Below are 53,470 nucleotides of genomic sequence, written 5' to 3' on the forward strand. Positions count from 1 at the left end.
GGTGCGCGATGGCCTCGGCGATCATCGCGTCGGCGCGCCACTTCTCCGATTCGGACAGCAAGCCGTAGGGGCGGCCGCCGTCGGCGGTGATGGACATGTCCGCCTCGATTCCGATGCGTGCCCATTCCGACAGGTTGGCCATTGCTGCGAGGCGCTCATTGATCGGGTCCAGCGCCTCGGCCAGCAGTTCTGCCGGGATCCCCGCCGGGCCGAGGGCCTCGGCCAGGGCATCCCATGCCACCACGTCGGCGTGGTGCTGCGCGGCCTGCGTGGTCTGCTCAGCTGCCTGCGCGGCGGCGCGCTGGCCTGCGCGCACGTCTTCCAGTTCCTTGCCGGTCGCCGCAATGGCTGCCTGCAGGTTGGCCAGCTGAGCTTCGACGGTCTTCCGCAGCTCCGCATCGTCGTCGCCGGCATCGGCAGCGGCGTCCTTGCGCAGCAGGTCGAGCTGCATGGCGGCGGCCTTCACGGCATCGCGCTCGGCCGTGCGGCTCTTCAGTGCGTTTTCCAGCACGGTCAGGCTGCGCTCGTACTCGGGCAGGCGGCCGGCCGCTTCCGGATCGGCTTGCGTAGGCTCGCGCAGGGCCAGCTGGCCGGCCAGGTACTGCAGCAGCACGCCGCATTCGGGGCACGCGCACGGCATTCCCGCCGACTTGCCGCCGGCGGCCGCACGCATGGCTTCGACCTTGGGCAGGAAGGCATCGCGCTCGGCTTGGGCGCGGTCGGTGGATTCCTGGGCCTTGGCCAGGCCGGCAGCCTTGTCGGCCAGCTCGCGGATCTTCGTGTCGCGGGTGGCGCGCTGGCGCGCGGCGGCGTCCATCTCGCCCAGCTGGCGCTGCATGTCGCCGGCCTCGGTCGACGCCTCGGCTATGTCTGCCTGCAGCTCGGAGATCGTTGCATTCACGTCTTCGGGGGCGGGCGCACCGGCCGGCACCGCGGCCTTCCAGTCGCTGGCCTTCACTGACCCATAGGTCTCGCCGGTGACGGCGCGCCATGCGCCCTTGGCTGCCGTGGCCTTGGTCTGGGCTTCCTTCGCCGCGGCGTCGAATCCGGCGCGCACCAGTGGCAGCACCGCCTCGATCTTCTTGGGGTGGCAGCCGCGCGCCACCAGGCGCTCGCGCACGAGGTCGGTACCGAGCTTCAGGCCCATCAGGTCGAACAGGAACGCGCGGCGGTCTTTGACTTCGAGGCGGGCGAAGCGCTGGGCATCCAGCACGTACGGCAGGCGAGGGTCAGCCTGCAGCCCGGCAGTCAGCTTGCCCGAGGGCAGGGCGATGCTGTTCGCTTGCGGGCCGGCGGATACGACCACCGTACCCGTTTCTGCGCCGTCGTGCAGCAGCTGGCCGTATTCCTTCTTCAGGCCCACGCGCACGCTCTCGCCGGTCAGGGCCATGCGCACGGCTTCCTGCAGGCTGGACTTGCCCGCGCCGTTCGGGCCGCAGATCAGCGACACCGGCGTGGCGGGGATGATGTCGGCCGCCCGAAGGCCGAGGAAGTTCCGGGCGTGGATGGCGGTGATCTTCATGGCTGCTTACCCTTCCTGGTCTTCGGTGGTCTTCAGGACCTTGCGCTGGCTGTCCGCGTCAGCCGCGCTGATGACGCCCTTGGCTTCCAGGCGCTCGACCAGACGCGCGGCGCGGTTGTAGCCGATCGTGAAGTGGCGCTGGATCTGGGTGATGGATACACGCTGCTTCGCAATGACGAAGGCCTCGACATCGGCGTAGATCGGATCCTCTTCCGGATGCTCGTCGTGCCAATCCTTCCATCCCTTCACCCACTCGATGCAGAGGGCGCCGGCCATCACCGGGCAGTCGCTCTCGGGCTTGCCTTCTGCAGCTGCATCGCGGCCTGCCTGATAGGCGGCATCCAGCTCTTCCTGCAGTGGTTGATGCTCGATAGCGACGGTCTTGGCGTCGACGTCGACTACGCCGTCATCCGCTGGCGCGTCGGCGCCCGGCATGCCATCACCATCGCCGTCGGTGTACTCGCGGCCCATCTCGAACGCGCGTTGGTCGGACTCGCCGCGCACCTCGTCCATGCCGCCGGTGTACTGGCCTTCGCCGCCGCTCAACACGAGCAGCACGGCCTGGCCCTGGGCCTCGGCCAGTTCGTGCAGCGCGGCAACCGACTTCCCGATCTTGATCAGCGCCTGAGCGCCGTCCTTGATGGTGATCTTGTCCAGATCGCCCTGGACCACGGTGCGGCCGTTCGCGGCGATCAGGTGCACGGCCATCTTCACGGACGCGTCCACGCGGCTGCGCAGGCGGTCGATGATGTCGTTCTGCTTCTTCTCGGACAGCTTCACCCACGTGTCGGGCATCATCTTCATTTCCAGCACCAGGGCGGACAGCAGGTCCTTGCCGAGAGTGTTGGCGGTCATGTTCATCGTGGCTTTGAATTCGGGCGATTGGCTCATTTCGGTGTCCTGGTGTGCGTGTCTGCATTCGGGCCGCGCCTCAGCATTCGGCGGCGCGGCGCTGTTCTTCCTCCCGCGCTACAGCCGTCCGCGCGGGCAGTCCTCTCTCACGGGTGTATTAGTCGGCGTTGATGGGGGCGCGCTGGCGGCGGGCGGTCTGCTGGGCCGGCGCGGTGTCCTCTGCCGGCGCCGTCAGTTCGCGCATGTGGCGCGAGGCGACCTGGTGCAGCGTGGCCTGTTCCGCTTCGCCTACCACTTGCTTAATCTGGCTGCGGGCGAAGTCGAGGTCTTCGACGGTTTGCGCCTGCAGCAGCTCGCGATTCACGTCTTTGAACGTGAGCGGGGCACGGTCGCCTTGTTGCTGGCGGTCTTCATCGTCAGGAATCAGGTCGGCTTGCTGGCCGCTGTCGTCGCCATCGTCTTCCGGCTCGGCCGTGCCCGACGGCTGCTGCTCGGCGGCTTCCTCCGTACGCTCGACGACCTCGGCAGGCTGGGCGGCAGCAGTGCGAGCCGCGCCGCGCAGTTCGTTGACCGAGGCGCTGGCCACCGAGTACGAGCCGTCCGGGTTCAGGTCGATGATGTCCTGTGCTTCCTCGACGGTCTGCAGGCCCATCAGCAGCTCAGGCGCGTACAGCTTCCCGAAGAAGCTGGCCGTGCGGTACCGCAACATGACCTCGTCCATGGTCTGCCACTTGCTGCCGTTCTTCGTGTACCAGCCTTCCTTCACGGCCATCTCGATCGACACGGCCGGCGACTCCAGGCGCTCGCCGGTTTCCTTCTCGATGGCCCAGGCGATGCAGACCTTGTCGAGGATGTCGACCTTCTTCGTGACGCTGGTGCGATTGCCGCCTTCCCAGACCGTTTCAGTGCGCTCGACATTCTTCTTGCCCAGCACCTTGATATCGAAGCGCAGCGGTGAGAATCGACCGCTGCCATTGATAGCGGCGATGATCCACTGCGACGACCAGGACGGACGGCCTTCGACGATGTACAGGTTCTGCATCACCATCAGGGGATCGGCGCCCATGCGCTGCGCCATGTTCAGCGCGACGACAGCGTTGGCCAGCGCGTTCGGGTTCTCGCGCGATTCCTTCACGTTGCCGTACTTGTCCAACTTCTCGATCACCTTGCGGTACGCCGCAGGCACGAGGGTGGACGATGCGAGCAGGTTGGCGGCGCGCTGCATCAGTTCGAAGGACTGCAGGCTGCCGAAGCCCATCGTGACGACGGGTGCAGGGGCGGCTTCGCGCACGGCGGGCGCGCGCATTTGTTCAAGGGTGGCGGTTGCGGACATAGTGGTCATCTCTCGAAGTTTCGAAATTTCGAAATTTGTGGTCAGGACTTGTAGGGGCAGGTGGCGTGGCGCGGGCAGTACTTCGGCGAGCACAGCACCGACTTGCCGTTGCCGTAGAAGGCGCCGGAATGGATGAGGCGGGAAGCGTGCTGCAGCAGGCCCGGCTGTTCTTCGGTGCCCAGCAGCGCCGCGCGCGGGGAGGCGATCTCGCCCACGCCAACGCGCTGCGCGGCAGCCGTCTTGCCGGTGTTCAGGCCCACGATCTGCGCCGGCGCGCTGATGGGGATGCCCAAGGCGTGTTCGGCCAGCAGCTCATAAACGCCCAACTGCGGGCCGTGCCCGGCGGTGACGGCGACGCCATCGGCGCCCACAGCGCGCCCGCCGGTCTTCAAGTCGCTGATGCCTGCGCCATCAGTCGTGGTGCGCACGCGGTCCGTGGTGCCAGTCAGCGCAAGGCCCAGATCGGGGATCTCCAGACGATCGCAGGCAATCTCGACGCCGATGTAGTGCTGGCGCGGGGCGATGTCGACGCAGTAGCGAGCGTGCAGCGCCAGGCCGATGCGTTCGGCATCCGCCGGATTGGTCTCGTCCCAGTCGACCTCGGCGTTCTTGTCGCGGATCGTGTCGACGAGCGCGCCGGCGGCGTCGTCGGCGGTGATGGGCGCGCCGTCGAGCGTGGCCTGGTCGAACAGCCCGGTGCTGGCGTGGACGGCGGTGCCCAGATGCGCGGCCGCACCCGAGGGCATGCGCATGCCCAGGATGTGCTTCGCTTCCCAGCGCGCCGGGCAGTCGAAGAGTTCGGCCAGCGAACTGGCACGGATGGTGACGATGTTCATGGGGGTGGCCTCAGTGGATGCGCATCAATTCGGGTTCACCGCTGGCGAGCCAACGGCCGGTGGGGCGGAAGCCAGCGGCGCGCTGCGCGCGCAACCAGGCCTCCCAGGTGATTTCGGGATTCACGTGGCGCTCCGGGACGTGGTGGATGCAGGCTGGCTCGGCTCGGCGTTGGCCAGGTGGTAGACGGCAAACAAGGCCGCCATGGCAAGCGTGGTGCCGACCCAGAGGGCCAGCAGCTCGACGATGGCGCGGCGGGTGGTCGGACGGCGCGTCATTGCCACCCCCGGCTGAAAAGGGTGGCGGCCAGCACCACCAGCGGCGGGGCCGTGCAGATCAGCAGTGCGGTCAGGAAGAAGTCGCGGTTCACGATTGCTCTCCCATGGCCTTGGCCATCGCAGCCTCGGCCTTCTCGACCAGCGGTGGCGGCAAGTAGCTGTCGCGCGAAGACGGAACTTCCGTCAGTTCCCAGACGATCGCAAAGAGGGCCGCATACATCTCAGGTGCGGCAGCCATGGCCGTCGCCTTCACGGAGGTTTCGCCGGTGTTCACCGGCACCTCTGCGATCAGGAAGCCACCGCTGCCGTCGGCCTCGCGCTTTGTGCGGATCAGGTTGCCGCAGGCCTCCCACGGACCGAGGCCCATGGCGGTCTTCGTGCGAGCCAGCTTAATCGCCGCGGCGTCTGTATCGGGCACCGGTTGGACGGTCACGTCATCGCCATAGTCCGCGCGGGCCAGCCGCGTGGCCACGGCATGGTCAACGGTGTATTCGGCCTTGAGCCAGCAGCCATCGGAATGGGTGACGAGGTAGATGCGTGTCTGCATGGCGCGCCCTCAGTCCAGGCCGAAGCAACGGACCATCACCACGTACTCGTCGCCTTCCCAGTAGCGGTAGGCGATGGCCGGCGAGCGGTGGATGTCGAGGGAGTTCTTGCGGTCGAGCGCGGCCTCGTAGACCGAATCCTCGGCAGTGCCGCGGAACTCGAAGTGGTCGCGGCCGTGGATCCGGGTCACCGACTCGCGCACCAGGGTGCGGACGGAAACCACCTGGCCGCCGGCGGCGCGCTGCTGCGCGTCGTGCGCATGCTGGTACGCGGCAGCAAGGGGAATGGCATTTGGCATCGTCTGTCTCCAGCGAACCGCTGTGAACGTCAGCGGCGTGGAGAAAGTATAGATAGACTAGACTTACGAAGTCAAGTGAATCTATACATAGTCGATGTCTTCTATACCTGTCGACCAGATGCGTACGCTAAACTCGCCCGCACCTAGTAGCGGAGAAACGACAAATGGGACCGGATGACGTAATCCGAGCGTTCGAGCAGATGGCGCTCGACGACGATGTGGAGTTGGAGATTGACGACGTGATCGCCGGGCTGGCGATGCTGCTGTGCGATCCGGCAATCCAAGGAAAGGAGAGGGCGCTGCTCACGCAGGTCGGCGCTACGCTCTATCGCGTGGGCCTGGACCAGAGGGTGGTCGCGGCGACGAAGCGCGGGAAATAGGCAACAAAAAGCCCGCCGGGTCGGCGGGCAATTGGTACTGGCTACATGGTCGGCGCATTTCGTCTGATTGGGTCACATGCACTTCGAAAGAGCGCACCTAGCTCTCTGTCGTGCCCTTCCGGAAAGGGTTGGGGGGCAGGACTCAAATTTCTGGGCCGTTTCGTTCCCATCCAAAACTGCCGGTCAAACTCGAAGCTACTCTGAATGCTGTATTGCTGGCGCGCACAGTCCAGCTTTACTTCCTGTATTTCGGATAGGAAATCTCCATATGCGCTCTGAGGTTGACCTGCTGGTGCATTGGCATCACAAGTTCGAAAGAACACTAGTACGGGTCTGCCATCGGCGGCTTTGGTTGTAGGCAGGCCTGGTCGTGTGAATACCACGCATGCGTTCGATATATGGGAGTACGTAAGTCGCGGAACACCCATCTCCGCGGAAGCATCGATGGACAGAATGCTCGCGAACAAGGCGCCACACACCATCGTCATCGACTTGGCTGTGGCGAAGCGTTGAGTCATCCGGAACACTCTTTGGCCCCTTTGTGGGTTCAATCAGGTCGCCAAGCCGATCGTTTTACGATGCCGCCGACAAAATGCATTCGCTCGATCTGGTCCTGCGGAATCCTGAGCATGCCGTGGCGTTCGTTCACCGACGAAAGGTGGACGATGCCATCGCGGACATAAGCCAGTTCCTTAACCATCACACGGCCGTCCTGCGATTTCACAAGAACCTCGTCGCCGTTCTGGATCTGCGTATTGGGCTCGACCACCACAAATTCATTGTGCTTCACGCGTGGCCGCATGGACTCGCCGTTGCACCGGAGAGCGTATGCGTCCGGATCCTTGGTTGGAAAGAAAACGTAGCCGTCGCCATGCCCTACGGGGTACTCGACGTCGACGAAGTGACCGTTGTCGCCTAACTGCGCCATGCCTCTAACCGGGATTTTCCTGAAAGCGTTATCAGGGATTTGGATCGTGTCGAACGGCAGCGAGGGCTCGTCCAGCTCAGGCTCGATGGCGCTGTTGAGCTTTGGGTTGCCGGACTTATTGATAAGCCACGCCGGGCTGTATCCGTAGGCGTCCTGGAGCTTCACCGCGTGGTGTAGTTGGAGCTTCGGTGCATCTGGTTCGAGCCATGAACGCACGACGGCCGATTCGACAGATAGCAGCTTCGCCAGGGAATTGACATCCAGATGCTGCTCCGCCATCACCAGCTGAAGGCGATCTGCGGGCGTGTTGCCGTCTTCAGCGCCAGGCTGAAGACGGACGATTTCATTGGACTCGGTGGCTGGCCGCCGGCGCTCTGCATCCAGGCGCGGGCTGATGGAGTCCAATTCGACTCCGAGCCCGCGTGCGAAGCCCACGGCCGCCTCCATTGTCAGCGGGGTCTGACCAGCCAAGTACTGCGCGATCTTTGGCCCGATCTCAAATCGGCGGCTGAACTCGTCCACGCTCAGGCGCCCGCGGTGCTGGGCGAAGAGGGCGCTCAGCCGTGCAGCGTCCTCCTTTTGCCAGTCCATCATGCTGCCGGCATTCGCCAAGGCTGGCGACGCATCGTGGCCGATTGGCAGGCCGCTGAGCTGAGCAATCGCTGCGAGTTGGGCGAAGCTCGCTTCGTGTCGGCCGTTCTCCCAAGCCGAGATGTTGCCTTTCGTGAGGCCGAGTTTTTCCGCCAGCTGCTCCTGCGTGAGGCCAGCCTTCTTGCGAGCGAGACGGATCCAAGACTTCATTTCCATCGCGCGATAGTACAGAGAATCTAAACACGAGAGGTCTATGATTTCTTTACCCAAATGTCTAGATACTCTATACTTAATCGCAATTTCGGACTGATTTTCCATCATGAGCGATCACCCAGTTAAGCGTGCGGCTGATTTGGTAGGGGGCTACGCGGCCTTGGCCAAGCTTCTCGGCGTCACCAAAGGCGCCGTCCATCAATGGACTGATGAAGGGCGGCAGGTGCCGGCCGAACATTGCCCGGCGATTGAGCGCATCACTGAAGGCGCGGTGACCTGCGAACAACTGAACGACAAAGTCGACTGGGCTTTTGTGCGGAGTTCTGGTGGATCTTGAAGTCGGCGCGGCGTGTCCGCGCATTGTTGAACGGGCCCATCGCGGCCCGACCGGGGGTATGACCATGCTGCGTCGCGCGCAGTCGCTTTCTGTTGTTCCGCGCCCGGGCCTGCGCCCGCGCCGATCTCGCCGCCATGCCGCCCGGCATCAGGAAGTAGCACCCGTTTCCCATTTCATTCTGGCCGGCCGCCGTGGCGCCCGGCTGTGTTGTTTCGTTGGGGTCAATCCTATGGAATCGATCGAGCACATTGGAGCATCGCATGCCTAGCTTGGAATCGATGGTCTTGAACCGCGTTGCTCCGCTCACGCAGAAGAGGGTGGCCGAACGCATCGGCGTCGAAGCGACGAACTTCTCGCGCTTCCTGAACAACAGCGGGCACCGCCTGAGCTTCGCCGAGTTCTGCACGCTGTTCGAAGTGCTCGAGCTGGACGTTGTCGCCCCCGGCGACGACAGCATGGTTTGCCTGCCGCGCGACGAATACCAGGCGCTGCGCACGCTCGCCCGGAAGGGGCTGGAGGTGGCGTGATGGACGAGGTGATCACGCTCAGCGTTGCCGTGTGGATGTTCCTGTTGGTGGTGGGCTCAGTGTTGTGGGGGTTGCTTAGATGAGTAAGAAGAACGACACCTGGATGCCGCTCTACATCGGCGACTACCTGGCCGACACGTCGCGGCTCACTACCGAGCAGCACGGCGCCTATCTGCTGATCCTGATGGACTACTGGCGCAACGGGCCGCCGCTGGACGACGATGAAGAGCTGGCCACGATTGCCAAGCTTTCCGTGTCGCAGTGGCGCAAGCACGCGCCGAAGATCCGGGCGCTGTTCACACCTGTCGAGGGCCGCCTGGTGCAGAAGCGTGCCGAGCAGGAACGCGAGCGGGCCGGCCTGATCAGTAACAAACGGCGCGAGGCCGGGAAGCAAGGCGCTGCCAAGCGGTGGGGCAAAGAAGGTGACAAACCGGATGGCAAAGAGGTGGCAAATGCTATGGCAAATGGCATAGCAAATGGGATGGCAGACCCATCGTCCGAGCCATGGCAAAACGATAGACAGTCACAGTCACAGTCACATAACACCATACCTACTTCAAGCGGCGTAGGTGCTTCACACGGTGTAGGCCCTGTGGATAACTCCGCGCCGCCGCCGCCGCCGCCGCTTTCCGCTGACGCGATGGGCGACCTGCTGGTCCAGCTCGAGGCCGAGAAGGGCAGGGCGTTGCGGCTGTCCTCGCGCGCGCACGAGGCGTTGCTCCGGATTGCAGATCGTTGCATCGGCGTGCCGGCGTTGCTCCGGGCTCATGCCCTCGCGTGCGCGCGAAGGGATGCCGACAGGGACACGTCGCCGGTGAACCCGGGGTTCCTGGAAATGTTCCTCGACGAGGCCATGGGTGACACGCCGCCCGCGGCCGACTGGGATGCCACGGCGGAAGGCGTTCAGGCCAAGGCGGAAGAGCTGGGCGTCCAGCGCGACCCGGACGAGCACGCGATCTGGTTCCGGCTGCGCGTCATCGCCGTGTCGGGAGACCAGCGGCTCATGGAACGCGAGGTCAGCAAAGCCGAGCGGATGAACCCGGGCGAGTTCGAGCGTGTGTACCGGCTCATGTACGGCGTGGCGCCGGGGCAGGTGGTGGCATGACGACGAGCTCGCTCTTCGGCGACTCGCGGCCACTGCGCCGCGTGGTGTTCGCCATCCCGGGCCAGCCGGTGGCCAAGGGCCGGCCCAAGTTCGCGCGGCAGGGAAGCTTCGTCCGGACCTACACGCCCGAGAAGACCGCGACGTACGAGAACCTTGTGAAGCTCTTCGCCACGCAGGCCATGTCGGGCCGGCCGCCCATCGAGGGCCCGGTCGAGCTGTGGCTGGACATCAACCTGCAGATCCCGACCAGCTGGTCCAAGAAGCGCCAGCGCGACGCCGCAGCGGGTCTCGTGGCAGCCACCAAGAAGCCGGACGCCGACAACGTGCTCAAGGCCGTGAAGGACGGCATGAACGGCATCGTCTGGCTGGACGACGCCCAGGCAGTGGAATACCGCATCAGCAAGCGCTACAGCACGTCCCCATGCGTGCAGGTCAGCGTAGAACAGTTGCCGCTACAGGCGGCGTGAAGGAATGAATGTGACCGGGGAAAACACGATGGAAGAACGCCTTTTCGACAGCTCGCACGCGGCGCTGGTGTTCGCGTTCAACTACTCGGGCCAGCAGTACCAGGCATCGGCGATGAACAAGGCCATGACGCCTGCCATCGGCTCGGGGAAGGGGTTGGTTGGCGTCGACGGTGCAGCGCAGGCCGGCATGGTCCGTCTCGAACTCAGCATGCTGCCCGAGCTGCACCAGGCGGTGCTGACCGCTCGCTGTGCGCCGCGCAACGTCGTCTGCGACTGCGGGCGCCCGTGCTGCGCCGCCCGGCGCGCGAACCCGGAATGGGAAGCGGCCATCGCCTGGCTGACCGAGCGCGCGATGCAGCAGCTGGCTGGCTCGTTCTCGCACTACCGGGTGCGGCGGTCCATCCTGGAGAAGATCTTCGGCGTCCGTGTCGACCTGCAGCAGATCGCCGAGGACTGCGGCGCGCACCGCAACACGGTCAGCGCCCAGAACGCGAAGCTGAAGCTGTGGATCGAAGGCGAACGGAAGAAGGGCCTGATGGCGGCGCCCGGCGTCGAGTCGGTGGCTTGGCTGGCGATCGACGGCCGGCTTATGGCGGCGGGGATGGTCGCCCTCGAAGAGCGGGCCGAGGCTTAGCCCGTTTTCGAGTTTTTCTTGACATTGTGCATTTCGTGCACAAAAATGCCCCTCATTCGATACACCTACGAACTACGTCCAGAGCCCGCGCAAGCGGGCTTTTTTGTTTCCTCACGGATGGCGACGCGGCGTAGTGCCGGGATTTGGGTGCCCGGTCCCGAGTGAATGCTCGGTGGCTGCCGATCCGAGAGGCGGCAGACTGGTTCGATTCCAGACCCGCGTCGCCATCCGTGAGGGAATGCCCCTCGACGTTGTCTCCTCCACCCTCCCAGGTGGCTTTGCCCGGCTACCCGTTCCGGGCATTTTTCATTCCCCGCCCGTGCATTTTTACCGCGTATGAAAAAGGCCGATCAGCTCACAATCCGCTACCGCGCGGCCGACGAGCTGGTCCGCTATGAGCGCAATGCACGGACGCACAGCGCCGCCCAGGTCGACCAGATCAAGGCGTCGCTGCGCAGATTCGGCTGGACCAATCCGGCGCTGACCGCCGGCGACGAGTTGCTGGCAGGCCATGGCCGGCTGGAAGCGGCCACGCAGATGTGGGCGGCCGGCGAGACTATCGCCAACTGCCCGGTGCCGGGCCAAGCGCCCACGGTCGACCTGTCGCACCTGGCAGCGGACGAGCGCCGCGCGTACATCCTCGCGGACAACAAGCTTGCCGAGAACGCCGGCTGGGATGTCGACCTGCTGGCCGCCGAGCTGTTGGACCTGCGAGAAGCTGATTTCGATCTGACCGCGATCGGCTTCACGCCGGACGAGCTGGGCGACCTGCTGGACCCACCGGGCCCGGCGCCCGGCACGCAGCACCGGTCGCTGGCCGAGCAGTTCATGGTGCCGCCGTTCAGCACGCTCAACGCGCGCGACGCGGCGTGGCAGGAACGCAAGGCCGCATGGCTGGGTCTGGGAATCCAGTCCGAGCTGGGCCGCGACGCACCGGCCTATGCGTCGGCGTCGGATCACCAGAAAGCAGAGCAGGGCGCGGCGCCGCAGCATCGCACCAGCATCTTCGACCCGGTGCTGTGCGAGCTGGCCTATCGGTGGTTCTGCCCGGCCGGCGGCCTGGTACTTGACCCTTTCGCCGGTGGCAGCGTGCGCGGCGTTGTCGCGGCGCGCCTCGGGCGTCCATATGTGGGCATGGAGCTGCGCGCTGAACAGGTCGAGGCCAACCGTGGCCAACTGCACCTGGTGCAGACAGAAGACCCCGCGCCAGGCTGGCACGTGGGCGACAGCCGGCAGATCGCACGGCGGCTGCCCGATGTCGAGGCCGACTTCCTGTTCTCGTGCCCGCCATATGCGGACCTGGAACGGTATTCGGACGATCCGGCGGACCTGTCCACGATGGACTATCCGGCCTTCATGGAGGCCTACCGCGAGGTGATCGTCGGCGCCGTCAGCCTGCTGAAGCGCGACCGATTCGCCTGCTTCGTGGTCGGCGACGTGCGCGAGAAACGCGGCACCGGCCCGTATCGCAACTTCGTGTCGGACACGATCGACGCGTTCATCGATGCCGGCATGCGGCTGTACAACGAAGCGATCCTGCTGACCGCGTTGGGCAGCGCCCCCATCCGCGCGGGCAAGCAGTTCGCGGCCAGCCGGAAGCTGGGCAAGGTGCACCAGAACGTCCTGGTGTTCGTGAAGGGCGATTGGAAGCGCGCCGTGGCGGCGTGCGGTGACGTGGTGCTGGCGGACGATCTGTTCCCCGATCCTGACGAGTGATACCCATGGCGGGACGCAAACCATTCGAGCCGACCGAGGAAGACCGCAGGCTGGTCAGCTCGCTGGCCGGGTTCGGCGCGCCCCACGAGTACATCGCAAGCTGCATCGTGAACCCACAAACGGGCAAGGCGATGACGCCCAAGACGCTGCGGGTCCATTTCCGCGCCGAGCTGGATACGGCGAAAGACAAGACAAACGCCCTGGTGGCGCAGGCCTTGTTCAAGCAAGCCACCGGCACGGGCAAGGGCGCAGTCACTGCGGCCATCTTCTGGATGAAGACTCAGGCCGGGTGGAAGGAAACGCCGAAGCGCATCGAGCTGACAGGGGAAGACGGCGGGCCGGTCGAACAACGAACCACCGTCGTCGATGAAAAACAGGTCGCAGCCGCTGTCGCGAAACTCGAAGACGAGTATTGACCCGTCCGTCGAGCGCGCCGTCCTGAAGGCGAAGTGCGAGCGAGATCACCTGTTTTTCAGCCGGTATTTCTTCAAGCACCGGCAGGGCATCAAGTTCCGCGTCAACTGGCACCACGTGCTGATCGCGGACACGGTGCAGCGCGTCATCGATGGCGAGCTGAAGAACGTCGTCATCAACGTCCCGCCGGGCTCGTCGAAAACCGAGCTGGTGGCGATCAACCTGATCGCCCGGGGGCTGGCGGTGAACCCGCGCGCGCGGTTCCTGCACATCTCGTATTCGGATGATCTGGCGCTGCTGAACAGCGAGACGGCGCGCGAGATTGTCCAGTCGGACGAGTTCCAGGCGCTGTGGCCGCTGTCGATCGCGCCAGACGCGAAGTCGAAGAAGCGCTGGAACGTCATCGCCGACGGCAAGAAGGCCGGTGGTGTGTACGCGGTGTCGCTGGGCGGCCAGATCACCGGCTTCCGCGCCGGGCACATGACCGATGGGTGGCAGGGCGCCATCATCATCGACGACCCGCTGAAGGTCGAGGACGCGTACAGCAAGCCGAATCGCGACAAGGCGAACCGCAAGCTGCTGTCCACGGTGAAGAGCCGGAAGGCCAACCCGGACACGCCGATCATCGTGATCATGCAGCGGCTGGCCGAGGAAGACCCGACAGGCTTCATCAAGGCCGGCAAGGTGCCGGGCGACTGGGAATTCATCGAGATCCCGGCGCTGATCACCGACGAGTACGTCGAACAGCTGCCCGAGCGTGTGCGCGCGCTGGTCGAGCTGGGTGAGAAGGACGAGGACGGCCGGTTCAGCTACTGGCCCTACAAGGAACCGCTCGACGACATGCTGGCCAGCGAGAAGGCTGACCGGTATGTGTTCAGTGGGCAGTACATGCAGCGCCCCAGCCCGTTGGGCGGCGGCATCATCCGCAGCGCCAACTTCGGGCGGTACACGGTGGCGCCCGAGCTGCACAAGCGCGTCATCTATGCCGACACGGCACAGAAGACCGCCGAGCGGAACGATTACAGCGTCCTGCAGTGCTGGGGGCACGGGAAGAACGGCCGCATCTACCTGCTGGACCAGATCCGGGGCAAGTGGCCGGCGCCCGAGCTGCGGCAGAAGGCCATCGACTTCTGGAACAAGCACCTGCCGTACGACTTCCACTTCGGCGCGGCGCTTGTGAAGATGCGCGTCGAGGACAAGGCCAGCGGCACCGGGCTGATCCAGGACATCCAGGCGTCGGGGACCATCCCCGTCGAGGGCATCGAGCGGCACCGCGACAAGCTGGTGCGCGTCATGGACGTGGTCAGCTACATCGACGCCGGCCTGGTGATGATTCCCGAGGCGGCCGCGTGGGTGAGCGATTTCACGCAGGAATGCGACGCCTTCACGCCTGACGACACGCACGCACACGATGACCAGATCGATCCGATGGTGGATGCGATCAATGACATGCTGGCCGGCGGCCGGTCGCTGGACATCTGGACCAAACTCGGACAGCAATGAACCGTAACCAACGCAAAGCGCAGATCCGTGCGCACCGAGCCGAGGTGGCTGCGTCCGCCAGTGCCAAGCGCTGGATGACCGGCGACAGCTTCCAGAACTTCGAGGCCCGCCTGGGCCTAGGCACCAACAATCAGGCGTCGCAGTTCAGCTACGGCTTCGACTTCATCTCGCGCAACCGCGTGCAGCTGGAGGCCATGTACCGGTCGAGCTGGATCGTTGGCCAGGCCGTCGACGTGGTTGCTGACGACATGACGCGCGCGGGCACCGAGATCGATGCGGAGCTTGACCCGTCCGACCAGAACAAGCTGAATGCCGCCTTCGAGCGGATGGGCCTCTGGGATCGCCTGAACGACACGATCAAGTGGGCGCGGCTCTACGGCGGCGCGCTGGCGGTGATGTTGATCGACGGGCAGAACCCGGCCACACCACTGCGGCTGGAAAGCATCGGCAGGGATCAGTTCAAGGGGCTGTACGTGCTGGACCGCTGGCTGGTGCAGCCGTCGCTCGAGGACCTGGTCACCGAGATGGGTCCGGACATGGGCCAGCCGCGCTACTACGATGTGGTGGCGGACAGCATGGCGCTGAAGCGCCAGCGGATCCACTACAGCCGGGTATTGCGCATCGACGGCGTTGACCTGCCGTACTGGCAAAAAATCGCCGAGAACCTTTGGGGGCAGTCGGTCATCGAGCGGTTGATTGACCGGCTTGTGGCGTTCGATAGCACCACCATTGGCGCCGCCCAGCTGGTCTACAAAGCCCATCTCCGCACGTACAAGGTCGACAAGCTGCGCGAGATCATCGCCATGGGCGGCCCGGCGATGGAAGCGCTGGTGAAGAACGTCGACTTCATCCGCCGGTACCAGTCGAATGAGGGGCTGACGCTGATCGACGCGGCAGACGAGCTGCAGACGGATACCTACCAGTTCTCCGGGTTGGACAGCGTCCTGATGCAGTTCGGCCAGCAGTTGTCCGGCGCCCTGGGCATCCCGCTGGTGCGCCTGTTCGGCCAGTCGCCGGCCGGCCTGAACAGCACCGGCGAATCGGACCTGCGGACGTACTACGACAACACGAAGCAGCAGCAGGAACGGAAGCTGCGCGCGCCCGTCACGCGGCTGTATGACGTGGTGGTCCGGTCGGAGCTTGGGAAGCCGCCGCCGGAAGGCTTCGCTTACGGCTTCACGTCGCTGTGGCAGCTGTCCGACACCGAGAAGGCGCAGAACGCCAAGACGGTGACCGAGGCCGTGACGCAGGCCTACGACGCGGACCTGGTCGACAAGCCGACGGCCATGAAGGAACTGCGCCAGTCGAGCCACAGTACCGGGGTGTTCACCAGCATCACGGACGATGCGATCGAGGACGCGGAGAACGAGCCGCCCCCGGTGCCGGAAATGGAACTGCCTGATGTTGATGACCCGAACAACGGACCGGAAGCGCCGCCGCAATCCGGTAAGGACAAGCGGACCGGAAAGGGTGTATCGGACGCAGCTCCGACAGGTCGCGCAGCAGGTGGGCGTGTTGGTCAATGGCTTTCCGCCTGGCGATCCCGGCGTCCTGCCGACGATTGAGCAGTTGCTGCAGCGGTACGCCGAGGCGCTGACGCCGTGGGCTGAGCGCGCCGCGGCCGAGATGCTGACCGAAGTGAACCGGCGGGACGAAAAGGCCTGGATGCAGTACTCGGCCGAGCTGTCCCGCGCGCTGCGGCAGGAGATCCGCACGGCGCCGACCGGCGCCACTATGCAGGCCCTGATGGGCGAGCAGGTGACGCTGATCAAATCCATCCCGCTGGATGCGGCCAAGCGCGTGCACAAGCTGACGATCGAGGGCATCGAGGACAGCACCAGGGCGTCGGAGATCTCGAAAGCGATCCAGGCATCGGGCGACGTGGCCAAGAGCCGTGCCGACCTGATCGCCCGGACCGAGGTCGCGCGCACCGCATCGACGCTGACAGAGGCGCGGGCGCTGCATGTCGGCTCGCCGGGGTACGTCTGGCGGACGTCCGGCGACGGTGACGTGCGCGACTCGCATCGCGAAATGGAAGGCAAGTTCGTCGCCTGGGATGACCCGCCCACGCTGGACGGGATGAAAGGCCACGCCGGCCAGTTCCCGAACTGCCGCTGCTACCCGGAACCTGTGATTCCCTAGGATTGATATGCGCTTCTACACCGTACAGAAGCTGGGCCCGAAGCGCTCGCTGACGCCCGAGGGCTTCCTGCTGTGCGAGGAAGTGCCCGTCGCGCGCACCGGCGAGATGCTGTACGGCCCGGGCGAGGTGCCGGTGGAGCCAGGCCCCGATGGCCTGATCCGTATCAGCCGGACGCCCGAAGAGGTGTTTCGCGATGCGACGTTGGCCAGCTGCGTTGGCAAGCCGGTGACGCTCGATCATCCCGACGACTTCGTCACGCCTGCCAACTTCTCGGCGCTGGGCAAGGGGGCGATGCTGAACCTGCGCCGCGGCACCGGCATTGCAGATGACCTGCTGATCGCCGACCTGCTGGTGACTGACCAAGCCGCAATCGATGCGATCCAGAAAGACAGAATTGAAGAGGTCAGCCTCGGCTATGAGGCGGACTACGAACAGGTATCACCCGGCCGCGGGGTACAGCGGAACATCGTTGTCAACCACGTAGCCCTCGTCGAGCGCGGCCGGTGTGGCCCGCGCTGCGCGATCGGCGATAAGGAACCCGAAGACATGAAGACTTTTGACAGCAAGCCCAAGGGCAAGCGCACCGTATGGGATCGCATCATGACGGCCTTCAAGGCCGGCGACGAAGCGGCCATGGCGGAGGCCCTGGAAGAGGCGAAGGCCAACGACGAGGAGTCCGAGGAAGAGCGCGAGGCGCGAGAGGCCAAGGAGAAGGAAGGCAAGACGGGCGACGCCACGTCCCAGCTGCTGACCAAGATCCTGAAGCGAATGGACGCTCAGGACTCCGCCATCGCCGCCTTGGGCACGCGCAAGGCCAGGGACTCGGACAAGGAAAAGACCGACGACGAGGACGAGGACGACCCGGACAAGAAGAGGACCGGAGACGACGGCGACCTGACCGATCCGAACACCGCTGGCACGCTCAGCCAGGCCGACGTCGTCCTGTACACCGGCGACTCGGCGGCCAGCATCCCCTCGCGCGCCGAGATATTGGCCCCCGGTATCAAGCTGCCGACCTTCGACGCCAAGATCACCACCAAGGACCGCGCCGCGTCGCTCTGCAAGTGCCAGCGCAAGGCGCTCGACGTCGCGTACCAGACGGATGTCGGCAAGGCCGCTATCGCGCCGTTCCTGGGCGGCCTGACCGCTGACTTCGAGAAGCTGCCCGCCGCGCTGATCAATGCCGCATTCATGGGCGCCAGCGAGCTGATCAAGGCGCAGAACAACGGGCGCACGCACGACGGCGTCGCGAAGACCAAGGATTTCGGCAAGCCCCGCACGGCCGCCGACATCAACGCAGCCAACCGCAAGTACTGGGCCGACCGGTCCGCCAACTAAGGGAGTGCCACATGGGCAACGCAATCCTGTATCGCATGGCCTCGGGCATCCCCGGGGATATCTCGCGCCAGTCGCAGGCGACCGTTGAGTCGCAGATCCTGAACTCGGCGCTGCCGTTCCCCGGCTACGGTCTGTTCGGCAAGATCGCCGCGGGCAAGTTCGTGCCGATCGCTGGCGGTGACGCCGCCACGGCCGTGTATGGCCTACTGGTCCGTCCGTACCCGACCACCGGCGGCGCCGGGTCGGAGCCGCTCGGCACGGCCACGCCTCCGACCACCGGCGTCGCGGACGTCATGCGCCGGGGCTACATGACCATCAAGAACAACGCCGGCACGCCGGCCATTGGTGGCCAGGTGTATGTGCGGGTTGCCGCAGCTGCCGCTGGCAAGCCGATCGGCGGCATCGAGGCGGCTGCGGACAGCACCAACACCATCGCGGTTGTTGGCGCCACGTTTATGAACGCCGGCGATGCCAACGGCAACGTCGAGATCGCCTACAACATCTAAGGGGTTTCCTAGAATGAGCAAAATCATCCTCCCGCGCATGGCCGCGGCGGCTGCCATCGCCATGGTCAACGCCCCGGCGATCATCCGCGCCCGCACGCGCGACAGCATGCTGACCTTCGACAGCCGCACGATCGACAGCACTGGCGCCTTCCTGATTGGCGAACTGGAACGCCTGGACCAGACGCTGCACGGCCCGCTGGCCTCCGTGACCTGGTCGCGCGATATCGACCTGCGCGAGGACGTGTCCATCGCCGACGAGACGTCGTCGTTCACGAACTCCAGCTTCGCCGCTGCGGGCGGCGCTTCCCCGAACGGCAAGTCGTGGATCGGCAAGGACGCTTCGGCCATCGCAGGCATCGCGCTGGACATCGGCAAGACGGCCAGCCCGCTGACGCTGTGGGGCATGCAGATCGGCTGGACCATCCCTGAGTTGGAATCCGCCCAGAAGCTGGGGCGCCCGGTGGACCAGCAAAAGTTCACCGGCATGCAGCTCAAGCACAACATGGACGTCGACGAGCAGGTGTACATCGGCGATACCGTGCTGGGAGTCACCGGCCTGGTGAATGCGGCGACGGTTACCAACGTGTCGAATGCCGCCACCGGCACCTGGGCGACGGCCACGCCAGATCAGATCGTCGCGGACGTCAATGAGCTTCTGACGAGCGTGTGGGCGGCGTCCGCCTATGCGGTATGCCCGTCCGAGCTGCGCCTGCCACCGGCCAAGTTCGGGCTGCTGGTCAGCCGCAAGGTCAGCGATGCGGGCAACATCAGCATCCTCGAGTACGTGAAGCAGAACACGATCTCGAACTCGATCAACGGCCGGCCGCTGAACATCCAGCCGCTGAAGTGGCTGTTCCAGCGCGGGGTCGCGAACGCGGACCGCATGATGGCGTACACCAAGGAGCAGGACAAGGTTCGGTTCCCGCTGGTGCCGCTTCAGCGCACGCCGCTGGAATATCGCGACATCCGTCAGCTCACCACCTACTTCGGCCGGCTGGGCGTGGTCGAGGTGGTGTACCCCGAGCTGATCGGCTACCGCGACGGCATCTAAGGAGCGCGCCATGCCGAAGATCTACGTTCGCAAGGCCTTCGTGCTCCAGCACGAGGGCGGGAAGCACGAGTTCCCCGTGGGCAACCACACCGTGCCACCGGCGGTGGCCGAGCACTGGTTCGTGAAGGCCCATATCGGCGAGGAGCCGGCGGCGGGTGGGGAGGCCGGTGACCTGGCCGAGCAGCGGGCAGCCCTAGATTCCGCAGGGCAGTTCCTGGAAGGGAAGGCCAAGGAATTGAAGGAACGGCAGGACGCTCTGGACATGCGCGCCGGCACGGTCGCCGACCGCGAGAAGGCTGCCGACCAGCGCGAAGCCGACTTGAACGCCCGCGCCGAAGCGCTGGACACCCGCGAGGTGGCTATCGCCGAGCGCGAGAAGGCGGCGGACGCCGCGGCCAAGCAGACCGGCAAGAAGTAAGGGGGTATGATGCCTCGCGAGGGGCATCAGCCAACCACCTATGACACCAGAACAGTTCAGAGCCGACTTTCCGGAGTTTGCCGACGCGACGAAGTACTCGGACGCGTCCATCGACTTTCAGCTGATCATCGCGACGTCACTGGTGAACCCCTGCCGATGGGGCGTGCTGACCGATCAGGGCATTGAGCTTTGCGCGGCGCACTTCCTCGTACTCGCTCGACGGGACGAGGCGACAGCTGAAGTCGGTGGCATCCCGGGCCAGGTCACCGGCCCGCAATCTTCCAAGGCAGTCGACAAGGTCAGCGCGAGCTACGACACCGGCGCAGCGACCATTGACGACGCCGGTATGTGGAACCTGACGACCTACGGTGTCCGGTTTCTCACTCTCGCCAGAATGATGGGCGCAGGCGGCATGCAGTTGTAGCCGCGCCAGCCCATCGGGGATATCCCATGGGCTTCATGAAGGTGGACAGGCTGAAGCAGGTGCTTCAGTCCATCAACGGCTTGGTCGACCAGCAAGTCCTTGTCGGCGTGCCTGACAGCACCGCCGGGCGCAAGGACGATGGCGCACCGCTCAGCAATGCCGAAATCGGATACATCCAGGAGAACGGCGCGCCGGAGATCAATCTTCCGGCGCGTCCACACCTGGTGCCGGGCGTCGCCGCTGCGCAGCCGAAGACGTTGCCTCAGCTGCAGAAGGGCGTTGAAGCGGCGCTGGATGGCGACATTGACGGCGCAAAGCGGCGGTTGAGCATGGCCGGCCTGGCTGCGCAGTCCTCGGTTCGAGCGCTGATCAGCAGCGGCATCGGCCCGGCGCTGAGCGAGGCAACGCTGCGCAACCGCGCGCGGCGAGGCCGGAAGGGGGCGAAGGAAGAACTGGCGTCCCGCGCCGCCGGTCAGCAGCCCAGCACTGAGCTGGCCAAGCCGCTGATCGACACCGCCCAGTACCGCAACTCGATCACCTACGTGCTACGCAAAAGGAAGTGACCCATGGCACTACTCGACGTCGTCGACGTGCTGCTCGATCCGGATTTCATGGACACAGGGCTGGTGTGCAACCGGATGGTGCAGACGGTCGATGGGCACGGCCGCGCGCAGAACACGGCCACGGCGTCGCCGTTTGCCGCGGTGGTCACCAGCGACAAGGGCGACATCCTGCAGCGCGGCTCGGACGGCAGCCTGATCACCGGATCCATCACGCTGCATACCCCGTTCCGGCTGAAGGACGGCAGCCCGGGGCAGGGCGCCGACGAGGTGGTCTGGCAGGGCCGAACCTATACCGTGGTCAGCGTCAACGACTATAGCCATTTCGGGCGCGGCTTCGTGGCCGCCACCTGCGATCTGAAACCGCTCTCGGGGTAATTCATGCCAAATACCAGCGCTACCGGCGGCTACCTTGCGCCGACGGCGCCGGTTCCGCCAGACGACGTGGACCTCGACAACCTGTTGCAGGAACTGGTCGCAGGGGTGACCGGCTTGCCCGGGGAGATGGTGCGGCCGCGCTGGCAGCCGACCGTCCCGAAGCAGCCAGAGCCGACCGAGAACTGGTGCGCCATGGGCGTCAGCGTGCAGACGAACGACTCAGGCCCGGCCATCCGGCATGACCCGGCCGGCGACGGTAGCGACACCTACACCCGGCATCAGCAGATCGACCTGATGTGCTCGTTCTACGGGCCGAGCGCCAAGGGGTACGCCCAGCGCCTGGCCGACAGCATTTCCATTCCGCAGAACGGCGAGCAGCTGGCGCTGAACGGGATGAAGTTCGTCAGCGCGAGCGATATCCAGCCCGCGCCTGCACTCATCAACCAGCAGTGGAACCGGCGCTATGACCTGACGCTGGTGCTGCGCCGCAAGATCACCCGGACCTATCCGGTCCTCAACCTGTTGTCCGCCGAAGTGCAGAGCACCACCGACTCGGTGCCGCCGGTGGTCGCGACGACCAACATTCACCAGTAGAGGATGACCATGTCCAACGGACTGCCGGTATCGCGGCTGATCAACGTCTCCATCAACATGTCGCCGCTGGCGGCCCAGGGCGCCAACCTGAACACGGCGCTGATCCTGGGCGCGTCCGCGGTGATCGACACCAACGAGCGCATGCGGTCGTACGGCACCATCGACGCCGTGGGCAGCGACTTCGGCAACACCGCGCCGGAATACCTGGCCGCGCTGCTGTACTTCCAGCAGACGCCCCAGCCTGCGCAGCTCAATATCGGTCGCTGGGCGAAGACGGCCACCGCTGGTTCACTGCGTGGCGCCGCGCTCTCCACGGCCCAGAAGGACATCACGGTGTGGAAGGCGGTCACGGCCGGCTCGTTCAAGGTGACGATCGACGCCACCGTGAAGACCCTGTCGGCACTGGATTTCTCGGGTGTCACCAACCTGAACGGCGTGGCCACGATCATCCAGACGGCGCTGGCCGGTGCCACGTGCGTCTGGAACGGCACGCAGTTCGTGATCACCTCGCCGACCAGCGGCACCAGCTCGAAGGTCAGCTACGCCACACCGACGGGGTCGGGCACCGACATCTCGACCATGCTCGGCATGACCAGCGCGCTGGCCTCGGCGCCGGTCGACGGCATCGTGGCCGAAGCCCCCGACGCCTGTCTGAACATCTTCCTGGATCGCTTCGCGAACAAGTTCCTGGGCATCCAGTTCGCCGACACGTCGCTCACCAACGACCAGCACGTGGCCGTGGCCGACTTGGTCGAGGCGGATCAGCGCCACATCTACGGCGCCACGACGCAGGAACCGCAGGCGCTGGACGGCACGGCCACCACCGATCTGCTGTCGCGTTTCAAGGCGAAGAGCTACAAGTACTCGTTCGCGCAGTGGTCCAGCACTAGCCCGTACGCCGCCGCTTCGTTGTTCGGCCGCCTGCTGACCACCAATTTCAACGGCAACAACACGACGATCACCCTGATGTACAAGCAGGAGCCGGGGATCGTGCCCGAGAACCTGTCGACGAGCCAGGCCAACGTGCTGCAGAGCAAGCGCGGCAACGTGTTCGTCCAATACGACAACGACACTGCCATCGTGCAGTACGGCGTCACGCCGAGCGGGATCTTCATCGACTCGATCTACAACTCGATCTGGTTCCAGAACCGCATCCAGACCGACGTGTACAACCTGCTGTACCAGAGCCAGACGAAGATTCCCCAGACCGACGCGGGCAACGCGCTGATTGGCACCACGATCGAGGCTGCCTGCGCTGCCGCGGTGAACAACGGATACCTGGCCCCCGGCGTCTGGAATTCCGACGGCTTCGGCGCGCTGAAGCAGGGTGACACCCTGGCCAAGGGCTACTACGTCTACGTGCCGCCGATTGCGCTGCAGTCGCAGGCCGACCGTGAAGCGCGCAAGTCGGTCGCATTCCAGGTCGCGGCGAAGGAAGCCGGCGCCATCCATACCGTTGACATCCTCGTCAACGTGAACCGCTGATAGGGGAAAGAGACCATGCAAGGCGGCACCTATTCGTTTATCGACGTCCAGGCTTCCATCGCCGGGCCGGGCGGGTCGTTCTCGCTCGGCTACGGTGAGGCGACGGCTGAAGAAGGCATCACCGTGGCCATGGCCAACGACAAGAACGCCATGACGGTGGGTTCGGACGGCAGCGTCCAGCACAGCCTGCGCGCGGACAACTCGGGCCAGATCACGCTGCGGTACCTGAAGACCGCGCCGATCAACCGAACGCTGATGGCGCTGTACAACGCCCAGAAGCTCGACAGCCGGCTGTGGGGCAAGAACGTCATCACCGTGACCCAGTCCGTTGCGAGCGACGCAATCGCGGGCATCTTCTGTGCGTTCAAGAATGTTCCTGATCTGACCTACGCCACTGAGGGCGGCACCGTCGAGTGGGTATTCGACGCTGGCCGAATCGAAGGCATGCTGGGGACCTACTGACCATGCGCCGTGAAATCCAACTCGGCGGCAACGCCTACTCGATCGGGCGCCTGACCGCGAAGCAGCAGTTCCACGTGTCGCGTCGCATCGCGCCGATCATCCCGGCGCTGATCCCGGTGTTCATGAAGCTGGCGAAGACGAGCGGCGGCGCGGCCGGCGCGATGGGCGCGCTCACCAACGACCTTGATGGATTCAGCCAGGCCCTGCAGCCGTTCGCCGACGCGCTGGCCGCCATGAACGACGCCGATGCCGACTACGTCATGGACAACTGCCTGACCGCCGTGCAGCGCCGGCAGGAGACTGGGTGGTCGTTCGTGGTTTCCCCCGGCCAGAAGGACCTGATGTTCCAGGACATGGACATGGGCGTGATCCTGCCGCTGGTGGTACAGGTCATCGTGGCCAACCTCGGCCCTTTTATTCAAGGGCTGCTTACAAGCCAAGCGAGCAGCCCGGAACCGGCGGCACAGGCTGGCTGAGACACCTTCCGAACGGCGAGGACTTTCTGCTCGCGCCCGTGAAGGCCCAGATGTGCAAGTACGAGTCGCTGCTCGACGGCACCCTGGGCCTTGAAGACATCGCGCTGATGAACGACTTCCTCATGATGGAAGCCGACAACCGGGCGGAAGCGCGCCGCATCGCGGAACGAAACAATGGCCCAAAGCACCGTAATCCGTGAATTCTTGGTGGCTCTCGGTTTCAAGGTCGACGAGAAGGGCCTGAAGAAGTTCAACGACGGCGTCGAGCAGGCCACCAAGGGCGTCAAGCAGCTGGTGACGACCATCTCGGCATCGGCCCTGGCAGTCAGCGTCGGCGTGTCCGCGCTGGCGTCGAAGCTGGAGAACCTGTACTTCGTCTCGAAGCGCACGGGCGCGGCGGCCACCAGCCTGAAGGCGTTCGGCTTCGCCGCGCGTAACTTGGGCATCTCGACCGAGACGGCCTTCGGCGCCGTTGAAAGCCTGGCGAAGTTCCTACGGAACAATCCGGCCGGCGAGGGATACCTGGCCACACTGGGCGTACAGACACGTAATGCCAACGGCGAGCTGCGCGACACGGTCGACATCCTGTCCGACCTCGGCGCGCAACTGGCGAAGCAGCCGACCTGGCTGGCCAGCCAGTATGGAAGCGTGCTCGGCATCGACGAGAACCTGCTACTGGCTATGCGCGATGGCGATTTCGCCAAGTTCATGCAGCAGTATCGGGAGATGTCCCGGAAAAACGGCCTGGACAAGGCGGCCGAGGACGCGCACCAGTTCATGGTCGCTCTGCGAGGCTTGGGCACCACGTTCGAGAACTTCGGCATCAAGGTGGAGGGCGCGCTGCTGCGCAAGGTGGGGCCGCAGCTCGATCGCTTCCAGAAGTGGTTCGAAGACCATTCGGACGAGATCGCTGATCGTGCCGCAGACATTGCCGCCGCGATCTTGGCCGCAGCCACTGCGCTCGGCCCGCCCCTGTCGTGGCTGGTCGACCAGTTCATCGAGCTGGACAAGGCCACGGACGGCTGGTCGACAAAGATCATGCTGTTGGTTGGCGCGTTCGGCGCGCTGGGCGGCTTCAAAATCGTCAGCGGCATCTGGAAGATGGTCGCGGCGGTGCGCGCGCTGGGCGCGGCCAATGCCGCCGCAGCGGCTGCCGGCGGCGCTTCTGCTGCTGGGGGTGCCGCCGGTGCTGGTGCTGCTGCTGGCGCGGGCGCGGGGTGGCTAGCGCGCTTCCTGCCGTGGGCAGCTCGGATCGGCGGCGCCGCCGCGTTGCTCTTCCACAGCGGCGGCCTGAACAACGGCGAAGATGCTGAGCTGGCGCGCCGGCGTGGCGCAGCCGGACGGGGCGGGGCGGCGCTTGCTGCTGGTGGCGGCGTCAACGGCCCCATCGACGCGGTGTCATTCTTCCAACGCATGGGCTGGAACCATGACCAGGCGGTTGGCATCGTGGCCAATCTGCAGCGCGAGAGCGGCAGGGACCTGAACCACCGTGCCGTCGGCGACAACGGGAGTGCCTATGGCGTCGCGCAATGGCACCCGGACCGTCAGGCGAATTTCAAGGCATGGGCCGGCAAGGACATCCGCGATTCGTCCCTGATGGAACAACTGCAGTTCGTGAACCACGAGCTGACGCAGGGCGCGGAGCAGCGCGCCGGTCAACTGCTGCGCGCCGCGCAGAATGCCCAACAGGCAGGCGAGATCGTGTCGCGCTACTACGAGCGGCCGGCGCAAGCCGACCTGGAGGCCGCGCGCCGCGGCTCGGCAGCCGTCGACCTGCAGCAGCAGACCAACATCAACCTGTACGGCGTGTCGGACCCCACGGCCGCCGGCCGGGCTGTCGCCAGCGAGCAACGCCAGGTGAACGACGAAATCGTGCGCAACATGCAGGGGGTAATCTCGTGAGTTTCCTCGACATCATCACCCTGGTGCCGAAGACCATTGGCCCGGTGAAGATCGGCTGCACGTTTGAGGAAGCGCACCAGGACGAACTGCAGATCACTGAGCACCCGGTCGAGAAGGGTGCGCAGATCAACGATCACGCGTTCAAGCTGCAGCCGGAGGTAACGATCCAATGTGGCTGGTCGAATGCCGACCTGGCCGCGCTGATCGGCACGCTGGAATCGATCTTCACGGGGGGTGGCCTGCCGTCGGCGGACTACATCAGCACGGTGTATTCGCAGCTGCTGGCGCTGCAGGAGACGCGCCAACCCTTCGACGTCGTGACGTCGATGCGCATGTACCGCGACATGCTGTTCAAGTCGCTGCGCGTGGTGAAGGACCAGAAGACCGGCGAGGCGTTGAGCGTTACGGCCACGCTGAAGCAGATCCGGATCGTGCAGACGCAGGCGACCCGTCTGCCGCCCAAGGAAGATCAGGCTGACCCGAAGGCCACGGCCGAGACCCAGAACACCGGCACCAAGGCCGCGATGCCGGCCACGCCGGCGCCAGGCGGTTCGGTGCCACCGACGAGCATGTGATGGCGACCTTCTATGAGATCCCCCTGACGCCGGATCCACAGCGGTTCACAGTGACGCTGAGCGGCGTGGACTATCGGATGACGGTGCAATACCGCGACGCAGGCGGCGCAGGCTGGGTGCTGGACATCGCCGACGCGACCAATCAGCCGCTCGTGAGCGGCGTTCCGCTGGTCACCGGCGCGGACTTGCTGGGGCAATATCGTCACCTCGACTTCGGCGGGCGGCTGTGGGTACAGGGCGCGGCTAATCCCGACGACGTGCCCACGTTTGACGACCTGGGCATTGGCTCGCATGTTTTCTGGGTGACGGAATGATGGGAACCAAGCAATATGGCCGGAAGGTCTCCATCCTGGTCGGCCAATCCAGCGGTGCTGCGATTGAGCTGTCCGAACTTCGATGCGTGTTCAAGATCAGTCGCGGCGACCTGCAGACGCCGAATTCGGCCCGCGTGCGCGTGTACAACGTCTCCGAAACCACCAAGCAGAGGATCGAGAAGGAATTCACGCGGCTGGTTGTGCAGGGCGGCTATGAGGGCAATTTCGGCATCATCTTCGACGGCACCATCAAGCAGGTGCGGCGCGGCCGGGAAAGCCAGACCGACACGTACCTGGACATCACCGCCGCGGATGGCGACTCGGCCTACAACTTCGCGGTGGTAAACGCGACGCTGGCTGCCGGGTCCACGGCGAGCGATCACGTGGCGGCCGCCTGCACGGCCATGAACCCGTACGGCGTCACGCAGGGCTATACGCTCGAGCTGCCGACGAACCCGCTGCCGCGTGGAAAAGTGATGTTTGGCATGGCCAGGGACTTCATGCGCTGGACGGCGCGTACGCAGCAGGCGGTATGGAGCATCCAGGATGGCAGGGTCATTCTGGTGCCCGAGACTTCGTACATGCCGGGCGACATCCCGGTGATCACTGCGGAAACGGGCATGGTCGGCCTGCCCGAGCAGACCCAGAACGGCATCACGATCAAGATGCTGCTGAACCCTAGCGTCAAAATCGGCCGGCTGATCAATATCGATAACGCCAGCGTTCAGCGCTACGAGTACAGCCTGAATGTCGGGCAGCAGGCCCAGAACGAGCGGATCCAGCAGCAGGCGAAACTACAGGACGACGGGTTCTACTACGTGATGATCGCGGAACACTCTGGCGATACGCGGGGGAACGAGTACTACACCGAAGTGATCTGCTTGGCGGCCGACGTCACGGTGCTGCCTGACCACTTCAAAGACAAAGGCGCGGTACCGCCGGACAACGTGATCAAGAAGTTCGGCTAGCGCCCGTAGGTGGGCAGCGCCTTGATGGTCATGGTGTTGCGGTCCGCCTGGACGTCCGCCAGCGGCAAGACGCTGAGCGACATGGACTTGGTCTGCATCTTCGGCACCACGATGATCGCATTGCCGTCGATGTCCTTCCCCCAACATCCGATGTCCCAGACGCCGCTGTAGGACGCGTAGGCACGCATGTCCTTGGCGTGGGCCAGCGGCAGCTCGCACTTCTTCTTCAGGTAGAGGATGGTGGGGAAGGGGTTGTTGACGGTCTGCCCCACCTGCATGCCGGCGAACGGATAGACATAGGCCTCTTCTGCCGTGGCCAGAGCCGGGGCAAGCACAGCGGCGATCAGTACCAGCTTCTTCATAGCGACACTCCATGGACAGACGAGAGAGAGCAGGCGATCCCGAAACAGCCCTTCGGGAGGCGTTGGATGGGATGCGCGCGGGGTTGTGGACGGCGTTGCCCGGGATTATTCAGTCGTTCTCGGGCGGTGGCGATTTCCCCCTGACCTGCGCAGTACAGCCTGCAATCAAGGTGCTCGTACGGCAGCAGGACGGCTCCATTGTGAGTACGCCGCTGCCGCTGCTGGTCGATTGCCCCGTGCAGTTCCCATCTGGCGGGAATTGTAGTCTGACCTTCCCGGTTGCTCCAGGCGACGAATGCCTCGTCGTTTTTGCGTCACGCTGCATTGATGGATGGTGGCAGTCCGGCGGGGTGCAGGAGCAGGCCGAAATCCGCATGCACGACCTGTCGGATGGGTTCGTGCTGCTGGGCTTCCGGTCAAGGCCGCGGGCGTTGACGGGTGTGAGCACCACGGCTACGCAGCTCAGGTCTGACGACGGTTCGACCTATATCGAGATGAACCCGAGCTTGCAGAAGGTGCGCATCGTCGCGCCGGGCGGATTCGACGTCGTCGCACCGCTGTCCACCTTCTCGGCGGCCGTGACGATCACGGGGCTCCTGACGTTCGTCGGCGGTCTGGTAGGCAGCGCTGTGAGCGGGGCCGCCGCTGTGTTCAACGGGGTGCTGAACGTCATCGGGCAGGTCGCCGCGAACGGAAAGCGCGTGGACGACACCCACACCCACAACGGCGTGCAGCCGGGCAGCGGCAATAGCGGCAACGTCAACTAGCCAAGATTGGCAAATTCACCGAAGTACTTTCTCGCGGCTTCGGCGTATGCAGTGCTGGCGAGTTCAGGGGATGTGAACCGGCCAAGGTGAATTTTGCGGCGGTCCACGCAGATGTATGCCTGCCAATTACCACGCGCAGCATCGTAGTAGACGCCCTTTCTGCGCGACTGGCTGTGCGATTTGAGGCGAATGTTCCGCTTGTTTTCCTTCTGCGTGCATAGGCGCATGTTCGATCGACAATTGTTCAGAGTGTTGCCGTCGATGTGGTCGACCTGTGTCCGATCACCCAACTGCAGCCCCATGATTTGTCTGTGCATAAGCACGGTGGATCGTTTCGGGCCATAGACAGAGCGAGCCGCATACCCGTGGCTGGCAACGTGCCATGAAAATTTGGCGAGTTCTTCGTAGTCGTCATCGTCGACGAGGATTCGTTGTCCCTTGCTAGTTTCGATGATCTTCATGATCTGATTCCCGAGGCATCAAAATGCGTTATCGAAAGCTATCTCAGGATGGTGACTATACATTCGGAAATCAAGCGGCCGACTTTTACAAGGACGTGCCCGAGGCGGTTGGCCAGGCCGTGCTCACGCGGCTGCGACTGCTGCGCGGGGAATGGTTCCTCGACAAGACGGAAGGCATGCCGTGGTCGACTGAGGTCCTTGACAAGTACACAAATGGCACCTACGACGCGGCGATCCGCCAGCGGATCCTGGGCACGCAGGGCGTGCAGCAGATCACGGCGTATTCCAGCTCGGTCGATACCGAGAGGCGGGCGCTGACCGTGACTGTGACGATCAACACCATCTACGGCACCACCACCGTTGAGGCGACTCTGTAATGGCAATCACCACGACCGCACCGACGATCGATGCCAGCGGCATCACGGCGCCCACGTACGCCGAAGTGCTGGAATACCTGCAGGACCAATACCGCGCCATCTACGGGCCCGATGTCTATCTTGAGGCGGACAGCCAGGATGGCCAGCTTCTCGCGGTCTTCGCTTCGGCGATCAACGACGCCAACGCCGTGGCGATCTCGATCTACCGGTCATTCAGCCCGGCCACGGCGCAAGATGATGCGCTGTCGAGCAACGTGAAGATCAACGGCATTGGCAGGAAGGCAGCCTCGTTCTCGAGCGCCGACCTGGTTGTCGTCGGGCAGGCGGGACGGCCGATCAACAACGGAATCGCCAAGGACGCGAACGGCAACAAGTGGGCGCTGCCACCTTCGATCACCATTCCGCCCGGCGGCCAGATCACGGTGACGGCCACATGCCAGACGCTCGGGGCGGTATCGGCGGCGGCCGGCACGATCAACCAGATTGGCACGCCGACCCTTGGATGGCAGTCGGTGACGAACCCGAGCGCGGCAGCCGAAGGCGCGCCCGTGGAGAAGGATGCGGCGCTGCGCCAGCGGCAAACGGTCTCGACGGCGCTGCCGTCCCTGACGGTGCTAGACGGCATCATCGGGGCGGTGTCGAACATCGCAGGCGTCACGCGGCTGGCGGCGTATGAGAACGACACGAACGCGACCGACGCCAACGGAATCCCGGCCCATTCCATCTCGCTGGTGGTCGAGGGGGGCGACGCCACGGCGATTGCCCAGGCCATCGCCGCCAAGAAGACGCCTGGATCTGGCACGTACGGCACGACTGCCATCGTGGTGCTCGATGTCTACGGCCGGCCGATCACGATTCGGTTCTACCGTCCGTCGACGGCCAATGTTTCGGTCGCGGTGACCATTAGGGCGCTCTCCGGCTACACATCGGCCGTCGGCGATGCCATCAAGCAGGCCGTCTCCGACTACATCAATGCCGTGGTCATCGGCGGTGGCGAGTCTGGCGCTGTGGAGTGGGCGGACTCGATCACGGCGGCCAACAGCGTGGGGGGCGGCACCGCGTTCAAGCTGACGGCGCTGGCGCTGACTGGCCCGGGCGGCGCCGGCTTGCCCGACGTGGCCCTGGCATTCAACCAGGTCGCCGCGTGCACGCCTGCCGCCGTGACTCTGACGGTGGTGTGACATGGCGGACATCACCAAGTACACCGACCGGATCACCAGCGAGCACAACCAGAAGCCGAAATTCATGGCAATGGTTGCGGCGCTGGCCCAGCCGATGGTGGATCTTCAGAACCTGCTGGGGAGCATGCCGGGGAAGTTTGACCTGGACAGCGCTGTGGACGCGCAGCTCGATGATGTCGGGCTTTGGGTGGGCATCTCGCGGAACGTCCCCATTCCGCTGACGAATGTCTACTTCTCGCTTGACATCGATGGGCTCGGATTTGACCAGGGCAACTGGAAAGGCCCATTCGACCCCGACACAGGCTTGACGCGGCTGGACGATGCCACTTATCGACTGGTGATCCGCGCGAAGATCGGAGCGAACCACTGGGACGGAACACTAGGTGCGTCGAAGGCGATCCTCGACTCGATCTTCGGAGGGGGAACGGTCGTCTTCATCCAGGACAACCAGGACATGTCGATGACCATCGGCGTGGCTGGTGTCATCCCGTCCGCGGTGTTCCTGGCATTGCTGAAGAATGGGCTGATTCCGCTCAAGCCAGAGGGCGTCGGCATCAACCTAGTCGTTGTCACATCGGATGACGGTGCGCCTATTTTTGGCTTCGATATGGAAAACGACCTCGTGTCCGGCTTCGATACCGGCGCGTGGGGAACCCCTCTGTAAGGACTCTCATGGCAACAAATGACTTTCTGCCGTTCGGTGGCGACGGTGCTRCCAACGTTATCGCGCAGGCAACCTATGCCGCATTAGCTCAACGAACCTCGGGTTTTCAATCAGGTGTCGCGCAATCGGCGCAGCTTAACAAGGTGTGGCGGCAGTCGAGCATCATGTCGGCGGTGCTCGCGCAGTTCATCGCTGATAACTCAGGGGCGAATTCCGTCGATGATGGGACGACCGCCACGCTGCTTGCGAATCTGAAGATTGCGGCAAGTGGCCGCCTCATCGGCGTGCAGGTGTTCACGTCGAGTGGAACATACAACCCCACTGCGGGAACGCGATCCGTCATCGCCGAAGGGGTAGGTGGTGGTGCGGGTGGTGGCGGTGCATCTGCCACTGCTGCGGGCCAGGTCTCTGCCGGGTCGGGCGGCTCCAGCGGGACATACGGAAAAGGCCGATTCATCACGGGCTTCACGGGCATTCCCGTAACCATCGGCGCCGGCGGTACCGGTGGTCCGGCCGGCGCGAACAATGGGTCAGCGGGCGGCACCACCAGCTTTGGATCGCTGATGTCTTGTCCTGGTGGCGTGGGCGGAGGCGGAAGCAACGCGAATTCGGTAGCGAACATTACTGCGGCTTCAGGCGGCGCGGCGCTCCCAACGGGCGCAACCATCGTCGCAGCCGCGGGCTCTACGAGCGGTGCTGGCTTCTCACTAATCCCAGCGGGTGTGGGCGGGGATGGTGGGCCCAGTGTATTCGGGGGCGTGAACAACAATTCATCGAATTCCGCCGGGACAGCAGGCAACGCGCCGGGAACCGGCGGAGGTGGTGGCTCGCGCCTGGCGGGTCAAGGTGTGGGGGCCGCTGGCGGCGACGGTGCCAAGGGCATTTTGATTGTCTACGAGTTCGCATGATGAAGACATACGCACGAATTTTTGAAGGCACTGTCGTCGAGCTTTTTTCCACCGACGGGGACATCACCGAGATGTTCCACCCGGATTTGATCTGGGTGGAATGCGGAGACGGTGTATCGGAGGGCTGGGGCTACGACGGAACGGTGTTCACCGCGCCAGCGCCTCGAGTTACCTCCCTCGAAGAGAACATCGCCACGCGAGACGCAGGGCTGCTGTACGCGGCTACGCGAATGGCGCCGCTTCAGGACGCTATCGACCTAGGAGAAGCCACAGCTGCAGAAGAGCAGGTGCTTCTGACTTGGAAGCGATATCGGGTGGCACTCAATCGAATCGTGATGACTGCTGGTGATCTGGAGTGGCCGACTTATCCAGAAGCTTGATCGAGCATCGCGAGTAGCACAAAACTCAGTCTGAACAGCCCGCCCTGAGCGGGCTTTTTTCCATCCGGGGAATTTATGGCACAGGACACAGCTGGCGGAGCTGAGAAGAAGCCGCGATGGATCGACACGACCATCAACCTGCAGGCGCTGATGGGTAGCCTGATCGGTGGGGGCGTTGCGCTGACGGTCGCCTACTTCGGCATCGTCGGACGTGTCGCGTCGCTCGAGCAGAAGGACAGCGAGCACGAGCGGCACTTCCAGCGCGTGGAGACGGACATCCGACAGACGCGCGATGACACGTCGCAGCAGATGCGCAACATCAGTGCAGACGTCAAAGAGCAGCTCAGCGGGGTCAGCAACGACGTGAAGGACATTCGTCGCTACCTCATGGACAACGCCGCTGGCGCGCGGCCCGACATCAAGAGGTGGACGCGATGAAGCAGTTTCTCGCCGCCCCGTGGGCGGAGATAAAAAAGTGGTGGTCGCCCAAGATTGGCGTGGTGGGCATCGTGGTGCTTGCCGCGGTGCCGGCTATCTCTGACCAGTGGCCGAACTTCGCGCCCGGCCTGCTGGCGCTGTTCCCGAAACACGGCGCGCAGTGGGTACCTATCGTCGGTGCCGTGCTCGCGGTGCTGGCCCGGGTCATCAGCCAGGCCGCTGTCATCGAGGCATTCCGACGGCTGTTCCGGCGCGAGGAAAAGGAGGGTGGTGATGGAACTGCGTGACGTTCTTCAGAAGGCGATTATCCCTGCGATGCAGATCCTTCCGCAGGGTATGGACTCGCCGCGCGCGCGCGTGATGCTGCTCGCGATCGGGTTGCAAGAATCGCGGTTCGAGCATCGACGCCAGATCGGCGGCCCGGCGCGCGGCTTCTGGCAGTTCGAGGAAGGCACGCGGCAGACGCGCGGCGGCGTCTACGGCGTCTACCTGCACGTGGCATCGCGCTACTGGCTCGATCGGCTGTGCGCGTCGCGCGGCGTGCAGTTCCTCCCGGACGTCATCTATCGCAACCTCGACCAGGACGATGTGCTGGCGGCCGGCGTCGCGCGGCTCATGCTTTTCACCGACCCGTATCGCCTGCCGGAGACCGACAACGTCGATGGCGCGTGGGGGCTGTACCGGCGGGTCTGGAACCCGGGCAAGCCGCGGCAGGAGACCTGGCCCGACAACCACCTGCTGGCTCGAGGTGCCGCATGCTGACGACCATCATTGCTGCGCTGGTGAAGTTCGGGCCGTGGCTCTTCGGCGTGGCCGGCTTGGTGTTCGCAGCGTTCCGGCACCAGCAGGCCAGCACAGCCACGGCGCAGGCCGGCCAGAAGGTGGCCGAGGCTAACGCCAAGGTCGCGCGCACCGAGCAATCCGAAGCCGAGGCTAATGCCACCGCCGCGCGCGCTGGCGCCGATGCTGTCAAGGAGCGAACCGATGTCGAAAATCAGATTGCTGCCGGCGGTGCTGGCAAGTCTGCTGACCGCCTGCGCAACGACTGGTCCCGCGACTGAGCCTCAGGTCGTCACACGCACGCGCACCGTAGACACGGCCTGCGACTGGACGAAGCCAATCTACGTCAGTAAGTCGGATGTGCTGTCCGACGCCACGGCAGATTCTATCCTCGCGCATAATCTCGCCGGCGAGCGACAGTGCGGTTGGAAGCCGGCGAAGCCATCTGCAGGCGGATAGCGCTCAAGATGCGTGGGTCTTTGAATATTCATCGAGGGATCGTGTCATCGCATCCGCAGTCTCTGAATAAACAGCCGATCCTGTGCGCATAGCCATCTCTCTCATCAGCTTTATGTGAATGCCAGCATAGAATGCTGTGACATAGTTCGGGACATTAGGGAAGCCATTGACCTGTTGGTCGTAGATCATCCACGGATCCGGCAGGCTCGAGTCCTGCAGTGGCGCCCACACAATATGCGCGTTGATGTTTGCGCGAAGCGACGCTTCCCCTTGCTGCCATAGCTGCAGAGCTTCCCATGAACCCGTGATCTCATATAGGTCCCGAATGCCGAGTAGGGCAAACACAGATCCGTTGAAAATGTGGTTCGGATAGTTGGGATCTGGGGTCTCCTCGAACCACACCAAGCCGTTGAGTTCGCCCTGCAAGCCCCCTTGTGCCACTGTCTTCGTCAGCGGCTCTAAAGCCCGCACGGCAGCGTCGCTGTAGGCATAGTCGTCCGTGATGCTGTAGACGCGCGCCAGCAGACTGATCGCATTGCCTTGTGTGATTGCGCTATACCAAGGGGCAGTGAGGTGCCATCCGGCATTCGGGTCGTTGGGACTATTCGTGTGGTCGAATGTAAGAGGGAACCCACCGTTAGGCGCTTGGTGCTGGATGAGCCAGTTTGCTGCCTTCACCGCTTTCGAGTAATCCCCTCGCGCGTAGGCTCCAAGTCCCCACTGAGCAATGGTGGTCGGCGACTGATTAAACTGTCCCGTAGACCAGATGATCACGCTCGGTATGCCATTAGCATCGAACTGAACGGTGGGCCCTGGCGTGAGATCGAATGTAGCGAAGATCGAGGGTATAAACGGCGCAGCAATTTGCTGAGGCGCCTTGGTCGTCTCGGCGCGCGGCGCATCATTGGTGGGAAGCGGATCCTCTGTGCCCCCGCCGCAAGCCGAGAGAATGAGCAGGACGCACGCTATTGCGTGTCGCCGGAGGATGGATCTTCCAGTGCGATTTCCGCGCCGATCGACCGCATTTTTTCCAGAAGACGTGCAAATTCCTGCTCGCCCAATTCGATTCTCGCGACGGCAAAGAACAGCATGTGCATCCCCATGTCCCGTCGATTCTCCGGATCGTTCGAGAGGTAGCGACGCCATTGCCGGCCATTCGCGAGGCCCAGCAGCGCGGCCATTTGGCCGCTGCTCAGGTTGAGGTCTTGCTTGAACTGTTCCAGTTGATCCGGGGTCGGTGGAACGTAGAGCATGGGGATTCCAGATGGCGTGCGCAAGCGCGCGAAGGATGGGCTTCACGATGCATTCCTTTCGGAGTATCGAACCGCGCGGGTGCGCAGCTCAGTACCTGCATCCTAGTACCCAAAGGGTACGTCGTCAAGGCGATTTGTTGTGCGTCCGTAGGTACTCACCCAGCGACTTCTCCCACTGATCTGCGATCATCGAGTACTCCATCTGTCCGGTGCGCATGGCCATTTCGCGCATCAGTTTGATGTGCACGCCCATGTAGAAATCGGTCAGGTAGTGGGGTTTTTCCGGGAAGCCATTGTGCTGCAGCTCGTAGACGCTCCACGGATGCGGCAGCGTCGCGTCCTCTGGCGTGGTCGCGATCACGTAAAAACGCAGGTTCTTGCGCAGCGATTCCTCGCCAGCTCCCCAAAGCATGCCAGCCATTCGGTTGCCGGTCGCTGCGTACAGGTCACCGATGCCCAGCAGCGCGAAGATCGATCCATTGAAGATGTGACTAGGCTTCGCTGGATCGGGCGTTTCCTCGAACCATGGCATACCGTTCAGTTCGCCCTGCAGGCCGCCAGACGCCACCGGGATCTCGAGAAGGAGCAGGGCCCGTTCTGCTGAGTCCAGGTAACGCGTGTCGCCGGTTTCTCCATACATGCGCACCAGCAGCGACATGGCATTGCCCTGCGTAATGGCCGAGTACCACGGTGCCTTGAGTTGGAAGCCGCGCGGATCTGGATGGTGGTGGTCGAACATCAACGGGAAGCCGCCGTTCTGACTCTGGTGAGCTAGCAGCCAGTCAGCGGCTTTCCGCGCCTTGGCTAGTTCGGTCGGATTGTGCGACTTGCTATAGCGCGTCATCGCGCCAAGGCCCCATTGCGCAATTGTGGTCGCGCTTTGGTTGAACGCGTTGGTTGACCATATCTTTACGCTCGGAATGCCTGCCGCGTCGAACTGCACGTTGGGGCCAGGCTCGAGGTCGAACGATTCAAAAATCGACGGGATGAAAGGGCCTTGCCGCGGTGCGCTGCAGCCGAAGATGGCCAGGGCCATCAGTGCCGCGCAAATAATCTTTCTCATTATTCTCGATAATTCAAATCGTGCGCGTGATGATGCCACACCCCGGCCGGCCCGAAGAAAAGGCGCCCAACCGCGGCGCCAGAGACTTACAGGCGCGCACTTCTCGGATCAGTCGGCTAGCACCTTGTGCCTCTTGGCATCCGAGGAGGGCAATAACGGCTGAAAAAAAGCCTGCGCGTGGCCGGGCTGAATAGGATCGCGATGGGCGCGGCGTCCGATCTGGGTATTCGGCGGCCACATCAGGCCCGGTCGTCAGGCCTGACAGGTTCAGCCCGATAGGCAGACCAGAAATAGTGAGAATGCCGGTGGTGGCGGACACGCTTCTTTTCGATGAAGAGTCGGACTTTGCCGGCGGGACCGGCGTCAAGAACGACCTCATGGTGGGCCGGAGCGTCCGCCGTGGCGGTCGGCAGCGTGGCGAGGCCAGCCGCGATGTAGTCGCCTTGGATGCGGCCGAGAATGCCGTGTGCTTGGTTAGGCGTTTCCGAAGACGCTGGTGGCCGGAGATGGCACTTGGCCGCAAGCTTGCTGTTGCCCATGATTTAGTGTGAAAATACTGTATAGATATACAGTATCGCATCACCCTCGCACTGGGTCAAAATAGGGGGCAGATGCATCTCGATTACAGCGTTCAGGCTGTAAATGCCATTTACAACGCATTCGTTGTAAGAGGCGCTGACTAGGGGAAGGAGCACGCTGCGCTTTTCGTGGCACTGGACGTGGCACTGGCATTATCCACAACCGCAAATCTGCTTTAGATAAAGCCGCAAGGCAGAATTTTTATGGTTCCTGTCGGCGGGACCATCATCAAGTCGGCAGTAGTTCTCAGAAGTTCACCTCAGCACTACGTCCAGAGCCCGCGCAAGCGGGCTTTTTGCATTCTTCTGTATCAATGCGCCGCCAATCCGCGTATAGTCCGGCCCGCGGGGTGGAGCAGTTGGCAGCTCGTCGGGCTCATAACCCGAAGGTCGCAGGTTCAAGTCCTGCTCCCGCAACCAGATTAGAAAGCCCGCCGGCTTGCCGCGCGGGCTTTTTGTTTTGGTCGACGCATTCCCGCCCACCCAGACCCTTCCGAGGGTCAGCGCACCGTTCGATGTCATGGCGGCGCGGCAACCGGCTATGATGTCGCCTGCGCGCCTCTCGCGCGTCGTAGAAATCCTAAAAGAACTGGTTCGCCTTCTTTCGCAAATGCCCCCTGTCAGGTCGTATCACCGCTGGCTGCCGGCGCTGGCCATGTTCGGCGCCATTCACGCCCTGGCTGCCACGCCGGACCCGGCGCTGGCCGATACGTCTGGTTGCACCGCGCTGATCGACATCGTCCAGGAAAGCCTGCGGGGGGAGATCGACGTGGCCTGTCCGGCGTCCGACAAGGTGGTGTGCGAGGCCAAGAATGGCCAGATCCGAGCGTTGCTGGAGATCATCGACCAGCGCCGCAAGCGCAATGCCGACGAATGCGAGACGCTGGCGCAGGTCAACCGCCTGCTCCGCGCGCTGCCGCCGAAGTCCTGACCCCGGCGCGATTCAGTGACTCATCTTCGAGAACAGCTGGATTACCGCCACCCCCGCAATGATCAGCCCGATGCCGACCCAGGCCGCCAGGTCCGGCACCTGCCGGTACAGCACTGACGCGATCAGTGTCACCAGCACGATCCCCGCCCCGCACCAGATGGCATAGGCCACGCCCACCGGCACGGTCTTCATGACCTGCATCAGCAGCCAGAACGCGGCCACGTAGCCGGTGACCACCAGCACGCTGGGCCAGAGGCGCGTGAAGTTCTCGGCCGCCTTGAGGCTGCTGGTGGCGATGACCTCGGCCACGATGGCCAGCGCAAGCAATAGATATCCGTTCGACATGGCAGATGATTGACGTCAAGGGCAGGCCAAGGGCCGGCCGGAAAGCGGCGCCGGAGGCGCTATAGCGCGGTATTATGCGCCGCGCCGCCAGGCAGAATGTGCTGTGCCCTCCCTCGCGGTGGTTGTGCAAATGCACATTGCACGCTTGAATGGACGTATGCGTATGACGCAAGGGTCGCCCGGGCAGTGCAAAAGAGGCGGTCCAGACAGTCGCGGTGTTAATCCGACCATGCCGGCAACCATAACAAGGCCGGTGGCGGGTGTTGGCTGACGGGTAAAGGGGAGCAGTATGAAGCAGGATATTGACACCGCAACGGCATGGCCGAAGCCGCATTTCGCCGACATCGAAGGCGCGCCGGACGCCTTGCCACCGCATGACGCCACCGAAGGCGTCTGGCAGAACACCATCGCTGCCGCGGACCATGCGCTGGAAGAAGCGAACCGCATCCAGCGGGGCGTCCAGCAACATCTCAAGCTGATGCAGGAAGTGCGTGCACTCCGCGACGAACTCCACAAGGCCCATGCCGAGGTGGATCGCTACCGTGGCATGCACGCGCGCGTGGTGGTGGGCATGCGCCAGCTGGAAGACGACAACAACGCGGAGATCGCCCGGCTGCGTGCCGACAACGAGATCCTGCAAGTCCGCCACCGGGTCTACAAGCTGCTGGCCGAGCACTACGCGACGGCTGCGCTGCGCCTTGAGCCTCCCCGGTTTGCCGAACACCGCGACCGCGTGCTGGAACACGTGCTGTTCCAGCGCCGCAAGGGCGTGCCGGTGACGCAGATGGCTGCCGCGGACGTCGCCTTCCTGCTGATGTAAGCTGGCTCAGGCAGCCCGCTGGCGCGGGCGCAGCACGGCCAGCGCCAGCATGCCGCCCACCACGCCCCAGAAGGCGGAACCCACGCCGGCCAGCGTCATGCCCGATGCCGTGATCATGAACGTCAGCAGCGCCGACTCGCGCTCCGCCGGCGCCTGCATGGCCACGGTCAGCCCATTGGCGATGGAACCCAGCAGCGCGAAGGCCGCTACGGCCACCACCAGCGCCTTCGGGAAGGCCGCGAACAGCGCCGCGATGCTGGCCGCCATGATCCCCGCCACCAGATAGCCGATGCCGCAGACCACGGCGGCCATGTAGCGGCGGCGCGGGTCGGCGTCGGCCTCGGGGCCGGTGCAGATGGCCGCCGTGATCGCCGCCAGGTTGATCCCATGCGAGCCGAACGGCGCCAGGATGGCCGATGCCACCCCCGTCACCGTGATCAGCGGGCTGGCCGACACGTGGTAGCCATCCGCACGCAACACGGCCAGCCCCGGAATGTTCTGCGAGGCCAGCGCCACGATGAACAGCGGCACGCCGATGCTGATAAAGGCCGACAGCGAGAACGCCGGCGTGGTCCACACCGGCAGCGTCACCGCAAATCGGATTTGTTCGAAATGGAGCTGCCCGAGCACCCCCGCCAGCGCCACGCCCACCAGCAGCACGCCCGGCACCGCGTAGCGCGGCCACAGGCGGCGTCCCACTAGATAAGTACCGAACATGGTCAGCAGCAACACCGTCTGGTGTTCCGCCTGCACGAAGACATCCACGCTGATCCGGAACAGGATGCCCGCCAGCAGGGCCGAGGCGATGCTCGCCGGCAGCGCGCGCATCAGCTTGTCGAACCAGCCGGTCAGCCCGGCGGCCGTCATCAGCAGCGCGGCGAGCAGGAAGGCGCCGATGGCCTCGGGGTAGGGCACGCCGGGCAGGCTTGCAATCAGCAGCGCCGCGCCGGGCGTGGACCAGGCCACCACGATCGGCACCCGGGTCATCAGCGACAGTCCCAGCGTGGTCACCCCCATGCCGATGGACAGCGCCCAGATCCATGAGGCGATCTGGGCATCGCTCAGATGCGCCGCCTGCCCGGCCTGGATCATCAGCACCAGCGAGCTGGTGTAGCCGGTGAGCATGGCGATCAGCCCGGCCACCGTCGTGGAAAGGGAGAGGTCGGACAGCTTGAGGGGGGCGGCGGCAGTCATGGTCGATGCGAAGGGGCGGACGGCCGACATCTTCGCATGGATGGGGGCGGCGGGGGCGCCAACGCGGCCCCCACGCGGCTCCCCGCCCGGGCTGGCAGGGAGGCCGTTAGTCGGCCACCTTGTCGCTCGGGAACTTGAACGAATCGCGCAGCAGGTAGCTCATCGGAATGTCCAGCGTGATGCCGTTGGGCGGGATCGGGCTAAGGAACCACTTCCGATACAGCTTCTGGGTGTCCTGGTCGTAGATCGACGTCACCATGGCCTTGTCCACCAGCTTCTTGAACTCGGCATCGTGCTTGGACAGCATGATCGCGTACGGCTCGATGGTCAGCAGGTCACCCGTTACCGCCAGCGCGGTCGGGTTCTTGGCGTTGGCGCGCAGGCCGAACAGCAGCACGTCGTCCATCACGAAGGCGTCGGCGCGGCCCGCCTCGACCATGCCGAAGGCTTCGGCGTGATCCTTGGCCTCCACCACCTTCCAGCCCATGGCGCCCGCCTCATCCATCTTGCGGAGCATGGCCAGCGGCGTGGTGCCGGTGGTGGACACCACGGTCTTGCCGCGCAGGTCGCCCCACTTGCGGATGCCCGAATCGGCCTTCACCAGCATGCGGCTGCCGGCGATGTAGTGCGGGATGGTGAAGGCGACGAGGTCGCGGCGCTCGCGGTTGTTGGTGGTGGATCCGCATTCGAGGTCAGCCTTGCCGTCCACGATGGCCGGGATGCGCGAGGCCGGCGTCACCGGCACCCATTCCACGCGCAGCTGCGGCAGCTTGAGCTGGGTGCGCAGCGCCTCCGCCACCTTCAGGCAGAGATCCACGGCGTAGCCCATGGGTTTGCCGTCCGCCACGAACGAGAAGGGCACCGAGCTTTCACGGTGGGCGATGCGGATGGCCCCGGTCTGCTGGATGCGCAACACCACCGAGTTGGGTGACGCCGCCCACGCCGGCAGGGCCGGCAAGGCAAGCAGCGTGGCGAGGAAACATACAACAAGCGCCGTGCCCCTGAAGGAGGCACGGCGCGGCAGGCCCGTATTGGTCATGAATGACACCCGTCCGAAAATTGTCTGGAAAGAAAACCCGGAAAACCCCGTTGGCCGGATGGGTCCGGCTCTGTACTGCCTTGTTGTTACCGCCTTGTTGTGCTTCTTTTCGGATTAATCCGATTGCGCTGAGTGTGTCGGATTGTTCCACGGCAGGCGCCCGACGCACAACCGCCGCGCTAGTAGTCGTGCTCGGGCTGCAACGCTTGGCCTCTCGCGCGGTTGACGGGGGCTTTCCCTTAAGGAGTTGTCCGACTTATTGCCCGGCCCCCGAATCGATATTCTTCAAACGTGCCTTGCGAGCAGGGCACCGAGGAGAGACTCTTGGGCCCGTTTGCTAACGGGCCCTTCTTTTTGGGGCGCTTCTTTTTGGGCCGTGCGGCCCCGGCCCCTGGGGTCGACTACAATTCGGGCCTGTTTCCAGTCTCCCCACCATGGCCCTGTTCTCCATTTCCGATGCCCAACTTGCCTTCGGGCACGTGGCACTGCTCGACCACACCGATTTCTCGCTGGAAGCCGGCGAACGCGTTGGCCTGATCGGCCGCAATGGCACGGGCAAGTCGTCGCTGCTGCGGATCGTGGCCGGCATGTCCGCCCCGGACGACGGCCTGATTGCCCGCCAGAGCGGCGTCACCACTGCATATGTTGCGCAGGAGCCACAATTCGCGCCCGGGCTGACCGTGTTCGATGCGGTGAGCCTGGGCATGGGCGCCGCCCACGACCTGCTGGCCCGCTACGAGGCGGCGCTGGCCAAGCTCGACACCCATCACGACGAGGCCACGCTGGCCGAGTTGCATCGCGTGCAGGCCGAACTGGACGCCGCCGACGCCTGGACGCTGCGCACCCGCGTGGAAACTACGCTGGCCCGCCTCGACCTGGACCCGCACGTGCGCGTGGATTCGCTGTCCGGCGGCCTGCAGAAGCGCGTGGCGCTGGCGCAGGGGCTGGTGGCCGAGCCGGACATCCTGCTGCTCGACGAACCGACCAACCACCTCGACGTCACCGCCATCCGCTGGCTCGAAGACCTGTTGATCGGCTTCCGGGGCAGCGTGCTGCTGATTACCCACGATCGCGCCTTCCTGGACCGCGTGGCCACCCGCATCGTCGAACTGGACCGGGGCCGGCTGGTGTCCTTCCCGGGCAACTTCGCGGCCTATCAGGCCCGCAAGGCCGAACTGCTGGCCGCCGAGGCGGTGGAGCAGGCCAAGTTCGACAAGCTGCTGGCGCAGGAGGAAGTGTGGATCCGCAAAGGCGTGGAAGCGCGCCGCACGCGCAGCGTGGCGCGTATCCAGCGGCTGGTGACCATGCGTACCGAGCGCGCGGCGCGGCGCGAGGTGCAGGGCAATGTGAGGCTGGAAGTGTCGCAGGCGGACCGCTCCGGCAAGATCGTGGCGGAACTGACCAATGTGTCGAAGTCCTACAGCGACAAGCCGGTGGTCCGTGACTTCACCGGCACCATCATGCGTGGCGACAAGGTCGGCGTGATCGGCCCGAACGGCGTGGGCAAGACCACGCTGCTGCGCCTGATCCTGGGCGAACTGGCGCCGGACAGCGGCACGGTGCGCAACGGCAGCAACCTCCAGGTGGCGTATTTCGACCAGATGCGGACGGCGCTGGACCTGGAGAAGTCGCTGGCGGACACCATCAGTCCGGGCAGCGACTGGGTGGAGGTCAACGGCCAGCGCAAGCACGTGATGAGCTACCTGGGCGATTTCCTGTTCGCGCCGGAGCGCGCGCGGTCGCCGGTCAAGTCGCTCTCGGGCGGCGAGCGCAACCGGCTGCTGCTGGCGCGCCTGTTCGCCCGGCCGGCCAATGTGCTGGTGCTGGACGAGCCGACCAACGACCTCGACATCGACACGCTCGAACTGCTGGAGGAACTGCTCCAGGACTACAGCGGCACGGTGTTCCTGGTCTCCCACGACCGGGCCTTCCTGGACAACGTGGTCACCTCGACCATCGCCGCCGAGGGCGAGGGGCAGTGGCGCGAGTCGGTCGGCGGGTATTCGGACTGGGAAGCGCAGTCGGCCCGGGCCGGGGCCATCCAGGCCGCCAAGCCGGCCGAGGCGAAGCCCGCCGAGGCGCTGAAGACGCAGAACACGCGCGAGGCGCGGGGCGCCAATCGCACGGTCAAGCTCTCCTATAAGGAACAGCGCGAGCTGGATGGCCTGCCCGAGCGCATCAACGCGCTGGAAGCGGAGCAGAAGACGCTGGCCGGCCAGCTGGCGGACGGCGCGCTCTACGCGAGCGACCCCGCCCGCGCGGCCCAGTTGGCCAGCCGGCACGACGAGATCGAGATGGAACTGCTGGAGGCGCTCGAGCGCTGGGAAGTGCTCGAGGCAAAGACCAAGGGCGAGGCGCAGTAAGCTAGCGGCTCACCCGCACCACGCCAGCACCATATTGGTGAGGTCGACCATGAACGCCGGCCGCAGGTAGGCCAGGAAGCCAAGCGTCAGCACACCGGCCAGCGCCAGCAGGCCCACCGTCTTTAACAGCTTGGCCTTGAGCCAGGGATGGTGGCGTGCGGCGTCCATGGCTCAGACCGCTATCGGCTGCGGGCGCGTCAGCGCCTGCTCGCGGATCGGCAGGTTGACCAGCGCCGCCACCACCCCCAGCCCGATGGCGATGAACCACACGAGGTCGTAGCTGCCGGTCCGGTCGAACAGGAACCCGCCCAGCCACGCGCCCAGGAAGCTGCCGATCTGGTGCGAGAAGAACACCACCCCGCTCAGCATCGACAGGTACTTCACCCCGAACACCTGGGCGATGATGCCGTTGGTCAACGGCACGGTGGACAGCCACAGCAGCCCCATCAGCGCCGCGAACACCCACGTGCTGGCCGCCGTCAGCGGCAGCAGCAGATAGCCGGCAATCACGAACGAGCGCGCCAGGTAGATGAACGAGAGCAGGTAGCGCTTGGGCATGCGCTGGCCCATCGCCCCGGCGGTGTAGGTGCCGAACACGTTGAACAGGCCGATCAGCGCCAGTGCCACCGTGGCGATCTTGGGATCGGTGAAGCCACGATCCTTCAGGTACGGCGTCAGATGCACGCCGATGAACACCACCTGGAAGCCGCACACGAAATAGCCGAGCGTCAGCAACTGGAAGTTGCGATTGCCGAAGGCCTCGCGCGTGGCCTCGCCAATGGTCTGATGATGCCCGCCCGTGGTCGCCGCCACCTTCGGCTCGCGCAGCGCGAACACCAGCGGGAGCATGAAGCAGGCCATCACGGCCATGGTAAACAGCGCGTTTTGCCAGCCGACGAAGGAAATCAGCGACTGTTCGATCGGAATCATCAGGAACTGGCCGAACGAGCCGGCCGCCGCCGCGATGCCCATCGCCCAGATGCGCTTCTCGGCGCTGGCCACCCGGCCGATCACGCCGTAGACCACGCTGTAGGTGGTGCCCGCCTGGGCAATGCCGATCATCACCCCCGCCCCGGAGGCGAACGCCGTGCCGCTGGTGGCCATCGCCATCACGACCAGGCCGGCCACGTAGAGCGCCACGCCGACCAGCATGATGCGGATGGGGCCGAATTTGTCGGCCAGCGCGCCGGCAATCGGCTGGGTGACGCCCCACATCAGGTTCTGCAGGGCCAGGGCGAAGGCGAAGGTCTCGCGGTTCCAGCCGTGGGCCTGGGTAATCGGCAGGTTGAACAGGCCGAAGCCATGCCGGATACCCATCGATAGCGTGACGAGCAGGCCACCGCACACGAGCACGGTGGTCAGGGAGAGTTTGCGGTCGGTCATGTCGGGCTCGGGACTTTGGCAGTCCTTTTCTCTGGTTATCGGGGGGCGCCGGGGGATTCCCTCTGCAGCCGGGCGAGTTTACCCCGGGTGGCGTATTTATGCCGAAGCCGCCGGTTCCGCGCGCCAGCGTACCGAGCCCGCCCCGGTCATCCATTACAATGCTGCGCAATCCGGCCGCGACGGCCGGGAGATCCACTTCTCCGTAGCGACTCCATGGCGAGCAAAACCAGTCAGTACAGCGAATCTTCCATCCGGGTCCTGAAGGGCCTGGAGCCGGTCAAGCAACGGCCCGGCATGTACACCCGTACCGACAATCCCCTGCACATCGTGCAGGAGGTGATCGACAACGCGTCGGACGAGGCGCTGGGCGGCCACGGCTCCGAGATCCTGGTCACGCTGCACCGTGACGGCAGCGTCAGCGTGGAAGACGACGGCCGCGGCATTCCGGTGGGTATTCACCCGGAAGAGCAGGTGCCGGTGGTGGAGATCGTGTTCACCCGCCTGCACGCGGGCGGCAAGTTCGACAAGGGCAAGGGTGGCGCCTACGCCTTCTCGGGCGGCCTGCACGGCGTGGGCGTGTCCGTGACCAATGCGCTGTCCACCCGTCTTGATGTGACGGTCTGGCGCGACGGCACGCTCTCCACGCTGACCTTCTCGGGCGGCGACGTCACCACGCCGCTCGCCGGCCGCAGGCTCGAACGCGGCGAGAAGAAGAACGGCACGCGCGTGCAGGTCTGGCCAGATGCCAGCTATTTCGACTCCGCCACCATTCCGCAGGCCGAACTCCAGCGGCTGCTGCGCAGCAAGGCGGTGCTGCTGCCGGGCGTGAAGGTCACGCTCGAAATCGAGAAGACCGGCGAAAAGCAGGTCTGGCAGTACGACCAGGGCCTGAAGGGCTACCTCGTCGAGGCGCTGGCGCAGGGCAGCGGGTCCGAACTCGTGATCCCGATGTTCGAGGGCGAGCACTTTGCCGACCCGGACGGCAATCCGGGCGAGGAAGGCTTTGCCGAGGGCGAGGGCGCCTCCTGGGTGGTGGCCTGGACCGAGGATGGCGCGCCGGTGCGCGAGTCCTACGTCAACCTGATCCCCACGCCGGCCGGCGGCACGCATGAGTCCGGCCTGCGCGAGGGCCTGTTCCTGGCGGTCAAGAGCTTTATCGAGATGCACTCACTCCAGCCCAAGGGCGTGAAGCTGATGAGCGAGGACGTGTTCGCGCGCGCCTCGTTCGTGCTCTCGGCCAAGGTGCTCGATCCGCAGTTCCAGGGCCAGATCAAGGAGCGCCTGAACAGCCGCGACGCCGTGCGCCTGGTCTCCACCTTCAGCCGCCCCGCGCTGGAGCTGTGGCTGAACCATCATGTGGACTACGGCAAGAAGCTGGCCGAGCTGGTGATCCGCCAGGCCCAGGCGCGCACCCGCGCCGCGCAGAAGGTGGAAAAGAAGAAGGGCTCCGGCGTGGCCGTGCTGCCCGGCAAGCTGACCGATTGCGAATCGACCGATGTGTCGCGCAACGAGATTTTCCTGGTCGAGGGCGACTCGGCCGGCGGTTCGGCCAAGATGGGCCGCGACAAGGAGTTCCAGGCCATCCTGCCGCTGCGCGGCAAGGTGCTGAACACCTGGGAGACCGAGCGCGACCGCCTGTTCGCCAATAATGAAGTGCACGACATCGCCGTGGCGATTGGTGTGGATCCGCACGGTTCGGACGACGAGCCGGACCTGTCCAACCTGCGCTATGGCAAGATCTGTATCCTGTCCGACGCCGACGTGGACGGCGCGCACATCCAGGTGCTGCTGCTCACGCTGTTCTTCCGTCACTTCCCGAAGCTGATCGACAACGGCAACGTCTGCGTGGCCCGCCCGCCGCTGTTCCGAGTGGATGCTCCGGCACGCGGCAAGAAGCCGGCCCAGAAGCTCTACGCGCTGGACGAAGGCGAGCTGGAAGCCATCCAGGACAAGCTGATGAAGGATGGCGTCAAGGAAGGCGCCTGGCAGATCTCGCGCTTCAAGGGCTTGGGCGAGATGAGCGCAGAGCAGCTGTGGGAAACCACGATGAACCCGGACACGCGCCGGCTGCTGCCGGTGGCGCTTGGCGAATTCGACCTGCCCCAGACCGTGAGCATGATGAACATGCTGATGGGCAAGGGCGAGGCGTCGCAGCGGCGTACGTGGCTCGAGGAAAAGGGCAACGAGGTGGAGGCGGATATCTGACCGCTCCGGCAACGGGCGCAGCGGTCGGCAACGGAGAAGCACCATGCGGACCATCGGCAATCGCCGCGCCCTGGCGCGGCTGGCAAGGCGGGCCACGGCGCTCGGGCTGGCGCTGGCGGGCCTGTGCGCGACCGGTGCTGCCCACGCCGAACTGTATGGCTATATCGACGAAGACGGCGTGGCCCACTTCGCCGATGAAAAGATCGACGATCGCTACAAGCTGTTCCTCAAGGACGGCGGCAAGCTGGACACGCTGGCCATGCCGCGCGTGGCCGGGGTGCGCATGGTGGGGCGGCCCGGCAAGGGCGATGCCGACGCCGGCAAGCTGTTCCGCTATGTGCTGAACCACCCCAACATCGCGCTGGTCGATCCGATCATCCGCCAGATTGCCACGGCCCAGAACGTGGACCCGGCGCTGGTCAAGGCGGTGATGGCGGTCGAGAGCGGCTTCAACCCGAGCGCGGTGTCGCCCAAGGGCGCCATCGGCCTGATGCAGGTGATTCCGGACACCGGCGTGCGTTTCGGCATCGCCGCCGACAAGCGCCGCTCGGTGGAGCAGAAGCTCACCGACCCGCGCCTGAACATCTCGGCCGGCGTGCGCTACCTGAGCTGGCTGCAGGGCCAGTTCCCCAACAACCTCGAACTGGTGCTGGCCGCCTACAACGCCGGCGAGGGCGCCGTGGCGCGCTACAACAACCAGATCCCGCCTTTCCCCGAAACCCGCCAGTATGTGAGCACGGTCATGGAGTTCTACCGGATCTACCAGCCGTCCGGGGTGGCCGTGGTGCGCACCGGCAGCCACGCCGGACGCGTGAAAATGGTGATCGGCGGCCGGCGCAACATGCCGGAATGACCCCCTTGTGACACCCGCTGTCACATCGATCGGGCCTCACTTTCCTGCGGGGCGCCCGAGTTTCGTTAGAATCCCACGCTGACAAGCCGACCCACAGGGTTTGCGAGGCGCCGCCCGGCGCCCGCGTGCCGCATTCTTGCCGACCATGGATCAACCAGACATTTCGTTTCAATCCGAAGAGCCAGCCGATTCGCTGACCCTGGCGCGCTACGCGGAGCGAGCCTACCTCGACTACGCGGTGAGCGTGGTCAAGGGCCGTGCGCTGCCCGAGGTGGCCGATGGCCAGAAGCCCGTGCAGCGCCGCATCCTCTATGCGATGGCGGCCATGGGCCTGCGTGCCGACGCCAAGCCGGTCAAGTCCGCGCGCGTGGTGGGCGAGGTGCTCGGTAAATTCCACCCCCACGGCGACCAGTCGGCCTACGATGCGCTCGTGCGTCTGGCGCAGGACTTCTCGCTGCGCTACCCCCTGATCGACGGCCAGGGCAACTTCGGCTCCCGCGACGGCGACGGCGCGGCGGCCATGCGCTACACCGAAGCGCGCCTGACGCCGATCTCGCGGCTGCTGCTGGACGAGATCGACCTCGGCACGGTGGATTTCCTGCCCAACTACGACGGCTCGGAGGAAGAGCCGAGGCTGCTGCCGGCGCGGCTGCCGTTCGTGCTGCTGAACGGCGCCTCCGGCATCGCGGTGGGTATGGCGACGGAAATCCCGCCGCACAACCTGCGCGAAGTGGCCGGGGCGACGGTGGCGATGATCCGCAATCCGGCCATCTCGCTGGCCGAGCTGCTGGCGCTGATGCCCGGCCCCGACTATCCGGGCGGCGGGCAGATCATCTCGCCGGCGGCCGATATCGCCCAGATCTACGAGGGCGGCCGGGGCAGCCTGAAGGTGCGCGCGCGCTGGAAGATCGAGGAAATGGCGCGCGGCCAGTGGCAGATGGTGGTGCACGAGCTGCCGCCAGCCACCTCGGCGCAGAAGGTGCTCGAGGAAATCGAGGAAATCACCAACCCGAAGATCCGCACCGGCAAGAAGGCGCTGACGCCGGAGCAGGTGCAGCTGAAGACCTCGCTGCTGGCCGTGCTGGACGCGGTGCGCGACGAATCGGGCAAGGATGCGCCGGTGCGGCTGGTGTTCGAGCCCAAGAGCAAGAACGTGGACCAGCAGGAGTTCATCCAGACCCTGCTGGCCCATACCAGCCTGGAGTCCGGCGCGCCGATCAACCTGGTGATGATCGGCACCGATGGCCGGCCGCGCCAGAAGGGGCTGCAGGAGATCCTGCGTGAGTGGATCGGGTTCCGCTTCGAGACGGTGACGCGGCGCACGCGCTTCCAGCTCAACAAGGTCGAGGACCGCATCCACATCCTGGAAGGGCGGATGCTGGTGCTGCTGAAGATCGACGAGGTCATCCGCATCATCCGCGAGAGCGACGAGCCGAAGCCGGCGCTGATCGAGGCGTTCCAGCTCTCGGACCGCCAGGCCGAGGACATCCTCGAAATCCGCCTGCGCCAGCTGGCGCGGCTGGAGGCCATCCGCATCGAGCAGGAACTGGCCAAGCTGCGCGACGAGCAGGCCGAACTGGACGTGCTGCTGAAGTCCGAGACGATGATGCGCCGGCGCATCATCAAGGAAATCGAGCAGGACGCCAAGCAGTACAGCCCCGAGGACAAGGACCCGCGCCGCACGCTGATCCAGGAAGAGCGCCGCGCCGCCGCCGAGGTGCGCGTGGTGGACGAGCCGGTGACGGTCATCGTCTCGGGCAAGGGCTGGGTGCGCACGCGCCAAGGCCACGGCCACGAGACGCAGCAGTTCACCTTCAAGGCGGGCGACAGCCTGTACGACACCTTCGAGTGTCGCACCGTGGACACGCTGCTGGCCTTCGGCAGCAACGGCCGGGTCTATTCGGTGGCGGTGGCCGGGCTGCCCGGCGGCCGGGGCGATGGCGTGCCGGTGACGACGCTGATCGACCTCGCGCCGGGCTCGCAGATCGCCCACACCTTCGCGGGTGGCGCCGAGCAGCGCGTGCTGGTAGCCACGGCCGGCGGTAACGGCTTCGTGACCAAGGTCGGCGACATGATCAGCCGGCAGAAGGGCGGCAAGTCCTTCATCACGCTGGATGAGGGCGACACGCTGCTGCCGCCGACGCCGATTGCCGACGAAGCCACGCATGTGGCCTGCTTCTCGGGCAATGGCCGGCTGCTGCTGGTGGGCCTGGACGAGGTGAAGGTGCTGTCGGCCGGTGGCCGGGGCGTGATCCTGATGGAACTGGAGCCCAAGGAGCCGCTGACGCACGCCGTGACGGTGGGCGCGCCGGGGCTGCTGATCTCCGGCACCGGCGTCCGGGGCGGCAAGATGCCGCCGCAGAAGCTGGCTGGCAAGACGCTGCTGCCGTACGTCGGCAAGCGCGCCCGCAAGGGCAAGGCGGTTGAGCCACGTCTCAAGGAAGTGAAGATCGAGCCGGTGAAGGTGGACGGCGGGAGCTAAGGCAGCCGCCGGGTTGCTCCGCTCTCCCAGGGGGGAGGGGAGCAACCCACATCACCGTCCCTGACCCCCTCTTGCGCATCCGTGATGACCGCGTGCCACGCGGGCCGTCGCGATTGCCGTAGTATGTCGGCAGCCCGCGCCACCCCCTGCGTGGGCATTTATCGCCGCCTATCATGTCTGCCGCCCCGCTGCCCGACGTCTCCGAGCCTGCCCTGGCTCCGCCCCCCAATGCCCGCACCCTGTTCTTCGAATTTGCCCGCATGGGGCTTTCCGGCTTCGGCGGGGTGCTCCCGTTCGTGCGGCGCGCCGTCGTGGAGCGCAACCGCTGGCTCAACGACCGGGATTTTGTCGAGATCCTCAGCCTCGGGCAGGTGTTGCCCGGCCCCAATGTTATCAACCTGGCCCTGATGCTGGGCCTGCGCTTCGCCGGCCTGCGTGGCGCCGTGGCGGCCTTCTGCGGGCTGGTGCTGGTGCCGATGGTGGTGGTGCTGTGCGCCATGGCGCTGTACCTGCGCTACCAGGACGTCACCGCCGTGCGCCAGATGCTGGCCGGCATGACGGCGGTCTCGGCCGGGCTCGTGCTGTCCACCGGGGTCAAGCTGGCGGAAAGCCAGCCGCGCACGGTGCGCGCGGTGGTGGTCGGCGTGGCGGCGTTTGTCGCCATCGGCCTGCTGCGCTGGCCGCTGCTGCCGGTGATGGCGGTGCTGGTGCCGGTGGCGCTGGTGCTCGAACATCGCGCCGAAAAGCGCCGGGGGCAGGCATGAGTTCCCCGGAGATCCTGCGCAGCCTGCTCGGGCATTTCGGCATGCTGTCGCTGCTGGCCGTGGGCGGCGGCGGCACCGTCATCCCGGACATGCACCGCTACCTCGTGGAAGCCAACGGCTGGATGACCGATGCCCAGTTCGCGGCGCTCTACGCCATCTCGCAGGCGTCGCCGGGGCCGAACATCCTGTTCGTGGCGCTGTTCGGCTGGCAGGTAGCGGGGGCGGGCGGCACGTTCGCGGCGATGGTCGGCATGTGCGGGCCGTCGAGCCTGATCGCGCTCGGCTTCGAATACTTCGCCGGCCGCTCGCCGCACGCGCGCTGGCCGGGGCTGATCAAGCGCGGCCTGTCCGCGCTGACCATCGGCCTGCTGATGTCCACGGGCTGGGTGCTGGCCAGCAGCGTGGACCACAACTGGACCGCCGTGGCGGTGACGCTGCTGACCATCGCCCTCATGCTGAAGACGCGGGTTCATCCGCTGATGCTGGTGGCGCTGGGCGCCGGCGCGGGGCTGCTCGGGTTGGTCTGACCCCAGTCTGACCCGGTCCGATCAGTCCACGCCGACGAAGCCGCCGGTCTGGTGCGCCCATAGCCGGGCATAGAGCCCGCCGCGCGCGAGCAGTTCGGCGTGGGTGCCGGTCTCGACGATATGGCCGCCGTCGAGCACCACCAGCCGGTCCATCCGCGCGATGGTCGAGAGCCGGTGGGCGATGGCGATCACGGTCTTGCCTTCCATCAACGCCTCCAGGCTCTCCTGAATCGCCGCCTCCACTTCGGAGTCGAGCGCCGAGGTGGCCTCGTCGAGAATCAGAATTGGCGCATCCTTCAACAGCACCCGGGCGATGGCGATGCGCTGCCGCTGCCCGCCGGACAGCTTCACGCCACGCTCGCCCACCAGCGCGTCGAGCCCCCGCTGGCCGTTCCCATCGATCAGATCGCCGATGAAGTCGTCCGCCCGGGCACGCCGCAGCGCCTCGCCCAGGTCGGCATCGCTACTGTCCGGCTTGCCGTAGAGCAGGTTCTCGCGGATCGAGCGGTGCAACAGCGACGTATCCTGCGTGACCATGCCGATCTGCGCGCGCAGGCTCTCCTGCGTCACCCCGGCCACGTCGTGGCCATCGACCAGAATCCGGCCAGTTTCGACGTCGTAGAGCCGCAGCAGCAGGTTGACCAGCGTCGACTTGCCGGCCCCGGACGGCCCCACGAGCCCGATCTTCTCGCCCGGCTGCACGGTCAGGTTGACATGCTCGATCACCCCGGCGCCCTTGCCGTAGTGGAAGCCCACGTCCTCGAACTGCACCTCGCCCCGGGCGATGCGCAGCGGCTGCGCGTCCGGCCGGTCCACCACGT

Annotated in this window: 65 protein-coding genes and 1 tRNA gene (2 of these 66 cut by a window edge); 46 read left to right on the top strand and 20 right to left on the bottom strand. The window is 65.1% G+C overall.

The genetic code is table 11. The features are described from left to right. The 7 genes from AC1DP9_RS01595 to AC1DP9_RS01625 all read right to left on the bottom strand — a co-directional run. Positions 1–1,522, bottom strand: the 5' portion of a protein-coding gene (locus AC1DP9_RS01595) for an AAA family ATPase (protein ID WP_454763320.1). 221 nt of this gene lie to the left of the window's left edge; the window shows 1,522 of its 1,743 coding nt (coding positions 1–1,522); its start codon is at positions 1,520–1,522; the stop codon falls past the left edge of the window. A 6-nt stretch (positions 1,523–1,528) separates the two neighbouring features. After that, positions 1,529–2,413: an Rmf/CrpP family protein gene (locus tag AC1DP9_RS01600; protein WP_477106439.1), complete on the bottom strand. Its 885-nt coding sequence runs from the start codon at positions 2,411–2,413 to the stop codon at positions 1,529–1,531. Between the two features lie 118 nt (positions 2,414–2,531). After that, positions 2,532–3,707 (bottom strand): hypothetical protein, encoded by a 1,176-nt coding sequence (locus AC1DP9_RS01605; RefSeq protein ID WP_477106440.1) that lies wholly within the window; start codon positions 3,705–3,707, stop codon positions 2,532–2,534. Positions 3,708–3,748: 41 nt separating this feature from the next. After that, on the bottom strand, positions 3,749–4,543 hold the full coding sequence (locus AC1DP9_RS01610; protein WP_454763323.1) for a PD-(D/E)XK nuclease family protein: 795 nt from the start codon (positions 4,541–4,543) through the stop codon (positions 3,749–3,751). Between the two features lie 120 nt (positions 4,544–4,663). After that, a complete protein-coding gene (locus AC1DP9_RS01615) occupies positions 4,664–4,819 on the bottom strand; it encodes a hypothetical protein (protein WP_441644053.1) in 156 nt (51 codons plus the stop codon). Positions 4,820–4,907: 88 nt separating this feature from the next. Continuing rightward, positions 4,908–5,366 (bottom strand): hypothetical protein, encoded by a 459-nt coding sequence (locus tag AC1DP9_RS01620; protein WP_454763324.1) that lies wholly within the window; start codon positions 5,364–5,366, stop codon positions 4,908–4,910. A gap of 9 nt (positions 5,367–5,375) precedes the next feature. Then, on the bottom strand, positions 5,376–5,663 hold the full coding sequence (locus AC1DP9_RS01625) for a hypothetical protein (RefSeq protein ID WP_454763325.1): 288 nt from the start codon (positions 5,661–5,663) through the stop codon (positions 5,376–5,378). 164 nt (positions 5,664–5,827) lie between these two features. Here AC1DP9_RS01625 and AC1DP9_RS01630 point away from each other — a divergent pair, with 164 nt between their 5' ends. Then, entirely contained in the window at positions 5,828–6,043 is a 216-nt protein-coding gene (locus AC1DP9_RS01630; RefSeq protein WP_454763326.1) for a hypothetical protein, read from the top strand. Between the two features lie 547 nt (positions 6,044–6,590). Here AC1DP9_RS01630 and AC1DP9_RS01635 read toward each other — a convergent pair. Further along, a complete protein-coding gene (locus AC1DP9_RS01635) occupies positions 6,591–7,883 on the bottom strand; it encodes a helix-turn-helix domain-containing protein (protein ID WP_454763327.1) in 1,293 nt (430 codons plus the stop codon). Between AC1DP9_RS01635 and AC1DP9_RS01640 the strand changes: the two genes are divergently transcribed. From AC1DP9_RS01640 to AC1DP9_RS01765, 26 genes are all read left to right on the top strand, one after another. Continuing rightward, entirely contained in the window at positions 7,882–8,112 is a 231-nt protein-coding gene (locus AC1DP9_RS01640) for a helix-turn-helix domain-containing protein (RefSeq protein WP_313817869.1), read from the top strand. The two genes, AC1DP9_RS01635 and AC1DP9_RS01640, sit on opposite strands and share 2 nt — an antisense overlap. Before the next feature lie 260 nt (positions 8,113–8,372). Beyond that, positions 8,373–8,639 carry a CII family transcriptional regulator gene (locus AC1DP9_RS01645; RefSeq protein WP_454763328.1) on the top strand — a complete coding sequence of 89 codons (267 nt, stop codon included), beginning with the start codon at positions 8,373–8,375 and terminating at the stop codon, positions 8,637–8,639. A gap of 79 nt (positions 8,640–8,718) precedes the next feature. After that, positions 8,719–9,744, top strand: coding sequence for a YdaU family protein (locus AC1DP9_RS01650; protein WP_477106441.1), 1,026 nt, complete (start codon positions 8,719–8,721; stop codon positions 9,742–9,744). Then, positions 9,741–10,211, top strand: coding sequence for a RusA family crossover junction endodeoxyribonuclease (locus AC1DP9_RS01655; protein WP_454763330.1), 471 nt, complete (start codon positions 9,741–9,743; stop codon positions 10,209–10,211). Before AC1DP9_RS01650 ends, AC1DP9_RS01655 begins: the two co-directional genes overlap by 4 nt. A 28-nt stretch (positions 10,212–10,239) precedes the next feature. Next, positions 10,240–10,845 (top strand): DNA-binding protein, encoded by a 606-nt coding sequence (locus AC1DP9_RS01660; RefSeq protein WP_477106442.1) that lies wholly within the window; start codon positions 10,240–10,242, stop codon positions 10,843–10,845. Positions 10,846–11,181: 336 nt separating this feature from the next. Continuing rightward, positions 11,182–12,561, top strand: a complete 1,380-nt coding sequence (locus AC1DP9_RS01665; RefSeq protein ID WP_477106443.1) for a chromosome partitioning protein ParB — start codon at positions 11,182–11,184, stop codon at positions 12,559–12,561. Between the two features lie 5 nt (positions 12,562–12,566). Next, entirely contained in the window at positions 12,567–12,977 is a 411-nt protein-coding gene (locus AC1DP9_RS01670; protein WP_477106444.1) for a hypothetical protein, read from the top strand. After that, complete coding sequence (gene terL, locus AC1DP9_RS01675; RefSeq protein ID WP_477106445.1) at positions 12,928–14,478, top strand: phage terminase large subunit; 1,551 nt, start codon at positions 12,928–12,930, stop codon at positions 14,476–14,478. Before AC1DP9_RS01670 ends, terL begins: the two co-directional genes overlap by 50 nt. Beyond that, a complete protein-coding gene (locus AC1DP9_RS01680) occupies positions 14,475–16,043 on the top strand; it encodes a DUF1073 domain-containing protein (protein ID WP_477106446.1) in 1,569 nt (522 codons plus the stop codon). The genes terL and AC1DP9_RS01680 overlap by 4 nt, the downstream gene beginning before the upstream one ends. Further along, positions 15,994–16,620 (top strand): phage head morphogenesis protein, encoded by a 627-nt coding sequence (locus AC1DP9_RS01685; RefSeq protein ID WP_477106576.1) that lies wholly within the window; start codon positions 15,994–15,996, stop codon positions 16,618–16,620. The genes AC1DP9_RS01680 and AC1DP9_RS01685 overlap by 50 nt, the downstream gene beginning before the upstream one ends. 7 nt (positions 16,621–16,627) lie before the next feature. Next, positions 16,628–17,959: a DUF2213 domain-containing protein gene (locus AC1DP9_RS01690; protein ID WP_441644064.1), complete on the top strand. Its 1,332-nt coding sequence runs from the start codon at positions 16,628–16,630 to the stop codon at positions 17,957–17,959. 11 nt (positions 17,960–17,970) lie between these two features. Then, on the top strand, positions 17,971–18,465 hold the full coding sequence (locus AC1DP9_RS01695; RefSeq protein ID WP_477106447.1) for a structural cement protein Gp24: 495 nt from the start codon (positions 17,971–17,973) through the stop codon (positions 18,463–18,465). A gap of 13 nt (positions 18,466–18,478) precedes the next feature. Continuing rightward, a complete protein-coding gene (locus AC1DP9_RS01700) occupies positions 18,479–19,516 on the top strand; it encodes a DUF2184 domain-containing protein (protein WP_410748599.1) in 1,038 nt (345 codons plus the stop codon). A gap of 10 nt (positions 19,517–19,526) precedes the next feature. After that, a complete protein-coding gene (locus tag AC1DP9_RS01705) occupies positions 19,527–19,934 on the top strand; it encodes an STY1053 family phage-associated protein (RefSeq protein WP_410748598.1) in 408 nt (135 codons plus the stop codon). Positions 19,935–19,974: 40 nt separating this feature from the next. After that, on the top strand, positions 19,975–20,358 hold the full coding sequence (locus AC1DP9_RS01710) for a DUF4054 domain-containing protein (RefSeq protein ID WP_410748597.1): 384 nt from the start codon (positions 19,975–19,977) through the stop codon (positions 20,356–20,358). A gap of 26 nt (positions 20,359–20,384) precedes the next feature. Then, positions 20,385–20,921, top strand: a complete 537-nt coding sequence (locus AC1DP9_RS01715; protein ID WP_410748596.1) for a hypothetical protein — start codon at positions 20,385–20,387, stop codon at positions 20,919–20,921. A gap of 3 nt (positions 20,922–20,924) precedes the next feature. Next, positions 20,925–21,296 carry a hypothetical protein gene (locus AC1DP9_RS01720; RefSeq protein WP_441644068.1) on the top strand — a complete coding sequence of 124 codons (372 nt, stop codon included), beginning with the start codon at positions 20,925–20,927 and terminating at the stop codon, positions 21,294–21,296. Between the two features lie 3 nt (positions 21,297–21,299). Further along, a complete protein-coding gene (locus tag AC1DP9_RS01725; protein WP_477106448.1) occupies positions 21,300–21,890 on the top strand; it encodes a phage neck terminator protein in 591 nt (196 codons plus the stop codon). A gap of 9 nt (positions 21,891–21,899) precedes the next feature. Further along, the gene (locus AC1DP9_RS01730; protein WP_477106449.1) at positions 21,900–23,375 is read left to right on the top strand and encodes a DUF3383 domain-containing protein; all 1,476 of its coding nucleotides are present in this window, start codon (positions 21,900–21,902) and stop codon (positions 23,373–23,375) included. A 15-nt stretch (positions 23,376–23,390) separates the two neighbouring features. Further along, positions 23,391–23,837, top strand: coding sequence for a tail tube family protein (locus tag AC1DP9_RS01735; RefSeq protein WP_477106450.1), 447 nt, complete (start codon positions 23,391–23,393; stop codon positions 23,835–23,837). Between the two features lie 2 nt (positions 23,838–23,839). Beyond that, positions 23,840–24,313, top strand: a complete 474-nt coding sequence (locus tag AC1DP9_RS01740) for a phage tail assembly chaperone (RefSeq protein WP_477106451.1) — start codon at positions 23,840–23,842, stop codon at positions 24,311–24,313. A 50-nt stretch (positions 24,314–24,363) separates the two neighbouring features. Then, positions 24,364–24,513 (top strand): DUF6889 family protein, encoded by a 150-nt coding sequence (locus AC1DP9_RS01745; RefSeq protein WP_477106452.1) that lies wholly within the window; start codon positions 24,364–24,366, stop codon positions 24,511–24,513. Next, positions 24,488–26,215: a phage tail tip lysozyme gene (locus AC1DP9_RS01750; RefSeq protein ID WP_477106453.1), complete on the top strand. Its 1,728-nt coding sequence runs from the start codon at positions 24,488–24,490 to the stop codon at positions 26,213–26,215. Before AC1DP9_RS01745 ends, AC1DP9_RS01750 begins: the two co-directional genes overlap by 26 nt. Next, a complete protein-coding gene (locus tag AC1DP9_RS01755) occupies positions 26,212–26,790 on the top strand; it encodes a phage baseplate protein (protein ID WP_477106454.1) in 579 nt (192 codons plus the stop codon). Before AC1DP9_RS01750 ends, AC1DP9_RS01755 begins: the two co-directional genes overlap by 4 nt. Next, positions 26,790–27,104: a phage baseplate plug family protein gene (locus tag AC1DP9_RS01760; protein WP_477106455.1), complete on the top strand. Its 315-nt coding sequence runs from the start codon at positions 26,790–26,792 to the stop codon at positions 27,102–27,104. The genes AC1DP9_RS01755 and AC1DP9_RS01760 overlap by 1 nt, the downstream gene beginning before the upstream one ends. Further along, positions 27,104–28,072: a phage protein gene (locus tag AC1DP9_RS01765; protein WP_477106577.1), complete on the top strand. Its 969-nt coding sequence runs from the start codon at positions 27,104–27,106 to the stop codon at positions 28,070–28,072. Before AC1DP9_RS01760 ends, AC1DP9_RS01765 begins: the two co-directional genes overlap by 1 nt. Here the strand turns inward: AC1DP9_RS01765 and AC1DP9_RS01770 are convergent. Further along, entirely contained in the window at positions 28,069–28,434 is a 366-nt protein-coding gene (locus AC1DP9_RS01770) for a hypothetical protein (RefSeq protein WP_477106456.1), read from the bottom strand. The two genes, AC1DP9_RS01765 and AC1DP9_RS01770, sit on opposite strands and share 4 nt — an antisense overlap. 11 nt (positions 28,435–28,445) lie before the next feature. Between AC1DP9_RS01770 and AC1DP9_RS01775 the strand changes: the two genes are divergently transcribed. Beyond that, positions 28,446–29,201 carry a Gp138 family membrane-puncturing spike protein gene (locus AC1DP9_RS01775; protein WP_477106457.1) on the top strand — a complete coding sequence of 252 codons (756 nt, stop codon included), beginning with the start codon at positions 28,446–28,448 and terminating at the stop codon, positions 29,199–29,201. Here the strand turns inward: AC1DP9_RS01775 and AC1DP9_RS01780 are convergent. After that, positions 29,198–29,662, bottom strand: coding sequence for an HNH endonuclease (locus AC1DP9_RS01780; protein WP_477106458.1), 465 nt, complete (start codon positions 29,660–29,662; stop codon positions 29,198–29,200). The genes AC1DP9_RS01775 and AC1DP9_RS01780 overlap by 4 nt on opposite strands. A 23-nt stretch (positions 29,663–29,685) precedes the next feature. Between AC1DP9_RS01780 and AC1DP9_RS01785 the strand changes: the two genes are divergently transcribed. The 9 genes from AC1DP9_RS01785 (at position 29,686) to AC1DP9_RS01825 (ending at position 34,671) form a co-directional block, all read left to right on the top strand. After that, positions 29,686–30,039, top strand: a complete 354-nt coding sequence (locus AC1DP9_RS01785) for a contractile injection system sheath initiator (protein WP_477106459.1) — start codon at positions 29,686–29,688, stop codon at positions 30,037–30,039. Next, positions 30,039–31,220, top strand: coding sequence for a baseplate J/gp47 family protein (locus tag AC1DP9_RS01790; RefSeq protein ID WP_454763353.1), 1,182 nt, complete (start codon positions 30,039–30,041; stop codon positions 31,218–31,220). The genes AC1DP9_RS01785 and AC1DP9_RS01790 overlap by 1 nt, the downstream gene beginning before the upstream one ends. A gap of 1 nt (position 31,221) precedes the next feature. Further along, complete coding sequence (locus AC1DP9_RS01795) at positions 31,222–31,884, top strand: DUF2612 domain-containing protein (RefSeq protein ID WP_477106460.1); 663 nt, start codon at positions 31,222–31,224, stop codon at positions 31,882–31,884. A gap of 8 nt (positions 31,885–31,892) precedes the next feature. Then, entirely contained in the window at positions 31,893–32,792 is a 900-nt protein-coding gene (locus AC1DP9_RS01800) for a glycine-rich domain-containing protein (RefSeq protein ID WP_477106461.1), read from the top strand. Further along, positions 32,789–33,172 carry a tail fiber assembly protein gene (locus tag AC1DP9_RS01805; protein ID WP_477106462.1) on the top strand — a complete coding sequence of 128 codons (384 nt, stop codon included), beginning with the start codon at positions 32,789–32,791 and terminating at the stop codon, positions 33,170–33,172. The genes AC1DP9_RS01800 and AC1DP9_RS01805 overlap by 4 nt, the downstream gene beginning before the upstream one ends. 75 nt (positions 33,173–33,247) lie before the next feature. After that, positions 33,248–33,610 carry a hypothetical protein gene (locus AC1DP9_RS01810; protein WP_477106463.1) on the top strand — a complete coding sequence of 121 codons (363 nt, stop codon included), beginning with the start codon at positions 33,248–33,250 and terminating at the stop codon, positions 33,608–33,610. Further along, complete coding sequence (locus AC1DP9_RS01815) at positions 33,607–33,897, top strand: DUF7940 domain-containing protein (RefSeq protein WP_477106464.1); 291 nt, start codon at positions 33,607–33,609, stop codon at positions 33,895–33,897. The genes AC1DP9_RS01810 and AC1DP9_RS01815 overlap by 4 nt, the downstream gene beginning before the upstream one ends. After that, a complete protein-coding gene (locus tag AC1DP9_RS01820; RefSeq protein WP_477106465.1) occupies positions 33,884–34,372 on the top strand; it encodes a hypothetical protein in 489 nt (162 codons plus the stop codon). The genes AC1DP9_RS01815 and AC1DP9_RS01820 overlap by 14 nt, the downstream gene beginning before the upstream one ends. Then, a complete protein-coding gene (locus AC1DP9_RS01825) occupies positions 34,366–34,671 on the top strand; it encodes a hypothetical protein (protein ID WP_477106466.1) in 306 nt (101 codons plus the stop codon). The genes AC1DP9_RS01820 and AC1DP9_RS01825 overlap by 7 nt, the downstream gene beginning before the upstream one ends. Positions 34,672–34,852: 181 nt before the next feature. Here AC1DP9_RS01825 and AC1DP9_RS01830 read toward each other — a convergent pair whose 3' ends face one another. The 4 genes from AC1DP9_RS01830 to AC1DP9_RS01845 form a co-directional block, all read right to left on the bottom strand. Beyond that, positions 34,853–35,623, bottom strand: a complete 771-nt coding sequence (locus AC1DP9_RS01830) for a D-glucuronyl C5-epimerase family protein (RefSeq protein ID WP_477106467.1) — start codon at positions 35,621–35,623, stop codon at positions 34,853–34,855. A gap of 191 nt (positions 35,624–35,814) precedes the next feature. Further along, complete coding sequence (locus AC1DP9_RS01835; protein WP_477106468.1) at positions 35,815–36,102, bottom strand: XRE family transcriptional regulator; 288 nt, start codon at positions 36,100–36,102, stop codon at positions 35,815–35,817. A 124-nt stretch (positions 36,103–36,226) separates the two neighbouring features. Continuing rightward, on the bottom strand, positions 36,227–37,165 hold the full coding sequence (locus AC1DP9_RS01840) for a D-glucuronyl C5-epimerase family protein (protein WP_477106469.1): 939 nt from the start codon (positions 37,163–37,165) through the stop codon (positions 36,227–36,229). Between the two features lie 239 nt (positions 37,166–37,404). Then, positions 37,405–37,704 (bottom strand): hypothetical protein, encoded by a 300-nt coding sequence (locus tag AC1DP9_RS01845; protein ID WP_477106470.1) that lies wholly within the window; start codon positions 37,702–37,704, stop codon positions 37,405–37,407. 383 nt (positions 37,705–38,087) lie between these two features. Between AC1DP9_RS01845 and AC1DP9_RS01850 the strand changes: the two genes are divergently transcribed. Further along, positions 38,088–38,163 (top strand) — tRNA-Met (locus AC1DP9_RS01850). 190 nt (positions 38,164–38,353) lie between these two features. Continuing rightward, positions 38,354–38,674, top strand: a complete 321-nt coding sequence (locus AC1DP9_RS01855) for a hypothetical protein (RefSeq protein ID WP_092290271.1) — start codon at positions 38,354–38,356, stop codon at positions 38,672–38,674. 12 nt (positions 38,675–38,686) lie between these two features. Here AC1DP9_RS01855 and AC1DP9_RS01860 read toward each other — a convergent pair whose 3' ends face one another. After that, a complete protein-coding gene (locus AC1DP9_RS01860) occupies positions 38,687–39,019 on the bottom strand; it encodes a DMT family transporter (protein WP_092290265.1) in 333 nt (110 codons plus the stop codon). Positions 39,020–39,308: 289 nt separating this feature from the next. On the opposite strand from AC1DP9_RS01860, the gene AC1DP9_RS01865 reads away from it, so the two are divergent. Continuing rightward, a complete protein-coding gene (locus AC1DP9_RS01865; RefSeq protein WP_092290263.1) occupies positions 39,309–39,839 on the top strand; it encodes a hypothetical protein in 531 nt (176 codons plus the stop codon). 6 nt (positions 39,840–39,845) lie between these two features. On the opposite strand, the gene AC1DP9_RS01870 is transcribed toward AC1DP9_RS01865, so the two are convergent. Both AC1DP9_RS01870 and AC1DP9_RS01875 read right to left on the bottom strand, forming a co-directional pair. Continuing rightward, positions 39,846–41,033 (bottom strand): benzoate/H(+) symporter BenE family transporter, encoded by a 1,188-nt coding sequence (locus tag AC1DP9_RS01870; protein ID WP_441644096.1) that lies wholly within the window; start codon positions 41,031–41,033, stop codon positions 39,846–39,848. A 106-nt stretch (positions 41,034–41,139) separates the two neighbouring features. Next, the gene (locus AC1DP9_RS01875; protein ID WP_477106471.1) at positions 41,140–42,072 is read right to left on the bottom strand and encodes an amino acid ABC transporter substrate-binding protein; all 933 of its coding nucleotides are present in this window, start codon (positions 42,070–42,072) and stop codon (positions 41,140–41,142) included. Between the two features lie 434 nt (positions 42,073–42,506). Here AC1DP9_RS01875 and AC1DP9_RS01880 point away from each other — a divergent pair, with 434 nt between their 5' ends. Then, a complete protein-coding gene (locus AC1DP9_RS01880) occupies positions 42,507–44,435 on the top strand; it encodes an ATP-binding cassette domain-containing protein (RefSeq protein ID WP_477106472.1) in 1,929 nt (642 codons plus the stop codon). A 9-nt stretch (positions 44,436–44,444) separates the two neighbouring features. On the opposite strand, the gene AC1DP9_RS01885 is transcribed toward AC1DP9_RS01880, so the two are convergent. Both AC1DP9_RS01885 and AC1DP9_RS01890 read right to left on the bottom strand, forming a co-directional pair. Then, on the bottom strand, positions 44,445–44,603 hold the full coding sequence (locus AC1DP9_RS01885; RefSeq protein WP_441590557.1) for a hypothetical protein: 159 nt from the start codon (positions 44,601–44,603) through the stop codon (positions 44,445–44,447). Between the two features lie 3 nt (positions 44,604–44,606). Next, the gene (locus tag AC1DP9_RS01890; RefSeq protein ID WP_092290257.1) at positions 44,607–45,818 is read right to left on the bottom strand and encodes an MFS transporter; all 1,212 of its coding nucleotides are present in this window, start codon (positions 45,816–45,818) and stop codon (positions 44,607–44,609) included. 213 nt (positions 45,819–46,031) lie between these two features. On the opposite strand from AC1DP9_RS01890, the gene AC1DP9_RS01895 reads away from it, so the two are divergent. From AC1DP9_RS01895 to AC1DP9_RS01915, 5 genes are all read left to right on the top strand, one after another. Beyond that, complete coding sequence (locus AC1DP9_RS01895) at positions 46,032–48,023, top strand: DNA topoisomerase IV subunit B (RefSeq protein ID WP_477106473.1); 1,992 nt, start codon at positions 46,032–46,034, stop codon at positions 48,021–48,023. Between the two features lie 43 nt (positions 48,024–48,066). Further along, on the top strand, positions 48,067–48,876 hold the full coding sequence (locus AC1DP9_RS01900) for a lytic transglycosylase domain-containing protein (RefSeq protein WP_477106474.1): 810 nt from the start codon (positions 48,067–48,069) through the stop codon (positions 48,874–48,876). Positions 48,877–49,021: 145 nt separating this feature from the next. Further along, complete coding sequence (gene parC / locus AC1DP9_RS01905; RefSeq protein WP_441590555.1) at positions 49,022–51,358, top strand: DNA topoisomerase IV subunit A; 2,337 nt, start codon at positions 49,022–49,024, stop codon at positions 51,356–51,358. Positions 51,359–51,531: 173 nt separating this feature from the next. After that, positions 51,532–52,122 carry a chromate transporter gene (locus AC1DP9_RS01910; RefSeq protein ID WP_092290221.1) on the top strand — a complete coding sequence of 197 codons (591 nt, stop codon included), beginning with the start codon at positions 51,532–51,534 and terminating at the stop codon, positions 52,120–52,122. Beyond that, complete coding sequence (locus AC1DP9_RS01915; RefSeq protein ID WP_477106475.1) at positions 52,119–52,649, top strand: chromate transporter; 531 nt, start codon at positions 52,119–52,121, stop codon at positions 52,647–52,649. The genes AC1DP9_RS01910 and AC1DP9_RS01915 overlap by 4 nt, the downstream gene beginning before the upstream one ends. Positions 52,650–52,670: 21 nt before the next feature. Here the strand turns inward: AC1DP9_RS01915 and AC1DP9_RS01920 are convergent, their stop codons facing one another. Next, positions 52,671–53,470: the end of an ABC transporter ATP-binding protein gene (locus AC1DP9_RS01920; protein ID WP_477106476.1), read on the bottom strand. The gene runs 1,033 nt beyond the window's last position; only the last 800 of its 1,833 coding nucleotides appear in the window; the start codon falls outside the window, past its right edge; its stop codon occupies positions 52,671–52,673.

This window comes from Cupriavidus sp. 01L43, from assembly GCF_056399925.1.

Bases quoted from the DNA above. Each gene is read 5' to 3' on its own strand.
- AC1DP9_RS01600 (WP_477106439.1), bottom strand. From the start codon at position 2,413: ATGAGCCAATCGCCCGAATTCAAAGCCACGATGAACATGACCGCCAAC.
- AC1DP9_RS01605 (WP_477106440.1), bottom strand. From the start codon at position 3,707: ATGTCCGCAACCGCCACCCTTGAACAAATGCGCGCGCCCGCCGTGCGC.
- AC1DP9_RS01610 (WP_454763323.1), bottom strand. From the start codon at position 4,543: ATGAACATCGTCACCATCCGTGCCAGTTCGCTGGCCGAACTCTTCGAC.
- AC1DP9_RS01615 (WP_441644053.1), bottom strand. From the start codon at position 4,819: ATGACGCGCCGTCCGACCACCCGCCGCGCCATCGTCGAGCTGCTGGCC.
- AC1DP9_RS01620 (WP_454763324.1), bottom strand. From the start codon at position 5,366: ATGCAGACACGCATCTACCTCGTCACCCATTCCGATGGCTGCTGGCTC.
- AC1DP9_RS01625 (WP_454763325.1), bottom strand. From the start codon at position 5,663: ATGCCAAATGCCATTCCCCTTGCTGCCGCGTACCAGCATGCGCACGAC.
- AC1DP9_RS01630 (WP_454763326.1), top strand. From the start codon at position 5,828: ATGGGACCGGATGACGTAATCCGAGCGTTCGAGCAGATGGCGCTCGAC.
- AC1DP9_RS01640 (WP_313817869.1), top strand. From the start codon at position 7,882: ATGAGCGATCACCCAGTTAAGCGTGCGGCTGATTTGGTAGGGGGCTAC.
- AC1DP9_RS01635 (WP_454763327.1), bottom strand. From the start codon at position 7,883: ATGATGGAAAATCAGTCCGAAATTGCGATTAAGTATAGAGTATCTAGA.
- AC1DP9_RS01645 (WP_454763328.1), top strand. From the start codon at position 8,373: ATGCCTAGCTTGGAATCGATGGTCTTGAACCGCGTTGCTCCGCTCACG.
- AC1DP9_RS01650 (WP_477106441.1), top strand. From the start codon at position 8,719: ATGAGTAAGAAGAACGACACCTGGATGCCGCTCTACATCGGCGACTAC.
- AC1DP9_RS01655 (WP_454763330.1), top strand. From the start codon at position 9,741: ATGACGACGAGCTCGCTCTTCGGCGACTCGCGGCCACTGCGCCGCGTG.
- AC1DP9_RS01660 (WP_477106442.1), top strand. From the start codon at position 10,240: ATGGAAGAACGCCTTTTCGACAGCTCGCACGCGGCGCTGGTGTTCGCG.
- AC1DP9_RS01665 (WP_477106443.1), top strand. From the start codon at position 11,182: ATGAAAAAGGCCGATCAGCTCACAATCCGCTACCGCGCGGCCGACGAG.
- AC1DP9_RS01670 (WP_477106444.1), top strand. From the start codon at position 12,567: ATGGCGGGACGCAAACCATTCGAGCCGACCGAGGAAGACCGCAGGCTG.
- terL (WP_477106445.1), top strand. From the start codon at position 12,928: ATGAAAAACAGGTCGCAGCCGCTGTCGCGAAACTCGAAGACGAGTATT.
- AC1DP9_RS01680 (WP_477106446.1), top strand. From the start codon at position 14,475: ATGAACCGTAACCAACGCAAAGCGCAGATCCGTGCGCACCGAGCCGAG.
- AC1DP9_RS01690 (WP_441644064.1), top strand. From the start codon at position 16,628: ATGCGCTTCTACACCGTACAGAAGCTGGGCCCGAAGCGCTCGCTGACG.
- AC1DP9_RS01695 (WP_477106447.1), top strand. From the start codon at position 17,971: ATGGGCAACGCAATCCTGTATCGCATGGCCTCGGGCATCCCCGGGGAT.
- AC1DP9_RS01700 (WP_410748599.1), top strand. From the start codon at position 18,479: ATGAGCAAAATCATCCTCCCGCGCATGGCCGCGGCGGCTGCCATCGCC.
- AC1DP9_RS01705 (WP_410748598.1), top strand. From the start codon at position 19,527: ATGCCGAAGATCTACGTTCGCAAGGCCTTCGTGCTCCAGCACGAGGGC.
- AC1DP9_RS01710 (WP_410748597.1), top strand. From the start codon at position 19,975: ATGACACCAGAACAGTTCAGAGCCGACTTTCCGGAGTTTGCCGACGCG.
- AC1DP9_RS01715 (WP_410748596.1), top strand. From the start codon at position 20,385: ATGGGCTTCATGAAGGTGGACAGGCTGAAGCAGGTGCTTCAGTCCATC.
- AC1DP9_RS01720 (WP_441644068.1), top strand. From the start codon at position 20,925: ATGGCACTACTCGACGTCGTCGACGTGCTGCTCGATCCGGATTTCATG.
- AC1DP9_RS01725 (WP_477106448.1), top strand. From the start codon at position 21,300: ATGCCAAATACCAGCGCTACCGGCGGCTACCTTGCGCCGACGGCGCCG.
- AC1DP9_RS01730 (WP_477106449.1), top strand. From the start codon at position 21,900: ATGTCCAACGGACTGCCGGTATCGCGGCTGATCAACGTCTCCATCAAC.
- AC1DP9_RS01735 (WP_477106450.1), top strand. From the start codon at position 23,391: ATGCAAGGCGGCACCTATTCGTTTATCGACGTCCAGGCTTCCATCGCC.
- AC1DP9_RS01740 (WP_477106451.1), top strand. From the start codon at position 23,840: ATGCGCCGTGAAATCCAACTCGGCGGCAACGCCTACTCGATCGGGCGC.
- AC1DP9_RS01745 (WP_477106452.1), top strand. From the start codon at position 24,364: ATGTGCAAGTACGAGTCGCTGCTCGACGGCACCCTGGGCCTTGAAGAC.
- AC1DP9_RS01750 (WP_477106453.1), top strand. From the start codon at position 24,488: ATGGCCCAAAGCACCGTAATCCGTGAATTCTTGGTGGCTCTCGGTTTC.
- AC1DP9_RS01760 (WP_477106455.1), top strand. From the start codon at position 26,790: ATGGCGACCTTCTATGAGATCCCCCTGACGCCGGATCCACAGCGGTTC.
- AC1DP9_RS01765 (WP_477106577.1), top strand. From the start codon at position 27,104: ATGGGAACCAAGCAATATGGCCGGAAGGTCTCCATCCTGGTCGGCCAA.
- AC1DP9_RS01770 (WP_477106456.1), bottom strand. From the start codon at position 28,434: ATGAAGAAGCTGGTACTGATCGCCGCTGTGCTTGCCCCGGCTCTGGCC.
- AC1DP9_RS01775 (WP_477106457.1), top strand. From the start codon at position 28,446: ATGGACAGACGAGAGAGAGCAGGCGATCCCGAAACAGCCCTTCGGGAG.
- AC1DP9_RS01780 (WP_477106458.1), bottom strand. From the start codon at position 29,662: ATGAAGATCATCGAAACTAGCAAGGGACAACGAATCCTCGTCGACGAT.
- AC1DP9_RS01785 (WP_477106459.1), top strand. From the start codon at position 29,686: ATGCGTTATCGAAAGCTATCTCAGGATGGTGACTATACATTCGGAAAT.
- AC1DP9_RS01790 (WP_454763353.1), top strand. From the start codon at position 30,039: ATGGCAATCACCACGACCGCACCGACGATCGATGCCAGCGGCATCACG.
- AC1DP9_RS01795 (WP_477106460.1), top strand. From the start codon at position 31,222: ATGGCGGACATCACCAAGTACACCGACCGGATCACCAGCGAGCACAAC.
- AC1DP9_RS01805 (WP_477106462.1), top strand. From the start codon at position 32,789: ATGATGAAGACATACGCACGAATTTTTGAAGGCACTGTCGTCGAGCTT.
- AC1DP9_RS01810 (WP_477106463.1), top strand. From the start codon at position 33,248: ATGGCACAGGACACAGCTGGCGGAGCTGAGAAGAAGCCGCGATGGATC.
- AC1DP9_RS01815 (WP_477106464.1), top strand. From the start codon at position 33,607: ATGAAGCAGTTTCTCGCCGCCCCGTGGGCGGAGATAAAAAAGTGGTGG.
- AC1DP9_RS01820 (WP_477106465.1), top strand. From the start codon at position 33,884: ATGGAACTGCGTGACGTTCTTCAGAAGGCGATTATCCCTGCGATGCAG.
- AC1DP9_RS01825 (WP_477106466.1), top strand. From the start codon at position 34,366: ATGCTGACGACCATCATTGCTGCGCTGGTGAAGTTCGGGCCGTGGCTC.
- AC1DP9_RS01835 (WP_477106468.1), bottom strand. From the start codon at position 36,102: ATGCTCTACGTTCCACCGACCCCGGATCAACTGGAACAGTTCAAGCAA.
- AC1DP9_RS01840 (WP_477106469.1), bottom strand. From the start codon at position 37,165: ATGAGAAAGATTATTTGCGCGGCACTGATGGCCCTGGCCATCTTCGGC.
- AC1DP9_RS01845 (WP_477106470.1), bottom strand. From the start codon at position 37,704: ATGGGCAACAGCAAGCTTGCGGCCAAGTGCCATCTCCGGCCACCAGCG.
- AC1DP9_RS01855 (WP_092290271.1), top strand. From the start codon at position 38,354: ATGCCCCCTGTCAGGTCGTATCACCGCTGGCTGCCGGCGCTGGCCATG.
- AC1DP9_RS01860 (WP_092290265.1), bottom strand. From the start codon at position 39,019: ATGTCGAACGGATATCTATTGCTTGCGCTGGCCATCGTGGCCGAGGTC.
- AC1DP9_RS01865 (WP_092290263.1), top strand. From the start codon at position 39,309: ATGAAGCAGGATATTGACACCGCAACGGCATGGCCGAAGCCGCATTTC.
- AC1DP9_RS01870 (WP_441644096.1), bottom strand. From the start codon at position 41,033: ATGACTGCCGCCGCCCCCCTCAAGCTGTCCGACCTCTCCCTTTCCACG.
- AC1DP9_RS01875 (WP_477106471.1), bottom strand. From the start codon at position 42,072: ATGACCAATACGGGCCTGCCGCGCCGTGCCTCCTTCAGGGGCACGGCG.
- AC1DP9_RS01880 (WP_477106472.1), top strand. From the start codon at position 42,507: ATGGCCCTGTTCTCCATTTCCGATGCCCAACTTGCCTTCGGGCACGTG.
- AC1DP9_RS01885 (WP_441590557.1), bottom strand. From the start codon at position 44,603: ATGGACGCCGCACGCCACCATCCCTGGCTCAAGGCCAAGCTGTTAAAG.
- AC1DP9_RS01890 (WP_092290257.1), bottom strand. From the start codon at position 45,818: ATGACCGACCGCAAACTCTCCCTGACCACCGTGCTCGTGTGCGGTGGC.
- AC1DP9_RS01895 (WP_477106473.1), top strand. From the start codon at position 46,032: ATGGCGAGCAAAACCAGTCAGTACAGCGAATCTTCCATCCGGGTCCTG.
- AC1DP9_RS01900 (WP_477106474.1), top strand. From the start codon at position 48,067: ATGCGGACCATCGGCAATCGCCGCGCCCTGGCGCGGCTGGCAAGGCGG.
- parC (WP_441590555.1), top strand. From the start codon at position 49,022: ATGGATCAACCAGACATTTCGTTTCAATCCGAAGAGCCAGCCGATTCG.
- AC1DP9_RS01910 (WP_092290221.1), top strand. From the start codon at position 51,532: ATGTCTGCCGCCCCGCTGCCCGACGTCTCCGAGCCTGCCCTGGCTCCG.
- AC1DP9_RS01915 (WP_477106475.1), top strand. From the start codon at position 52,119: ATGAGTTCCCCGGAGATCCTGCGCAGCCTGCTCGGGCATTTCGGCATG.